Here is a 57671-nt window from a genome sequence, read left to right as displayed (position 1 = left end):
AATCGACTTGCAGATAGATAAGCCCAGACCCGAACGCTGATTAAACAGTGCCAGCGAATCGTTACCCTGAATGAGTGTTGAGAAGTTCGACTTGAAGTCCTGAGGCTCACCGTCGCCTGTATCAATCACTTCTATCTTCAAGCCATTATCGGCATAATCATAATCGATGGTAATGGTACCCTCCTGGGTGTGCGCAAGCGCATTGTGCAACAGGTGTGTCATCAGCTGATACATCAGGTTGGTATCTACCATGCCCTTGGCGTGAGGCGATAATGGCGAACGTACAACTACTTGTACATTGGCACCTGCGTCGCGCTGAGCCTCACGGCGATACGACGCTATCAGCTCGGCCAGATTCACCTCTATCAAGGTAAAAGTGGCCATATTACTATCAAAGCTCGACAGTTCGAGTAGCTGCGATATAAAATACAGCAGCTGCTTACCATTCTGGTTAATGGTAGTCATCATGGCTTTCAGTTTCTTCGGATCAGACTCTTCATTATCCAGCAGCTTCTGACTATCGGTAATAATAGCATTCAAAGGCGTACGCAAGGCATGACTCACATTGGCCATAAACACCGTTTTAATACGCTCGCTACGCTGTGCACGACCTATTTCATTTCTTAGGCGCACGTGATAATAATGCTGCACCAAAAAAAGACAGATTGCAAACAAAACCAGAATCAGAATAAAAATAATCGATTGCCAACTCATAATGCTGTATTTTAGGTTTTAGACTGCAAAGATAAGAAATAATCCGAAAAAAAAGAAGCAGTTAACATTTGTTAACTGCTTCTCCAATGTTTTATTATGCAATGTCTATCTGTCGCGATAGCTTTACCTTCTCTTCTTCTATCTTAGGCAACTCTACGGTAAGTACTCCGTTCTCTACGCGTGCCTTAATGTCCTCCTTCTTCACATCGTCGGGCAGTATCAGTGTCTGCTCAAACTTCGAGTACGAGAACTCGCGGCGCAGATAGCGCATATTCTTATCCTCATCCTTGTGCTCCTGCTTCTGTTCCATCTTAATAATCAGGTTGCCCTCATCGTTAATATGAACATTAAAATCCTCCTTCTTCATGCCCGGTGCTGCAAGCTCTACGGTGTAGGCCTTGTCGCTTTCTTTTACGTTAATAGCAGGTGCTGTGCAATTTGCCTTCGGCATATACTCGGTGTCGAACAAATCTGCAAATACACTTGGAATCCAACTGTTAGTTCTCATTACTGGCATCATAATTTTTACCTCCTAATTCTATTTTTTTAAATTGTTAAACCATGTTGTTGAGCGCCTAGTGGCGTTCACAAGCCATGATTGCAAAACAGATACCAGAGGCAAATTATGCGTCAGATTGACAGAATCTCCTGACAGATTGTCAGCGCAGAAGCTACAGTAGGTACTTCCGAAATCACCACCGAGTGCTTGCCCTTACCCTCGCGGAAGTTGCACTTACGGGGATAGCGCGACACGTACTGCAGTATCTTACCAAAGGCCTCGCTCTGGAAGTAAGGACTATCGTCGCGACTCACAAAATAGAAGAACATCTTCTGCTGCTTCAGCATGATTTTCTCGATACCCAGCTGCTTACCGGCCACACGTAACGGTACCACCAGAATCAGTTCCTCGCTCACAGCTGGTATGGCACCAAAACGGTCAACCAAACGCTTACGATAGGCATCCAGCTGCAACTCCAACTGGGTACTGTTAGCCAGGTTGTCAAGCTCACGATACAGCAGCATGCGCTCCGAATCGCTCGGCACATACTGATCGGGGAAGTACATCTCGATATCGCTATCCAGCGCACAGTCGTCAACCCACGCCAGTTGAGAGCCCACAGTTGACAGTTGAGCGTTTTTGGCCTCGGCCTTTTCAACGGCAGCAAACTCAGGTTCCTCGTTTTTCAGTTCAGCCATTGCCTGACTCAGAATCTTCTGGTACGTCTCGTAACCCAAGTCGGCAATAAAGCCGCTCTGCTCCGAGCCCAACAGGTTTCCGGCACCACGGATGTCCAGATCCTGCATGGCGATGTTAATACCCGAACCTAAGTCGGAGAAGTTCTCGAGGGCCTCCAGTCGTCGGCGACTCTCCGGGTTCAATGCCGAGAGTGGTGGTGCCAGCAGATAACAGAAGGCCTTGCGGTTGCCACGTCCCACACGTCCGCGCATCTGGTGCAGATCGCTCAGTCCGAAGTTGTGGGCGCCATTAATAATGATGGTATTGGCATTAGGTATGTCGATACCGTTCTCAACGATAGTGGTCGAGAGCAGTATGTCGTAATCGTAGTTCGAGAAGTCGAGGATAATCTTTTCCAGTTCCTCGGGCTTCATCTGTCCGTGTCCGATACATATACGCGCATCGGGCACATACTTCTGTATAATCTCGGCTATATGCTGCAAATCCGAAATACGGTTGTTCACAAAGTACACCTGTCCGTTTCGGCTCATCTCGTAGTTCACAGCCTCGGCAATAATCTCCGGACTAAAGGTATGGATCTCGGTCTGTATCGGATAGCGGTTAGGTGGTGGCGTTTGTATCACACTCAGATCGCGTGCGCCCACCAGCGAGAACTGCAGCGTACGTGGTATAGGTGTGGCACTCATCGTGAGTGTATCTACCGATGTCTTCATCTGGCGCAGCTTTTCCTTGGTTGATACACCGAACTTCTGCTCCTCGTCGATAATCAGCAGTCCCAAGTCCTTAAACTTCACGCTCTTGCTAATCAGTCGGTGCGTGCCGATGATGATATCTATCTTACCCTCGGCCAGATCTTTCTGTATGCGATTGGTATCCTTAGTGGTACGTGCACGCGTCAGGTAATCCACCGTTACAGGCATGTCTTTCAGTCGGTTGCTGAACGTACGGAAATGCTGATAGGCCAATACCGTAGTGGGCACCAGCACAGCCACCTGCTTGCCATCCACAGCGGCTTTAAAGGCTGCACGTACAGCCACCTCGGTCTTGCCAAAGCCCACATCACCGCACACCAGTCGGTCCATGGGTCGTGCCTTTTCCATATCGGCTTTCACATCCTGCGTAGCCTTCAGCTGGTCGGGTGTATCCTCATACAGGAACGATGCCTCCAGCTCGTGCTGCAGATACGAGTCGCGACTAAAGGCAAAGCCCTTTTCCTTCCTACGCTTGGCATACAGTTTTATCAGGTCGCGTGCTATCTCCTTAATGTGCTGCTTGGTGCGCTCCTTCAGGCGCTCCCACTGCCCCGTACCCAAGGTAGAGAGTCGTGGTGCCTCGCCATTATCCTGCGACTTGTATTTGGCCACCTTATACAGCGAGTGGATGCTCACGTAGATGGCATCGCCATGCTGATAGGTGAGCTTGATCATCTCCTGATAGCCATCGCCCTGCGGCATGCGTACCAGTCCGCCGAATCGTCCCACACCATGATCCACGTGTACCACGTAGTCACCAATCTCAAACTGCTGTATCTCCTTCAGCGTCAGCGCCATCTTTCCGCTACGGGCCTTGTCGCTCTTCAGGTTGTACTTGTGGAAACGGTCAAATATCTGGTGGTCGGTAAAGAAGCACACCTTCAGGTCGTCGTCGATAAAACCCTCGTGCAGTGTCTTATCTACCGGTGTAAAACGTATCTGTGCATGCTCACCCTCGTTTTCGGCACGCTGTGCAAAGATATCCTTCAAGCGCTCGTTCTGCTTGGCACTGTCGGCCAGTATATACACCTGGTAACCCTGGTGCAGATAGTTGTCGAAAGCCTGAAACAGCATCTCAAAGTTCTTATGGAACAGAGGCTGAATGGTGATGTGGAAGCTGATCATTGACCATTGACCATTCTTGCCTTGCAAGCCAGCAGAGCTGGAGCGGACCATTGACTGGCGATGTCCGAACTCAATCCTGCGGAAGCCCTCGGCCTGATGCATGAACTGCACGCCTGTTACCAGCGGCATATCCTCCTGGAAAGCGGCATCGATGGCATCACGCACATACAGATAGTCCTTGGTGGCTATGATGGTATCTTGGGGCAACAACGACAGGAACGGCTCCTGAGCTGCCTCGTCGGCCTCCAGTTCAGGCACTATCTCTACCCTGTCACGTGCATCGAGCGAGAGCTGATCCTCTACCTGGAAGGTGCGCACGCTCTCCACATCGTCGCCAAAAAAGTCGATACGATACGGGTACTCGCAGCTGTAGCTATACACGTCGAGGATAGAGCCACGCAACGCAAACTGTCCGGGCTCGTACACGTAGTCCACCTCGTTAAAGCCCAACTCGCGCAACTGCTTGGTAATATCGCCTACGGGTACCTCCTGCCCTTTCTCAATCACCACCGTACGGTCGTTCAGCGTTTGCTTAGGCACCACCATTTCGGCCAGCGCCTCGGGATAGGTTACGATGAACACCGATTTGTCGATCTGTGTCATCACCTCGGTGCGCAGGATCTGTGAGGCCGAATCAAGCTGTCCGTACTTGATGGCACGACGGTAGCTGCTGGGGAAGAACAGCACCTGTCGGGTGCCCAACAGCTGTGTCAGGTCGTGATAAAAGTAGCCCGCCTCCTCGGCATCCTGCAGTATAAACAGGATGGGCGACTTGCACTTAGCAGCCAGACTACCAAACAACATGGGTGCACTCGAGGCCAACAGCCCCTCAAGGAAAATACGTCGTGTAGCCGCATTTTCTATCTCATGAGCCAGCGCCGCCACCTGTGGCAACTTGGCATATACCTTCTCTAGTTCTTCTATCTTCATTGTGATTCGCGGACAAAGATACAAAAAAAGGCACGAATAACGCGAATTTACAAGAATTAATTTATTTTCTTCGCGTTAATTCGCGTATTTCGTGCCTAAACACACTCTGGCGCTACACGATTTCTTCGACAAGCGAAGCGTTTACACGATTTGTACGCCCGAAGCAGCTGCTCCTGCCGCTCCTAACAAGGCGGTTAGCACTGCCAAAAGGAACTTTGCATAAGTCCTCCAGTTCTTCATCATAATTCCTCCTTTCTTTCAATTAATCGTTTCACATTTGGCACGAATTACACGAATTCACACGAATTATTTTTTCTTCGCGTTAATTCGCGAAATTCGTGCCTAAAACTTAATCCCCGATGGGCTCGTGGCTGCCACCGCCGTTACCACCGTTGCTTGGCTGGGTGCTGCCACCAGTGCCACCACCGTTGCTACCGCTGTTAGCGGGCTTAGTGGTGTCGACATCGTTCTTTGGCGCCTCCTGCACACTACAACCAGTGATGAAGGTCTTCTGACGCAGACCACTACCATCGGTTTTTACCTCGGGCTGAAACAGCACGTGCAAGCCCTTGATGTTCTTACTGGTGCTGAAGTCAGCAGCGCTGTCAGCGCCCTCACCACGGATACCGATCTTAAACGATCCAAAGCCATTCAGCTTCACACGCTTAGAATCCTGTAACTGGTCGGCCATCGTCTCGATGAGCTCAGAGATCACAGCCACGATATCGGCCTTTTTCAAGGTACAGTTACGCTGCATGATAGTGGCCAGCATCTCCGTATCCACGGTCTGGGTAATCCAATCGTGCGCCCATAGCCAGGAAAGCAGCCCAACAAATCGATCCTGGGCTTAGATAATTAGTTGTTGTGTTAGCTACTTCGGTCGTTCCGGAATGCAAAAGTAACAAAAATATTTGAAACTTTAAATACATCTTCGTATCTTTGCACGCAGAACAAATAAACAACAACGATTATGACAGCAATAGAACTACGTGAAGAACTGTCCCGCGAGATGAATCCGCTGCTAGATAGCGAAACCGCTATGAAGAAGATCATTGCGTATGTAAAGGGTCTGGTTGTGGCCCAGAACAAGAAAACTGGCGTTGCCACCCGTAAAGACTGGGCTGCAGCAGCCAAAAAGGCTCATGCCGCTGGCGAGGACAAGCTGATGATAGCCGACGTATTTGAGGATGAGAAAATGGAGGACCTGCAATAGTAAAACAATATGATGTTTATTGGGTTGATTCAAACCCCACTATCGGTGCAGAGATGCAGAAGATACGCCCATGTGTAATAGTCAGTCCTAAAGAGTTGAATGAGCATCACTACACTTGTAACAATTGTTAAATATTGGCAGAGGGATACAAGATTTGGAGGTTTTTCTGATTATATAAGCAAAACGATAGATTGAGAACTATAAATTCAGAAAAGCAATGAAAAGAGTAATTAAAAACATGATGAGATTAATGGTGGCATGTGTTTTTGCTGCCTGCAGTAGTAGCGACGATGAGCTGATGCCTGGTGCACCTTTTATTTACGAAGAGAATCCCACCACGCTCGAAGGAACCTGGCATCTTGTTAAGGCCAACTACGGATGGGGAGGTATTAAAGAATATCCAGAAGGCGATATCGAAGTTGTATTCAACCCAAGCACTATGCTGGTAATACAACATTCGCACAAAGATGATGAAAAAAACATGAAACCCTTTTTGGATGACGGTACGTACACTTACCAGATTCTTGAAGCCAAACATGACGGTGGAAACAAACGACTGGCAATCAACGGCAGTGAGGATGGACCCGCTTTTTGTTTTCATGATGGTATGATGATTATAGATTATGGCATGGCTGCTGATGGGCCTGGATATTACTTCAAAAAGGTAATACCAACATTTTCTACATTTGAAAATTAAATAAAACAACAATAACCATACAAAGAAAAACGAGTTTTCCTTTGGTATTTCGCTCGATTTGCACTATCTTTGCACCGATTTAATAAAGAAAGTATGAAGCAAAGCGATAGTATAGTTATCATACCAACCTATAATGAGAAGGAGAATATCGAGAAGATTATACGCGCGATATTCGGGTTGGAGAAGAGTTTCCATATACTGGTGATCGACGATGGATCGCCTGATGGCACGGCTGCCATTGTGCGTGGCCTGATGGCTACCGAGTTTGGCGGACAGCTGCACCTGGTGGTGCGTAGCGGCAAACTGGGACTGGGCACGGCTTACATTGCCGGCTTTAAGTGGGCACTGGAGCGCGACTACGAATACATATTTGAGATGGACGCCGACTTCAGTCACGACCCGAACGACTTGCCACGACTGTATGCAGCCTGCAAAGACGAGGGCTACGATGTGGCTATCGGTAGCCGTTACGTGAGCGGTGTGAACGTGGTTAACTGGCCTATCGGACGTGTGCTGATGAGTTACTTTGCATCGAAATACGTGCGCTTGGTAACGGGCTTTAACGTACACGACACCACTGCAGGATTTAAGTGCTACAAGCGCCGCGTACTGCAGACCATCGAACTGGATAAGATTCGCTTTAAGGGCTATGCCTTCCAGATAGAAATGAAGTACACTGCCTACAAGATTGGCTTTAAGATCAAGGAGGTGAGCGTGATATTCGTGAACCGACAGGAGGGTGTGAGCAAGATGAGCGGTGGCATATTCGGCGAAGCATTCTTTGGCGTGATGAAACTGCGCTGGGACGGATGGACGAGACGCTATCCGAAAATTGAAAATTGACCATTGACCATTGAACATTCTTGCTTAGGCAAGCGTACTAAAGAAACGATTAGAACATTGAACATTATGCTTAAGATACTATATAGAATCTACCAGTTTATTGTTTGTTTGCCGGGAATAGTGCTGATGACGATGATTACAGCACTCGAGGTGGGCATTGGTACCACCATAGGCAATGGCCACTTCTGGGGCTACATGCCTGGCCATATATGGGGAAAGATTATCCTCAAGATGTTTCTGATACCGGTAAAGGTGGAGGGGCGCGAACATCTGGAAAAGAACCAGAGCTACGTGTTTGTGGCCAACCATCAGGGTTCGTTCGACATATTCCTGATTTACGGACATCTGAACCGCAACTTTAAGTGGATGATGAAACAGGCGCTGCGCAAGGTGCCATTCTTAGGCTATGCGTGCGAAAAAAGTCACCAGATATTTGTGGATAAGCGCGGCCCCAGCAAGATACGTAAGACCTACAACGATGCACGTGAGATACTGAAGGAGGGCTACAGCGTAACGGTATTCCCAGAGGGTGCACGCTCGTTTACCGGGCATATGGGCGTATTCAGAAAGGGCGCCTTTGCACTGGCCGACGAACTGCAGTTGCCAGTAGTACCACTCACCATCAACGGATCGTTCGACATCCTGCCACGCATGAAGGGCTTTAATTTTGTGAACTGGCATCCGATGACGTTGACCATACACGAGCCTATCTACCCCGTAGGACAGGGTCCTGAGAACGTAGAGGCTACTCTGCGACAGGCGTACGACTCGGTGATGTCGGCACTCGACCCTAAATACCAAGGCTTTGTAGAGAATCCCGATCAATGATCATCATCCGATTTATCATCATCACGGTGCTATTTGTGATAGCACTTACTGCCATCAGCATCTGGGCCTATAAGCGCCGACAGAAGCTGGTGATGGCTGGTGCAGCCGTGGTGTGGTATATAGCGCTATACGGCACGTTTATCGGCTTCCAGAAGCTGGAAGTGAACCATCAGACATATACATCGGCCGAGCTGCCGAAAGCTTTCGACGGCTACAAGATAGTGCTCTTTTCGGATGCGCACGTGGGCAGCTACACGGGACGCAACGAGTGGCTGCTGCAAAGGGCGGTTGACTCGATCAATGCACAGAAGCCCGACATGATTGTGTTTACTGGCGACCTGCAGAACGTGGATCCGCAGGAGATAGCCGAACACCTGAGCACACTGAGCCAGCTGAAGGCTAAGGACGGCGTGTACAGCGTGCTGGGCAATCACGACTACGATAAGTACTTGCTACAAAAGGATGGGCTTGACACGCAGCCTTGCCGCGAAACCATCGCTCTGGAGAAGCGCATGGGCTGGCACCTGCTGCAGAACGAGAACTGCACCATTAAGCGCGGCAACGACAGCTTGACGATAGCGGGCTTGGATAATGATGGCGACGGCAAGCGATTTCCACAGCGAGGCGACGTAAAGAAGGCGCTGCAAGGGGCTACACCATTTGTAATCATGCTGGAGCACGACCCGAGTGGATGGCGACGCAAGATACTGCCCGATGGGCGCGCACAACTGACCCTGAGCGGACATACACACAACATGCAGTTTGCACTGTTTGGTTGGGCGCCGATGAAGTTGACGGGCAAAGAGATTAACGGCTGGTACGAGGAAGGTCGTCAATCGCTGTTTGTGACTGCAGGCTTAGGGGGATTGATCCCGTTCCGCTTTGGGGCCACAGGGGAGATCGTGGTGATTACATTAAACATTAAACATTAAAGATTAAACATTAAACATTCTTGCGTCCCTTCGGTAGCAAGCGAACAAGTTCGAGCGAAACATTAAACATTAAGCCATTTGCGGAGGACTTCGGCGGGGACGGCGCGGCGGCGGGCGTAATCCTGCAACTGATCTTCGCCGATTTTACCAATGGCAAAATAACGGGCTTTTGGATTGGATATCATCATGCCACTCACACTGGCATGGGGCTTCATGGCACCGCTCTCGGTAAGGCGGATGCCAATCTGTTTCATATCCAATATCTCATCTAACAGGAAATTCAAACTGGTATCGGGCAACGAAGGATAGCCCACAGCGGGACGGATACCCTGGAACTTCTCGACGAGCATATCCTCTATGCTCAGGTTCTCATCCTTGGCATAGCCCCAATACTCCTTACGTACTTGCTCGTGCAGGCGCTCGGCAGCGGCTTCGGCCAAACGGTCGGCTAGCAGCTGGGTGAGCATCTTCTGATACACATCGCCATCAAAATCGGTCTCTAAGCCAATATCAACGGTGGTGGCGAACAAGCCAAGTTTGGATGCCTTGGGCGAAATAAAATCGGCTAAGCACATGAAGGGGGGATTGCCTTGCTGCTGGCGCAGACAGGGGATGGTGGCTACACGCACGGGGTGCTTAACGCCACAATCGGGGCACAGCTGGGTGCGGTAGATCTCGATATCATCATCCTGACTACGGGCATCGAACAACTCGAACACGGCATGCACCTGATACTGGGCATCCAGCTCCTGCAGCTTGGCAAGGGCTTCGGCGTGCATACGCTGCTTCTCGGCCTCTTCCTTTACCTGCCAGGCAAAGTAGTAGTACACCCAGTTGATATAGGGCACCAGCTCGGATATGCGGTAGGTAATCTTCATCTAAACTGAACGGGTTGACCGATATAGTTGGTATCTACAACGCCATCCTTGTAAACGGTATGACCATTGCAAAGCGTCCGCTCAACACGCCACAGGTAGGTGTGGTTCTCCATCGGACTCCAACCGCACTTGCTCTGGATGATGTCCTTGGTTACAGTCCATGCGGCATTAGGACGCACAATCACGATGTCGGCCTGATAACCTTCGCGCAGATAGCCACGGTTACGCACACCGAACAAATCGGCTGGGCGATGGCACATCAGCTCAACCAAACGCTCGATGGTGAGCACACCTTTATCAACCAGCTCAAGCATGGTAACCAACGAGAACTGCAGCATGGGCATGCCACTGGCAGCCTTACAGCAACCACCCTCTTTCTGTTCTAACAGGTGGGGAGCATGGTCGGTACCAATCACTGCGATACGTCCATCGGCCGCAGCCTGGCGCAAAGCATCGCGATCGGCTGCCGACTTGATGGCTGGGTTGCACTTGATACGGGTGCCTAAAGCGTTGTAATCGCGATCGCAGAAGTAGAGGTGACTTGGTGTCACCTCACAGGTGATGGGTGATGGGTGTGGGGTGTGGGGGATTAGCTCTAACTCCTTGGCCGTAGTGAGGTGGGCAATATGCAGATGGGCATGGTGCTTCAGGGCCAGCTCTACAGCCAGTTTGGTGCTCTGATAGCAGGCCTCAACGCTACGAATCTCGGGGTGATGGGTTACCTTAGGGTCGTCGCCATACAGGCGCTTAGCCTCGGCCATATTGCGGTTAATAATGTCGGTATCTTCGCAATGTACCATGATAGGCATCTGGGCGGTAGAGAAAATCTTCTCTAAAGCCTCACGACGATCTACGAGCATGTTACCCGTTGAACTACCCATGAAGAGCTTGATGCCAGGAATACGATGCACATCGAGTTGCGAAAACAGACCGACATTATCGTTGGTGGCACCAAAAAAGAAACTATAGTTGACGTGACTTTTCTGAGCGGCCAGCTTAAACTTTTCGTCGAGGGCCTCGAGGGTGGTAGTCTGCGGTACGCAGTTGGGCATATCAAAGTAGGTGGTAACGCCACCTGCAGCTGCTGCCCTACTCTCGCTATCGATATCGGCCTTGGCAGTTAAGCCTGGCTCACGAAAGTGCACATGATCATCAATCAGACCGGGAAGTACGAAACATCCCGAAGCATCAATCACTTCGTCGAATGATGCGTTCGGGACGGTGTTTCCTTCTACAATCTTAGTTATCTTAGAATCTTCGACGATGACAGAACCGTCGAATTTGTTGGCGTCGTTAACGAGCGTTCCGTGTAGAATCAGGCGTTTCATTGTTTTCTTGAGCTGGTGCTGGAGTGGGTTGTACATCTTCAACAAGTCCGTTCTGACGAGCCTGAATCTCGTTAGCTACCTGGTAGTACTGCTTCACGTAAGGATCGGCCTTGAACTTCTTGGTAGCCTTGCTCATAATATCCTCGATCTGGGGAGTAAGGATAGGATACTGGTAGCTGCCAGTAATCATCATAAACACACCAGGACCCAGTACATTATCAAAGTTATCGACAATGAAGTTGGTAACGAGCGAATCCTCCTGCATGGCGATACGATTGGCCTCGGCAGAGAGCTGACGGTTGATGACGTTCTCGTCGATACCCTCGAGCAGCATCTGACTCTGCTTGTGCGAGAGTTCGTTGAGCTCGTTGCCCAGCTGATCGTGACGCTTCATAAACTCGTAGAGTTTCTCGTTGAGAGGTGAACCGCTAACGGTACGATTGGTATTGTCGATATGTATCTCGATATCGCCCTGCTCAATCACAACAGGCATCATGAGTGGCTCATCGTCCATATACAGACTGGCCATCTTGATGGTGTCGAGCAAGCCGGCGAATTTAAATTTTCCATGTACAACATCGCACGAGTCGAGATTCTTCAACTCGTCGTTGACCATTGTTTTGAGGTAAAGCTTACTTCCATCGAGTGCCGACACAGAGGTTGAGCCCTGAATGTTGTATGATTCAGCACACGATGCGAAAGTTACTGCTGTTAGTAATGCGTAGAATATCTTGTTCATAACATATTGTTTTCGGCCGCGAAATTACAACTATATATTGAGGTATGAAAATAATTTTGCGCATTTTAAAACAAATGCGCAATCTTTTAATTATTTTTTTGCCTCTTTTTCGAGTTCACTACCAATTCGGTGCATAGAATAAAGCTGCAACAGAGCGGCAATCAGGAGCACTATTACCCATTTGTTATACACATATTCTATATAGGAAATATAGCTCAAGCCTAAAAAGTTGCCTTTGCTGGCAAACATGAACAGGGCTGCCACCAGGAACAACACATCGCTGAGCAGCATCATGCGGCGCAGGCGACGGATGGTGAAGTTCTGACCCTCGTAACGCTGCTGCATCTGCATAGAGCTGAAGCCCAGAGCGCCGATGGCAAAAATATAAGGGGCACTGCCCCACCCTAATAATGTAGTACCGGCTCCAACAGCCATTAATATACCGCCAAACAGAAAGATGGCGGTTTGCAGTTTATTCAACTCTTTCATTAGTCTCTAACGGTTTTACATCGCGATCATCATCGCTCAATACAAATATATCTTCATCGTCGGCCTTCATGAAGTAGCGTTCGCGCGCTATCTTCTCGATGGCCTTGGGATTACGGTCTAACTCCTTGATCTGAGCCTGATCGCGGTTGAAATCAGCTTCGAACTGATCCTTCTCCTCTGTGAGCTCGGCAATACGCTGACGGTTCTTGAAATGACTCCAAAGACTGTTGTCGTCGAGGAAGCCTACCAGCAGCACACCTACAATACAAACCACGGCATACTTAAAGTAAACCGAGCGCCACACCAGCAGTGCATAAGCCTTAATACTCAACAAAACTTTCATAAGCTCATCAATTTGCCTGCAAAGTTACATTTTTTTAGGCACGAATTACGCGAATTACACGATTTTTTTTATTATTTCGTGTTAATTCGTGCAATTCGTGCCTAATTTTCACTATCTTTGCACCAAGAAATTAAATTGAGCAATATGGAATATATCGTTTCGGCCAGAAAATACCGTCCGCTGAGCTTTGATACAGTGGTAGGTCAAGCGGCCCTCACTACTACACTGAAGAACGCAGTGAAGAGTGGGAAGCTGGCTCATGCCTATCTGTTCTGCGGACCGCGTGGTGTGGGTAAAACCACCTGCGCACGTATCTTTGCCAAGGCCATCAACTGCCAGCACCCTACGGCTGAGGGCGAGGCTTGTAATGAGTGTGAATCGTGCCAGAGCTTTAACGAGCAGCGATCGCTGAACATCTTTGAGCTCGACGCCGCATCGAACAACTCGGTTGAGCACATCAAGACCCTGATGGAGCAGACACGCATTCCACCGCAGTTGGGCAGGTATAAGGTGTTTATCATCGACGAGGTACACATGCTCTCAACAGCCGCCTTCAACGCATTCCTGAAGACGCTGGAGGAGCCACCTGCACACGTGATATTCATTCTGGCCACCACCGAAAAGCATAAGATACTGCCTACCATCCTGAGCCGTTGCCAGATATACGACTTTGAGCGTATGACCATACGCAACACCATCGACCACCTGAAGCATGTGGCCGAGCAGGAAGGCATTACCTACGAGGAGCAGGCATTGGCAGTGATTGCCGAGAAGGCTGATGGCGGTATGCGCGACGCCCTCTCTATCTTCGACCAGGCAGCATCGTTCTGTCAGGGCAACATCACCTACGAGAAGGTGATTGAGGACCTGAACGTGCTGGATAGCGAGAACTACTTTAAGATTATCGACCTGGCCATAGATAATAAGGTGAGCGACATTATGGTGCTGCTGAACGGCGTGATTAACAAAGGCTTTGACGGCGGACTGCTGATTCAGGGTCTGGCTAAGCATGTGCGTAACGTGCTGATGGCACGCGACCCACAGACACTGCCACTGCTGGAGGTGAGCGACCAGATGCGCGCACGCTACGAGGAGCAGGCCAAGAAATGCCAGATAACATTCCTGTACGACGCGCTGAAGCTGATGAACCAGTGCGATATTAACTACCGCCAGTCGAGCAACAAGCGCCTGCTGGTAGAGCTCACACTGATTGAGATAGCCCAGATAACACAGCCAGCGGAGGACGGCGCGAGTGCGGGGCGCAAGCCCCGACGACTGAAATCCCTGTTTAAGAACATGATTCAGCAACAGAAGCCCAAGAACGCAGCCCCACAGGTAGCTGCGGCTAAAGTTGCTGTATCGGCTGCTGCAGCTGTTACTGCAGAAGCAACTGGCGAAAGCCAGACGGCTGGCACCACTGCCAGCGAGGCAAGCACTACAAGCAATGCCAAGCCCAAGCTATCGCTGGGTGGCATCGGCTTTTCGTGGAAGAAACTGCGCCAGCAGGATAATGGACCGCAGAAGGGCGGCATGCAGATCATCCCAGGATCGATTAACATGCCTACCGGACAGGATGCCGTTACCGATGCACAGTTTACACAAACCGATCTGGAATTCCAGTGGATGGCCATGTGTAACCGTATGCCACAGAAACTGAGCGGTATTGCTACCCGCATGAAGAACATGAACCCTGAGATAACAGAGTTTCCTACGGTTGAGGTAGTGGTGGATAACGAGCTGATCAAGCAAGAGATTGAGGATATCCAGAAGAGCATTGCCAAAACACTGCAGGTATATCTGCACAATAACCAGATACAGATAACTGTTCGTGTAGCCGAACAAACGGAACACGTGAAGATACTATCACGACGCGAGCAGTTTGAACAGATGGCAGAAAAAAATGCTGCCGTAGCAAAGCTACAGCAGGCATTTGATTTAGAATTGGCTTGAGTCATTCCGACTCAAGCCTTTTTCTTTCTATTAATCTCCAAGCAGTTTCTTAAGCAGCGCCATGCACTCATCGCGATTAACGGGCTTTGAGAGGAAGCCGCAGCATCCAGCCTGTTCGGCAGCTGTACGGTCGCTATCAAAAGCATTGGCCGTAAGGGCTACAACAGGCAGCTCGGGATGCTTCTCCTTAATCTGGCGAGTGGCCTGCAAGCCGTCCATGACAGGCATCTTAATGTCCATCAGTACCAGATCGTAAGCATTGGCATCAACCATCTCAACTGCAATCTGACCGTTCTTGGCACGTTCAAACTCAAAATCCTTCTTAAGCAGATACGTCATCAGTACGTAATTGCTGTCATTGTCTTCAGCTATTAAAATCTTTTTCATGTGTCAAAAAGTTATTTGTTAGTGAGTTTATCTTTCCACATCTTACTCATATCCTCGAGTGTCTTACCCTTGGTCTCAGGCACAAGGCGCCATACAAACAGGGCTGCCACTACGCAGATAATGCCATAGAGTCCGTAAGTGAACCAGTGACCAAAGTCGTCGCCCTCACTCAGGTGCATGTTGAACATGGGCACGAACGATGAGCTGACGATGAAGTTTGAAATCCACTGGAATGCCACAGCAATAGCTACAGCACCACCACGGATGGTGTTGGGGAAAATCTCGGCAATGAGCACCCAGGTGATGGGGCCCCATGAGAACATGAACGAAGCCGAATATACCAACAGCGATGCAGCTGTAAGCATCTCGAGTCCGGCATGTCCGAAGGTAACTGCCACACCAAAGGCACCAAGTGCCATACCCAACGAACCGCTAATCAACAAAGGCTTACGTCCCCACTTCTCGACGGTGAACACAGCCACCAGGGTGAACGTAATATTAATAACACCCATAAATACAGTAAGAATCATGGGGTTATCCATTCCCATGTCACCAAAGATACGTGGTGCATAGTAAAGCACGGCATTGATACCTACAGCCTGCTGGAATACTGAGAGCATGATACCCACAAAGATGCAGAGCGCACCATAGGTGAGCAGCTTCTCGGTCTTAACAACCATGGTATCCTTGATATCCTGCAGAATCTGCTGAGCCTTGGCTGTACCGTTGATCTTAGCCAGAATACCCTCGGCCTTCTTATCCTCGCCAATAGAAACAAGGTAACGTGGTGTTTCGGGTACAAAGCAGATGAGCAGTGCAAACAAGCCTGCAGGTACAGCCTCGCTACCAAACATATAGCGCCAACCGGTAGTAACTGTCCACTGTGCAGCAGGGGTAATCTCGGCAATCTGCTTACCGATATCCTCAACCAGTGGCTGCAGGTGGTCGCCCAGGATAAAGAAGTTAACGAAGTAAACTACCAGCTGACCGAAGATAATGGCAAACTGGTTCCAGCTTACAAGCATACCACGGATATTTGAAGGGGCAACCTCGCCGATGTACATAGGACAGATGGCCGAAGCCAGACCTACACCGATACCACCGATAACACGGTAGAAGTTGAACATCAGAGCCAGTGTGTAAGTGGGCTGACCGTACTCGAAGAACAGGAACTCAGGGTCCATTGAGCCGAGTGCTGAGATAAAGAACAGCAAACCGGCAACGATAAGCGACTTTTTACGTCCCAGGTTAGTGGCCAGGAATCCAGAGATGGCAGAACCGATGATACAGCCGATGAGGGCAGAGGCAGAGGTAAAACCATGCCAGCCGTCGGTGTAATCAAAATCCTGCGCTGTTTTGAAAAACGCCTGTAATCCCTTTTCTGCACCGGATATAACAGCAGTGTCGTATCCGAACAGCAGACCGCCAAGTACGGCGACCATCACGATTGAAATGAGGTAGGCCTTGCTACCTTGTTCTGTTTGTTGATTCATAACTAATTATTTGTTTTAAGTTTAATTGGCAAACTGAGTGTAAAGGTGGTTCCAGCCGCAGAGGTCTGATCGAGCACAAGCGTGCCACCTAACTTGGCCACGGTTTCGTGGCAGTAGGCCAGACCCAGTCCTAATCCTTCCTTGAATTCATCTACCTTGGTAAAGCGGTTGAAGATGGTACCAATCTTATCCGACGGAATACCACAACCGGTATCCTCGATAGTGAAGTGGAAGTAGTTCTTATCTTTGCTGAGTATAAGACGGATATAGCCGTCGTCGGTAAACTTAGCCGAGTTCTCAAGGATGTTGCCCAACATCTGCAGCAAGCTGTCGCTGTTGGTGGTGAGCGTCTTGCTATGACCTTCGGCCTGATCTACCAGTTCCAGGCTCACACGGTCGGGATTAACTGGTGGCATGGCACTCAGGGCCTTGTGGCAGATATCAAGGGCATCGGTTTCCTCTACATCCTTCAGCAGGTCCTTGGTATGCTCATTAGCCAAAGCCAGCATCTTGTTAACCAACGATGTAATCTGACGGGTGTTCTTACCGATGGTGTCAGCCAGACTTTGACGCTCCTCGGGCTCAAACTCGGCATTGGGCTCCATCAGCACTTGGGTAAAGCCATTGATGATGTTGAGCGGCGTACGTATCTCGTGACTCACACTACGGATAAAATCGGTTTTCATCTCATCGGCTGCAGCCACCTGCTTATAAGCGCGTTTCAATTCCTTGTTCTTGGTGAGCAGCATCTCCTGGTAGCGGCGGCGACCATAGATCGATAAGGCCAGCGCAACTATCAGCATCAAGGCCAGCACCATGGCTATCACCAATACGATGTTCATGATACGGGCAGCCTTCTGCTTCTGGTTCAACAGGAACATCTCCTCTTCCTGATTCTGGATGTTCTCGGCTATAATCACACCTGTGATAGAGTCGCGGGTATGCATCAGCTCACGCTGCAACAGGAAAGCCTTATCCGTATTGCCTAAATAAGTATAGATATCGCAACTTACCAGATAGCGCTCTTTCAGGTTGGACAGATTCTCTACCTCGGCTAAGGCTGCCTGGGTATTGCCATTGAGCAGCGTTTGATAGATACGGGCATAGGGCAGGAAGATGTCGCCCTGAGGATTGGCATTCTTGGCATCCGACTGCTCGGCCAGAGCGATATACTTATGGAAATCGGCGTACCTGCGCTTTTTAAACATCACGATGGCCTTCATGGCATAGGCATCGGTCAGTCCACGCCAATAGTCCTTCTGATCCTTATTGCGTGCCAGCTCCTCTAAGTCCTTATCAAGCCATTTCAGCGTTTCTGCACTATTGTTATTAAGCTGTATGTGCGCCATACCTAAGTACAGGAAGCTCAGTCCGTCCTTCTCGTACTTGGTACCTTTAATCAGCTCGATAGCCTTCTCAAACTCTTTCAGGGCACCAGGAATATTTCCACAGGCATTATACACATGACCTAACATCTTGGGCGCCAGATACTGCTCGTCCTTAACCACATCACGACGGCGTACCAGGTCGTCCTTCATGGTGTTGGCAATATGGTAGGCATCGTGAATATTCATGCGGTCGAGATTATACATCACACCGCATACCCACGAGTCGTAATAGCCGGTATTGTCCTTACATTCTATGCAATGAGCCTGATAAGCCCAGCAAGCAGCATACACCTTATGAGAGTCGTCCTGAGAGCAGGCGGCCCACATCGCATCGCGCAGCTTGCTATGCTTAGCCGTGTCGTTACAGAAGTCTGTCTGAGACACCGCAGGCAACGTAACCAACAGTGTAGCAGTACATAAGATATATTTAGCCCAATGGTTCAAAGTCATTCTAAATAGGTTTATTTGGAAAATCCTCCGCAAAAGTAACGTTTTTCTGCGAAATCGCCAAACTTTTTCGGGCATAAAATGTTATTTTTCGTATAAACTACACTAATATCAGAATTTTTATGTATTTTTGTGCCCGCTGACAACTAATTACAAAACGAGATATGAAACATTTATCAACAATCCTGCTGCTTGCAGCCAGTATGAGTGCTGGAGCGCAGACTCACGTTCTCGACGTGAACACCAAGAAATTAGGGGCACCCGTACAGCCCACTATGTACGGTATCTTTTTCGAGGATATCAACTTTGCGGCTGATGGCGGACTGTATGCCGAACTGGTGATGAACCGCTCGTTTGAGTACCCCAACCACTTTGCCGGATGGGATGTATCGGGCAACGTAACCATCAAGGACGACGGACCCTTTGAGCGTAATCCTCACTACGTACGTATGGCGCCTACAGGTCATGGCGACAAGCACTCGATGATTGAGAATCGCGGATTCTTCGGCATGGGTGTTAAGGGCGGTCAGGAGTACCGTTTCTCGCTTTGGGCCCGTGTACCTGATGGCGGTAAGGCCAAGCTGTGGATCGATCTGGTTGACAATGCCACCATGGGCGAAGACCAGAAGCTGTGCAACGCTGGCGTAGAGGTTAGCGGCAGCGAGTGGAAGAAGTACACAGCCACACTGAAGCCAAAGACTACCTTTGCCAAGGCGCACCTGCGCGTATGGGCAGATAGCAAGGTAACCACCGATGTAGAGCATGTAAGTCTGTTCCCAACCGACACCTGGAAGGGTCGCGAGAACGGCATGCGCAAGGACTTGGCTCAGGCCCTGTTCGATATGCACCCAGGCGTATTCCGTTTCCCTGGTGGCTGTATCGTTGAGGGTACCGATCTGGCCACACGTTACCAGTGGAAGAACACTGTAGGTCCCGTTGAGAACCGACCACTGAACGAAAACCGCTGGCACTATACATTCACCAACCGTTACTTCCCTGATTACTATCAGAGCTACGGTCTGGGATTCTTTGAGTTCTTCCAGCTGTGCGAGGACTTTGGCTCAGAGGCACTGCCAGTCATCTCATGCGGACTCTCTTGTCAGTTCCAGAACCCTGATCCTACCAAGCCTGGTGTACACGTAGCACTCGAGGATCTGGAGCCATATATCCAGGATGCACTCGACCTGATTGAGTTTGCTAACGGTCCTGCCGACAGCAAGTGGGGTAAGGTGCGCGCCGAGATGGGCCATCCAGAGCCATTCAACCTGAAGTATCTGGGTGTAGGTAACGAGCAGTGGGACTACGACGAGGCACATGGCGGTTTTGGACCTGTGTTCACAGCACGCCTGAAGAAGTTCAGCGACGCCATCCGTAAGAAGTATCCAAACATCAAGCTCATCGGTACCACAGGTCCTAACTCAGAGGGTTGGGATTTCGACCTGCTGCAGCCTCGTATGAAGGAGCTGAAGGTTGACCTGTACGACGAGCACTACTATCGCAACGAGGAGTGGTTCCTGAGCCACGGACTGCGTTACGACTCATACGACCGCAAGGGTCCAAAGGTATTTGCTGGCGAGTATGCCTGTCACGGCAGCAACAAGCACAAGTGGAACCACTACTATACATCATTGCTGGAGGCTGCCCACATGACCGGTATCGAGCGTAATGCCGACATCGTACACATGGCTACCTATGCCCCACTCTTTGCACACGTTGAGGGTTGGCAGTGGCGTCCAGACGCTATCTGGTACGACAACCTGCGCATGTTCAAGTCGGTTAGCTACTATGTTCAGCAGCTCTATGCCATGAACAAGGGTACCAACGTACTGAAGCTGACAATGGACAAGAAACCTGTAGCAGGTCAGCCTGGTCAGGACGGTCTGTTTGCATCGAGCGTATGGGATGCTGCCACAGGCGAGGTGATTGTGAAGGTAGTAAACACTGGCGATCAGACACAGCCCGTTAGCATTCAGCTGCAGGGCATCAAGGGTGCACGTACAGCCAACACCATCACACTCTGTCACGATGGTATGGACGACGAGAACACCCTGGATCAGCCCGAGAAGATTATCCCTCAGCCAGGCACATGCCAGGTAGAGGCAGGCAAGCAGGCTGCGGTTATCAACGATAATCTGCCAGCTAAAAGCTTCCGCATTTACAAGATTAAAAAGTAATCAAGTATATCGCAACATCATCAAGAGTCCCGCTAAACAGCGGGATTCTTTTTTATAGATACGGGCGCGCGTTCAGTTAAATATTCTAAAATAGTCATATTACATACAGAAAGTTAGTAATAAAATATGTAATTTTGCAGGTTGAAAACATGTTATACAACTATATGGATAAGAAAGAAATTATTAGCATTTGTACAAAAGTAGTGGCTGGAATTCTGATTACAGTCGGCATCTTTGCTGTAATCCCCATGATTATGCTGGCCATGGACATTATCGGTGTAAGAATGGCTCCAGAGGGAATGGAACTGCCATTTACATTCAAGAAACTTGGACTTGACGCAATGGAAGCTAGCAACCCAGGCGTACTTACAACTTACGTATTTACACTCGCAACAACATTGTTGGCTGCTATCTATGCCCTGCTGCACGCTATCGGCAGAGCTACATTCAACATTGCACCCATGAAGCGTATTGAGCAGATTGCAGTAGGTGCCATCTTCGTGGTATCACTCTGCGTATTGCTGCCCACTACCAAGAGTATTTTCGATGCTACAGAGAAGGCTCTGGTACCTCAGGACGAGGATCGCAACACCTATATGGGCACACAGATGGATGAGTTTAGCAAGAACTACTTGATTAAGAACGGTTGGACTCTGGTTAAGCACGAGCACTGTAACGACAACTACGTACGTAAGGGCGAGTACTACACAGGCGACACCGAGCACGCATATCTGGATGCTTGGAACCCTGCAGGACAGCAGGTTTACCACGCAGAGAAGCGCATGCCTGTTGAGCCAGGTACATACCGCATAATCTGTAGCGCACGTGCCGAGGGTAACGGCTGTTACATCTTTGCAACTACAACCAGCAAGAAGAGCGGCCTGAAACTGGTTGAGGTTCCTCACTATGGCAACAGCGGTGGTGAACTGTGGGAGAATGCTCCTGAGGGTTCAGACATCAAGGAAGCCAACAACGGCGAGGGCTTTGGCTGGAGTAAGGTAGTAGTTACCATCGAGGTGAAGGACGATGATACACTGGTATTCGGTGTGACAACCGATAAGAGCTTCACTGGAAAAGCCTACAACTCAAAGTGGTTCTCAGCAGCCGACTTCGAGGTTGAGCGCCTGAACATGAACTAATGATTAAGAGTCCTGATGATAGGTTATCAAGCCTTCTAAGGGACTCTTTAATATAGTACCCAAATGATAGCCTAGTGTTTGCAGCACTAGGCTTAATTGTGCCTGATAGTACCAAGCTATACTGCCTACAAACGATACGGGCAGTTCGGGACGACCATAGCGAGAAAGATGCAAATTTACAAAATCACTGAAAGCGCTGTAAACCATCTCACGGATACCATCATCGTCGAGATGGCGATGAATAAACTCAGAGAATGAAGCCAGGAAACGATTAGGCTGTGGCTGACGGTAAACCTTATCAATAATATCCGACAATTTGAGTTTTGTTTCCTGTTCAAACATATTACGCACACGCTGCGACAGAACGCCTGTATAGATGTCGTGAATCAAATGCTTACCTAACACAGCACCACTACCCTCATCGCCAATAATATAACCCAGAGCGGGGGTGTTGTGAACGATCTTATGACCATCGTAAACACACGAGTTTGCACCTGTTCCAAGAATACATGCTATACCCGAAGTACGACCGCACAAGGCACGGGCAGCGCCTAACATATCGCTATGAGCCTCGATGGTTTGAGCCGCAGGGAATGCCTCACGCAGCAAACCTGTTACACGCTCCTCAACCTCAGGGCGCACACCACTACCATAAAAATATACATCAGTAATCTCTACATCACCCAACTGGGTAAGCAGGTCGCGCACAAGCACCTGACGGAACTCGTCGTCTGACATATGGAATGGATTCAGACCCACGGTATGGGCCTCAACAGGTTGAATAGAGTTATCGGCATTAATACAAACCCAATCGGTCTTTGTACTGCCACTATCGGCTATCAGTTTCATAACTAAGCAATGTTAAAGCGTTCATTTTGGTGCAAAAGTAACAAAAAATTTGGAGAACTTGCAGAAAATAAAGAAAAAAAGAGTAATTTTGCAAGCAGAATAAAAAGAACTTTAGCTGATTATGAAAAGATTATTGGTATTTTGTATATTCGCATTGGCCATCGTTACCGAGGCTCGCGCGGTACTGAAGGAGAAGGATCTGGAACAGACGTTGGGTATTCTGCGTACTGAACTGAAGCAATACAACAACGAACTGGACCGACGTTCGACAGCACGCAGGGATCGCGCCAAACGACTGATACAGCAGTTGATGGGCACCATGAAGCGAGCCGACCAGAACGCACTGATGCTGTACTCGCAGCAGCAGGATAATGTGTTCGACCTGACTTATGCCTGTCATGAGGCCACACAGCAGTATCGCGATTTTCATAGACAGCAACTGCCTTTTACCAGTTTCCTGGAGAAAACCGAGGGTGAGATTGTCAGATACGACAGTCTGATAAACCATCTGCAAGGTATCCCTACACGCATTATGACCAAATATGGTACCAGCAATCGCGACTCTTGTCTGGTACTGGCCCAGAGCATCCGTGAGAAACTGGAGGTGAACGCCAATATACTGCGTAGAAACATCTATCTGTACACAAAAGCCGAAAACCGTTTGAGCGAGCTGAACGAGTACGCCCAGAAACGCTATTCGGACATACAGCAGAGCATTTTCATTAATGGTGGCGACAGCTACCCCACCCTGCTAAAGAACTTAGGTCGCCGATGGCAACAGATGACCGACAACATACAGAAAAAGTACAGCTTTAATGCCAATGCCAACTCACAATGGAGTCCGCAGTGGATATTCGGTATGTTCCTGGGTATCGTGTTCTACGTCATCGTATCTATCATACTCAACCTGCTGTTCTTCAAGTTCATACTCCCCAACAAGGTAAAGACCGAGGAGTTCAAGAAAAAGCGTGCATGCATTATCATGGCAACCACTACGGTAACCTTTGCCATCATACAGGGACTGGTAATCAACAACTCTAATCAGAACTTCCTGATTATGGCCTCTGGACTGCTGGTAGAGTACTCGTGGCTGCTGGGCGTGGTATTGTTCTCACTGTTGCTGCGTGTGAAAGGCGACCAGATAAAGAGTGCCTTCCGTATCTACGCACCATTGATTGCAGTAGGATTCATAGTTATCGGATGTCGCATCATCCTGATTCCTAACGAGCTGGTAAACCTGGTACTGCCTCCTATCCTGCTGCTGTGTGCGCTGTGGCAATGGCTGGTAATACGTCGCCACAATCAGAACATTCCACGTAGCGACATCTTCTACACCTACGTATCGCTCATCGTGTTCGTAGCTTCGGTAGTATGCTCGATGATAGGTTACACGCTGTTTGCCGTACAGCTCATCATCTGGTGGATTATGCAGCTCACATGTATCCTTACCATCACCTGTATCAGTCGTTACCTGGAGATATACGCTAAGCGTAAACGACTGACCGACAAGCCCATAACGCAGACGTGGTGGTACTATCTGGTTGAGAAAGTGGGCATGCCTGTACTGGGTGTACACTCCATCCTGCTGAGTATCTACTGGGCTGCCAAGGTGTTCAACCTCACGGATATGTGTGTGAGAATATTCATGTACCCTGTTATCGACACGCCTAACCTGCAGATATCGCTGGTAAAACTGATTATGGTGATTAACTCGTGGTTCCTGTTCCGTTACGTATCCAAGACAATTCTGGCATTCCTGAAAATGCACTACCAGATAAGCGATCCTTCGACAGCCGCCAGCAAGGAGGTGATGGGACGCAACGTAATACAGGTGCTGGTATGGGGCATCTGGCTGATGTTCTCGCTATCGCTGCTTAACATCAGTATCTACTGGATGCTTGCCCTGGGAGGCGGCTTATCAACAGGTATCGGTTTCGCCTCGAAAGATATCATCGAGAATATCTACTATGGCGCCTCGCTGATGGCAGGACGCATAAAAGTGGGCGACTGGATTGATGTGGATGGCACCATGGGTAAGGTGGTATCTATCAGCTACACCTCAACGGTGATAGAATCAATTCAGGGTGAGGTGATTACCTTCCAGAACGCCCAGTTGTTCACTAAAAATTACAAGAACCTGACGCGTAATCATGGTTATGTGCTCACCACTATCCCATTCGGTGTGGCCTATGGCTCGAACCTGAAAGAGGTAACCAACTTGGTTGAAGCAGCTGTAAACGCCATGCACAACCAGTATATCGACCCTGAGAAACAGGCCAAGTGCGTGGCTACCGAAATGGCCGACTCGAGCGTGAACTTCAAGCTGGCTATCTGGGCCGAGGCTCCTAAGCGCACATACGTTATCAGCGAGGTACTTAAGTGCGTTTACGACACGCTGAACGAGCATCACATCTCGATCCCATTCCCACAGCACGATGTACACATAATCAACGGATAAAAAGTTGTAATTTCCGTATAATCCGTAGGCAAAACTAAAATTATTAATAAATAATTTGGCGGATTTAGAGAAAATGCGTATTTTTGCAGCATAATTATGAGCAAAATGACAACTATCATAGCAGGACCTTGCGTTATCGAGTCGGCTGAACTGCTCGACACGGTAGCGCAGGAATTGGTGAGTATCAATAAAACACATGGTACCGACATCATCTTCAAAGCCTCGTTCGACAAGGCTAACCGTACATCGATTACCTCATTCCGTGGCCCAGGCATCGACCGTGGACTGCAGATGCTGGCAGATATCAAGTCGAAGTACGGCTTGCGTATTCTGACTGATATTCACGAGAGCTGGCAGGCTAAGCCCGTTGGCGAGGTATGCGACGTGATTCAGATACCGGCTTTTCTGTGCCGACAGACCGATCTGATTGTTGCTGCAGCCAAGACAGGTGCTGTAGTAAACATCAAGAAAGCCCAGTTCCTTTCGGGTAAGGATATGGTTTACCCTGTAGGTAAAGCCAAGGACGCAGGTGCCAAGGAGGTTTGGTTGACAGAACGTGGCAACATGATGGGCTACAACAACCTGGTGGTTGACTTCCGTAACATCCCTGACATGCTGGAGATTGTACCAACGGTTATCATGGACTGTACACATAGTGTTCAGCGCCCAGGTGGCAGTGATGGTAAGACTGGTGGCGATCGCCGTTTTGTACCACAGATGGCATTGGCTGCCAAGGCCTTTGGTGCCACAGGTTACTTCTTCGAGGTACACCCCACTCCCGATCAAGGCCTCAGCGATGCAGCCAACATGTTAGAACTCGCCAACTTCGAGCCCCTGGTAAAGAAGCTGATTGAAGATTAAAGGATTAAAATGAAGACTACAAGAGATATCGCAATACAATGTATTAAGGACGAGGCGGAGGCAGTGCTGAGTCTGATTCCACAGCTGGACGAGAACTTCGACAAGGCTGTAGAGCTGATTCTGAACTGCAAAGGCAAGGTAATCGTAACAGGCGTGGGCAAGAGCGGCCATATCGGTGCCAAGATTGCAGCCACCCTGTCGAGCACAGGCACCCCATCGTTCTTTACAAACCCTCTGGATGTATTCCACGGCGACTTAGGTGTAATGACACAGGACGACGTGGTACTAGCCATATCAAACTCAGGTCAGACAGACGAACTGCTGCGTTTCATCCCCATGGTACTACATATGCAGATACCTATCATCGGCATGAGCGGCAACCCCAAATCGTTGTTGGCCAAATATTCTACCTATCACCTGAACGTGCAGGTTGAGAAAGAAGCTTGTCCACTGAATCTGGCTCCTACCAGCAGTACTACAGCACAGCTGACGATGGGCGATGCGCTGGCCATTGCCTTGATGGAAAAGCGTAACTTCCAGCCACGCGACTTTGCTCAGTTCCACCCTGGTGGCGAGCTTGGTAAGCGCTTGCTGACAACGGCTCAGGATGTGATGCGTACAGAGGACATGCCTGTATTGCCACCAGAGATGCATCTGGGCGAGGCCATCATCTTAGTGAGCAAGGCCAAGTTAGGTCTGGGTATCGCGATGGTGAACAACGAGATTGTTGGTCTGATTACCGATGGTGACATCCGTCGCGCTATGGAGAAATGGCAGGCCCAGTTCTTCGATCGTACCGTGAGCGACATTATGACACGTACGCCAAAGATGGTAAAACCTGATACAAAGATAACAGAGATTCAACGAATCATGAACCAATACAAAGTACACTCAGTACTTGTTACCGATGGCGAAAACCACCTGCTAGGAGTGGTTGACCATTACTCGTGCATGATTTAGTGAAGAGTGAACAGTGAACGATATGAAGACTATAAAGAAAATACTAATCGCCTTAATGCTCATCATTCCACTAGGAGTGGTGGCTGCCTATCTGTTTAAAACACTGGAAGCCCGCGATGGACTGACATCCAGTCAGGTGAACTGCATATTGAAGGACTCTCGAGGTTACATGTGGTTTGGTACCCCAGCAGGCTTGTACCGCTTCGACGGATACACCTTCCGTAACTTCCAGAGCGACTCACAGAACGGTAGCTCGCTGAGCGATAGCTATATCAACTCTATCCAGGAAACACTCGATGGCAACCTGCTCATCGAAACAGCCTCGGGCTACTGCATCTACCACCCGCAGACAGAGAGCTTCGAGCGCGATATGAAGCAAGCCTTTGCACGCATGGGTATCGAGACCATCCCATCGGTGGTATATGTAGATAAGCACAAGAATCTTTGGGGAGCCATTCCTAACAAAGGTGTGGTTTGCTATAACCAGCAGCAGCAAACACTGCACGAGTTTGGTTATACCGACGATGCTAAGGGTGTGCCACAAGGCGTGGTTTGCTCAATCAGTGAATGTAAGGAAGGCGCCCTGATAGTTTACGACGATGGTAAGATAGCCTGCTGTGATGTGATGCACCAGCAGAGCACACTCTGGGTAAAAGAGGGAATACCTGCACTGAGAGATCATCGCACCAAATCGCTGCGTGCCTACGCCGACGTGAATGACAACATCTGGTTGTATGGACAGGGAACTCTGGTGATGTACGACAAGCAGAAGGACACTTGGGACTACACCATGGGCGAGAAGCTGGGTGTAACCGGTCTGGGTGTGGATCGTAACATCAACGGCATGGCCAGTAGCGCTGGTAGCATCTGGGTTGGTAGCGACCAGTTAGGACTGATTCGCTTTGACCCCAAGACCTTCGAGTATCAGGAGGTTCAGCCTAAGAACATCAACGAGCAGCAATGGGTAAAAGACCATACCAGCATCCAGAGTCTGTATATGGACGATACTGGTTTGCTATGGGTAGGAACCGAGAAATCGGGTGTGGCCTATACCGGTAAGTATATCTACCGCTTTGGTTCCGACCTGATGGGCGATGTAACCGCTATGGCACAACATCCCAATGGCACTATCTGGTACGGTACAAGCGACCGAGGTGTGATAGGTTTCGATGGCAAGTTGGCCAGTTTGAAGGTGTCGTGCATGAGCAACACCCCTGATGGAAGTATCTGGATTGGTTCGAAGCGTAATGGTCTGACACGAATCAAGGATGGCGTATCAACCATCTACTCGGTATCGAAGGACAGCGTTCGCACCATTATCGACGACCATATCAACGCCCTGACATGCGATAAGATTGGTAACCTGTGGATAGCCACCAACGGTGGTCTGCAGGTGTACAACCCACGCATGAACTCGTTCTCGAGCTACACACGCGAGAACGGCAAGTTGAGCACCAACAGCATTACCAGCTTGTTCTACAAGCAGGATGCCAATGCCAACAACCTGTTGGTAGGTACCAGCGAGGGACTGATTATCCTGAACCTCTCGACAACCGAGAAGAAGGTTCTGACAGGTAACAGCACCAACCTGAAGAGCTTTACCAACAACTACATTACACAGATATTCCAGGATTCGCGCGGACTGATTTGGGTTGGTACTCGCGAGGGACTGAACATACTGAACTTAGAGACCGACGAGCTCGACTATCTGACCGAGAAGCAGGGCTTGTGTAATAATAACATCTGCGGTATTGCCGAGGATAAGAACCACTGCATCTGGGTAACCACAAGCCGTGGTGTGAGCCGTATCGTGATACAGCGTAACCACGAGGACGGTGTGAACAACTACGGTCTGTACAACTACAGCACAGCCGATGGTTTGCAGAGCAACGAGTTTAATACCGGTGCTATCCTTACCAAACAGGATGGCGAAGTATTGCTGGGCGGACTGTATGGTGTGAACTGGGTACTGCACAGAGATGGTGCCGAGAAGGAGGACCTGCCACGTGTGATGCTCACCCAGCTGTTTATTGGCGAAGAAGAGATTATTACCGGTCATGAGTATCATGGCAAGGTGATACTTACTCAGGCTCTGAACGAAACCAGCCGTATCGATCTGGCTCACAACCAGAACACATTCAGCATCAAGTTTGCTGCTGGTAACTACAACCAGAGCGAGCGCCTGCAGTTTATGTACTGGATGGAAGGTCGAGACGAAGACTGGCATCATGGTGACGCGCTGTCGCATGGTGTAAACTTCAACAACCTGTCGGCAGGAAAGTACTATCTGCACGTAAAAGCCATCAACGCCGAGGGTGCAGTAAGTAACCAGGAGCGTGTACTTGAAATCAACGTAGAGCGCCACTTCCTGCTGTCGTGGTGGATGATAACAGCCTATCTGATTGTGCTGGCAGTAATCATCTATTTCTGGCGCATAGGTATCAATCAGCTTAAAGCCATCAAGCACCGTAAGGAGGCTGTGATTAAGGAACTGCAGTTGCAGCGCGAGGAAATTAAGGCTGCGAGCGACGACTTGCGACAGCCTATGGCTCGTATGACATCTATCATCGGTAACCTGTCGGAGAAAGAGAAAACGCTTGAGGAGAAAGAGCAGCTGAATGCCCTACATTCACAGATGCTGCAGATTATCACACGTGTGGCTGATATGCAGATGAACCTGGAACACCCAGAGGAGCGCGCTAAGAATATGGTTCAGGACCGCCTGACCATCAACAGCAAGGGTGAGATTGAGTTGCCAGAGATTGCCAGCGACGTTCTGACATCAGAATCTACTCACTCACGTGCTGCTATCGACTCGCCTACCTCGAAGTTCACCGTTATCATGATTGATGACAACGAGGAGTTCCTGGAGTTTGCTGGTGCACGACTGAGATTTGTTTATAACTTCCACGTTTATAACGACATTGAGAAAGCAGCCGAGGATCTGGAGCAGATTAAGTGCGACCTGGTGGTTTGTAAGCAGGATATGTTTGGTATGACTGGTAGCGACCTGTGTAACCAGTTGAAGACCAACTACGCTACTCAGAACATGAAGTTTATCCTGATGACCGACACCGTACTGACACCTCAGGATATGCGCTCGAAGAATATCACCCTGAGTGCCGATGACTATCTGGCCAAGCCATTCAACATGCAGGAGGCCACGATGCGATTCAATAAGGTACTGGGATTGGGTGCCGTACAGATGGACAGCAACCTGATTGAGGGTGCGGAGACACGCCGACTGGAAGGCCAGAGTAGCAGTATGACCACAGCTACTGAGACAATGGATGCTGGCGAGATAAGCGCCACTGCACTGGCCGAGGTTAGTGCCGACGACCCCATGAACAAGGTAGACACAGTGGTTAAGAACCCACGCAGTCAGGCAACAACCAGCAACCTGCCTGAGGGTATCAAGGGCATCGACGACGAAGAGGAAGGTGGCGGTAACGACTTCTCGATGATGGACGCTATGGACCTTCAGCTGCTGAAGAACATTGAGCAATACGTATTACAGAATATGAGCCGCGGACAGATTAGTCTGGAAGAGATGGCCAATGCCATGGGAATGGGACGTGTACCTTTCTTCCACCGTGTACGCAGCCTTACAAGCAAAACACCAGCAGAACTCGTGAGAGACATGCGACTGAAACACGCCTGCATTCTGCTGAAGCGCACTAATATTAACATGAGTGAGTTGGCGTCGAACATTGGATTTATGACTGCCGAGAACTTCATCAACATCTTCAAGGAAAAGTTCGGCATGACGCCACTCGAATACAGATTGAAACATCGTAAATGATATCAAGTAAACTACATCAGACAGGAATAGCCACCATGCTATTCCTGCTGATTTCTCTGATTGGAAAAGCTCAGACAAGCGACTCGCTGATAGTGAGCCAAATGAAAACTGTTGGTATTAACTTCTACCCACATAACGAGGTACAACTGATTATGTCGGGTAAGGATAAGTTCGACCTTTTGTTCGAGGATATCCGACAGGCCAAGAGCAGTGTACACCTTGAGTATTTTAATTTTCGCAACGACTCGATAGCCTCGCTGCTGTTCGACATACTGCGTGAGAAGCGCAAGCAGGGTGTTGAGGTACGTGCGCTGTTCGACGGGTTTGGTAACGACTCGAACAACCAGCCACTGAAGAAACATCACATCAAGAGTCTGCGTGCCGACAGCATCGACATCCACGAGTACGACCCAGTGCGTTTTCCCTGGGTAAACCACATCTGGCCTCGCGATCATCGTAAGATAGTAGTGATCGACGGTCGTATTGCCTATACAGGCGGTATGAACGTGGCCGATTACTATATTGTGGGCACCAAGCAGGTGGGCGAATGGCGCGATATGCATTGCCGCATTGAGGGACCTGTAGTTAACGAGCTGCAGGATATCTTTGCCCGTATCTGGCAGAAGGTAACCAAGGAACAGTTGAACGATCCTAAATACTATCAGGGTCAGGACAAAGGCAACAAGATGGTTGGTATCGCTAATCGCGAGCCAAACAAAACCAATAAGATCATGCGCCAGTTCTACATCTCGGCGCTCGACGATGCACAGGATTCCATCCAGATTATCAACCCCTACTTTACACTCACACCATCTGTGAAAAAGGCTATTCACCGTGCCATCAAGCGTGGGGTAAAGGTTGATATCCTAGTATCGGCCAAGAGCGATATCCCCTTAACGCCCGATGCCGTATTCTACAACGTACACAAGCTGATGAAGAAGGGGGCCAACATCTGGCTGTATCAGCCCGGATTCCACCACTCAAAGATTATGATGGTGGATGGCCGGTTCTGCACCGTGGGCAGTACCAACCTGGATGCACGCAGCCTACGATACGACTACGAGGTGAATGCGCTGATTATTAACAAGCAGGTAACCAAGGAACTGCAGGATATGTTTATACGCGACACCAAGAAAAGCGTGCTGTTAACGCCCAACGAGTGGAACAAGTTCCGTACAGGCTGGCAGAAATTCCGTGGCTGGTTTGCCCAATTATTTACCCCATTTATGTAAGCACTCATGAACAGAAACACCGTCATATCTATTGCAAAAGGTTTAGCCATCATCCTGATGGTGATAGCTCATGCCGAGGCTCCAGGCTGGCTGTGCCGATTCATTTTCGAGTTTCACATGCCGCTGTTCTTTATCACCGCAGGCTACTTCTTCTCGTTGAAGTACCTGAACGATGAAGCCACGTTTGTAAAAAAGCGCGTAAAGGGCCTTTATATCCCCTTTGTTAAGTGGAGCGTGTTCTTCCTGCTTATCCATAATCTGATGTTCAAGATTGGTATCCTGAACGAGATGTATGGCAATGAAATGGGCGGTGTTACCCACCCTTACAGCTGGCACCAGATGCAGCAGAACCTATGGACTATCTTTACCTCGATGGCAGGATACGATGCATTCCTATGTGGTGCGTTCTGGTTCTTCCGTGGGTTGTTCGTGGCCAGCATCTTATACCTTATTATATATAAGGTGCTCGACAGCACGGTATCATCCGTACGTTACAAGAAAGCCATCCCCTACCTCATCTGCGTCATCATGCTGCTGCTGTGCGGATGGAAAACCTACGAGGGACTGAGGGTGCTGACACTGATACAGGGCGGTTATCGCGATATGATGGGCTGCTTCTTCTTTGGTTGCGGTTTTATTTTCCGACAGTATGCCGAGAGCTATCAGGCAGCTATCAAGCGCTACTACGCCATCTTCTGGACCACCATTGTGTTCGGTGTAGTTGTGTATCTGTTCTCGCACTACCTAACAGCCAACATGAACTGGCGCTCTACCTATACCCAGTTCCTGTCGCTGCCTGTACCAGCCATTCTGGGATTCCTGATGATGTACAACATCAGTATGCTGCTTGACAAGAAAGATAACTGGCTGAAACGATTCCTGGTATATACGGGCGACCACACGCTGAATATCTTTATCTTCCACATTGTAGCCTACAAGGTGGTTAGCTTGATAAAGATATGGTACTACAGCTTGGATATCCGTCAGATAGGTTGCCATATGGTGATACACCACAACTCGCAGCACGACGCGTTCTGGGTGCTCTACACCATTGCAGGTGTAGGCTTACCATTATTGGGTACGTGGCTATCTGAAAAGTGGAAGATTAAGCGTTGTAAACGTCAACCCAGTCGATCATCATCTGAATCTCACGATCAGTAATGCCCTTCATCTCCAACAGGTCACTTTCTTTGTAAATGATGCTGTGAAGAGTCGCCCAACGCTCGTCCTTGGGCTTGGCATTTGTAACGTATGAACGGAAACAGTTGGCAGCATCGTCGATCTTACCTGTAAACCACAGATAGAAACCATAGTTAATGCTGTCGCTATCCTCAGGGTTCTCTTGTGCCAACAGCTGATCGTACAGGCGACCTGCCTGTTCGTACTTGCCATCGCCGGTAAGCGCCCAAGCCAACACACGCACCACATGCAGGTTATCGGCATCCTCGAAGTTCAGGCGAAACAGAATCTGTTCGGCCTCTTCAAAACGACACAGATTGGTAAGACAGATGGCCTTGTTTAGCTGATACGATTTCTTATCGGCATTCATCTTCAGCAGCTGGTTATAGGCATCGAGTGCTTTCTCGTAATCCATATGTTTAAACCAGATACGGGCCAAGCCTAATAAGGCACGTTCGCTCTGAGGATTCAGCTCAAGCGCCTTACGATAGCTATCCTCTACATTATCACCCAGATAGCCCTTCAGCATATAGTAATCGTAGTCGTGATACTTCTCCTCAAACCAGTTTGCTAACAAGTCCTTAGCATAATTCTTCTGGTTACGTTTAATCAGAAAAGCTACAACTTCCTTAAAATGAGCCTGTATATCGGTATTATCAAATGCGGTTCGGGTAATGAACATGCTCTGGAACGAATCCTTCTCGAAAACGTTCTTAAACTCGTTGCGGAGCGGATTAAGACGGAAGAAACGGAACATGTCCTGCAGATAGATACGACGGATATAAGCAGGGGTACTCATCTCCTCGGTTCCTAACTTCTGATACATCACGGCCTCGCCACGATCCAGCATCTGACGTACATTTTCGGGAATACCATTCAACACAGTCTCGAAGGCCAGCAGGAACGAATACTTATCGCTATTGCAGAACGGGCCAAACTCAAGAATGCTCGACAGGAACTTAACGTTGCCATACTTATCCCATGTGTGTGCTACACCTGGATGATCGGTAAAGAACGGTGTGAACCAGTTAGAAATCTCGTTAAAGAACGGATATCGCTTCATCTGCGAAAAACCTCCAAAGTACACATCGCTACCCTGTTTCTGCATGTCGATCATTCGGTGGAAGGTGTTCTCAAGTTTTTCAAACTCCTGCTCTTCGGCATCAGGATGCAGAATATCATTCAGGATATTCTCCTCGTCCTGTTCCTGCTCGTCTCTATGCTGCATCTTCTGCTGATTCTTAAGCAGCTCGGGCATAATTTCCTTCTCGATGGTGTTACGATCCTCATCGGCACTCAGACAATAGAAGAACTGCTCCTGCAGCTCAATCAGTTCCTTCATGCAGTTGGGGTTCTGTACGGTTTGCTCAACCAGTGTTCGCATCTCAGGGAAGAGGAATTCCTCTAACTCGTTATCGAGCGAGAACACCCAACCAAACAAGGCTCGCTGGCGCACATATTCATCGGTCGACTGCTGGTACACATGAATAAGCGTACGGAACTTAACCATATCGTAGCAGTTCATGGATGCTAACGTGATAGCACTTACAATGAGCTGCTGGTCGGCAGAATCAACGGTCGGCGACAACAGCAGTTGTTCGATAGACTCACCCTGTCCGTCGGTCCATAAGTCGGCAGTCAGAATGTGGGCAAAAAGCTCGGTCATCAGCTGTGTATGCTGCTGGTGCAGCGCTTTGCGGCGCTCCTTAACGGTGTGCTGAGGTTCCAGTTCCAGCAAGGCGATATCAGACACGAACTTCTCTAACTGTTCGCGAACCACCTGTACCGACCAGTCGCGCGGACTCAGATGCGCCTTCATAAAGAGCGATGCCATCAGGGGCGATTGCAGCACACGGGCATTAGTCATCACATTGGCATAAAGCACATACATACGGTGCAGCAGCTTATGGTAAAGCTGTGGAAGTTCCGGGTCTTTGTATCCTTTGCGCCAATAGTCGATCATCATCTGATAATCGGTTTTGATGGCAAACAATCGGTCGGAATTTATCTGGTGCGGATGGGCAGCCAGATAATTCTCCATATCCTTGATAGCGCACATCAGGTCCTTTCCCTCGAGTGCACCCAATACGTTATTTAAAGTATCGTCTCTAAACATGTGTTACTTCTTCTTTTTTTCAAGCCAGTTCTTAGCGCGGTCAATGTCTTTCTGTCGTGCAGCCTGATAGGTAAACTTCAGCGAATCGGGCAAGGCATTGATGGCCTGAGGTGTTAAGCCGTAGTACTTTTTCAGTATCTCCTTGTAGTGGGTAACACCAAAGTGGTTAATCGAGTCGCAAGCCTGCTTGTAACCCTTCATAAACACCTCCATCTGATGCTGGCGGGTCTTATCGTCCATATTCTTGGTGCGGAATACAAGGACACCCATCTGCATATCCTCCTTACGGGTGTCGAGCAGCACGTGGTGCTTCTTCAGCAAGGCCTGACTGGCCTGTGGCTCTGTAAGCAGCATGGCATCCATCTCGTTGTTCTCGAGCATTTTCAGACGGATGTTCACATCGTTAATCTGTATGCGGAACACGCGCTCTGGAGCCAGCTTGGCACTATCCACAGCTATGTCGCCCAGCATGTCGGTAACCGAGTAACGGGTCATGGCCAGCATCTTATCGTCGAGATGCTTAAAGTTGGTGATACGCAACTGGCGCTGACTCAGCATCAGCCAATAGGCATTGGTAGCAGCGGCATATCGCAGGGGTGTGCCCTCCTTTATCATCTTCTCGGCACGCACCAAGTCGGTAATGGCACCTTCGGCACGACCACGAATCAGGGCTGTATCAATATCCATCTGGGCGGTATATCGTTTCAGGCGGATGTCAACGGCTGTATCAAACATCTGGCGCTCCTTGGCCACAAACACAGGCAGACAATCCAATGTGGGCATGACGGCAATCTTGAGTGCAGCCGAATCCTCACGCCACAACTTCAAACGCTGCTCACGCGAGAGGCGTTTGGTTTCTTCGTACGACTGCCCGCAAGCAGCGAGCATTACGAGAGCTATGAATGCTAAAACTAATTTCTTCATAATCGAGTGCAAAGGTACAATTTTTTTTTTAATTTTCAATTTTCAATTATCAATTTTAAATTATTATTATTACCTTTGCACACAATATGGCAAAAGATAAGATAGCATACGTTTGTTCCAACTGCGGACAGGAATCGCCTAAGTGGATTGGCAAGTGCCCTGCCTGCGGACAATGGAACACGTTTAAGGAGATAAAAGTAGCTCCCAGTTCAACCCCTAAAACGGCTGCAGCAAGGGGCGGTTTAAGCGCGGGCACATCAGCCCAGTCGTCGGCTTTGCATGCAGGTAAGGTGCTGCGATTGCGCGACATCAGTTCAAAGGACGACCCACGTATCGACATGCACGATGCCGAACTGAACCGTGTACTGGGTGGCGGATTGGTGCCTGGCAGTATCGTGCTGCTGGGTGGCGAGCCTGGTATCGGCAAATCAACCCTTTCGCTACAAACGATGCTGAACATGCCCGAGAAGAAGATTCTATACGTGAGCGGTGAGGAAAGCGCCCATCAGCTAAAGATGCGTGCAGAACGACTGGGTGGCGAAAACGAGAACTTCCTGCTACTTACCGAGAACTCGCTCGAAACTATCTTCGACCATATTAAAGAGGTACAGCCCGAACTGATTGTCATCGACTCGATACAAACCATTTCTACCGAGGATGTTGAGTCGAGTGCAGGCTCTATCGCACAGGTGCGCGAGTGCGCTTCAGCCCTACTCCGTTTTGCAAAAACCAGCGGTGTGCCCGTAATCCTGATTGGTCACATCACCAAAGAGGGCACCTTGGCAGGTCCTAAAATCCTCGAGCATATTGTGGATACAGTTATCCAGTTCGAAGGCGACCAGCACTATATGTACCGCATTCTGCGCAGCATCAAGAACCGCTTTGGTTCTACAGCTGAACTGGGCATCTACGAGATGCTGCAGAACGGATTGCGACAGGTATCCAACCCATCCGAACTGCTGCTCACACAGGATCGCGACGGCCTTTCGGGCATCGCCATCACATCGGCCATCGAGGGTATTCGTCCGTTCTTAGTCGAGACGCAGGCCCTTGTTTCAACAGCCGCCTACGGCACCCCTCAGCGTTCGGCCACAGGCTTTGATCAGCGCCGACTGAACATGCTACTGGCTGTGCTTGAAAAGCGCGTGGGCTTTAAGCTGGCACAGAAGGATGTGTTTGTGAATATTGCAGGCGGACTTCGTGTTACCGACTTGGCGATGGACCTGAGTGTGATTGCGGCTGTGCTCTCATCTAATGTTGATACACCTATCGAGTCAGGTTGGTGCATGGCAGGCGAGGTTGGACTGAGTGGCGAGGTGCGCCCTGTCAACCGTATCGAGCAGCGAATTGCCGAGGCCGAGAAGCTCGGATTTACCGATATGATTATCCCCAAATACAACCTTCAGGGCTTCGATAAGAATAAATATTCAATCCGTTTGCACCCTGTAAGAAAGGTGGAAGAAGCCCTACGTGCAATCTTCGGATAACAATTTGCTATACTTTTGAACATTTTGCTTACATAATTGATAGTTGAGCGCAAAAAAGAATTAAATAATCAATGTTCAATGTTCAATGTTCAATGTTTTTTAGTAACTTTGCAGTCGCATTTTAAAATGAAGTTTTTCACATTATTAAATATTTAAATTATGACTATCAACGAATTCAACTTTGCCGGTAAGAAGGCAATCGTACGTGTAGACTTCAACGTACCCCTCGATGAGAATGGTAAGATCACAGACGACACCCGTATCCGTGGTGCCCTGCCTACCCTGAAGAAGATTCTGGCTGATGGTGGTGCTACTATCATTATGAGCCACATGGGTAAGCCCAAAGGTAAGGTAGATGCTAAGAAGTCACTCGGTCAGATCCGCGAGGCTGTTGAGAAGGCTCTGGGTGTTCCCGTTGCTTTCGCTCCCGACTGCGCTAAGGCTGCTGATGCTGCTAAGGCTCTGAAGATGGGTGAGGCTCTGCTGCTCGAGAACCTTCGTTTCTATCCTGAGGAAGAGGGTAAGCCAGTAGGTATCGACAAGGCTGATCCTGCATACGACGAGGCTAAGAAGGCTATGAAGGCCAGCCAGAAGGAGTTTGCTAAGACTCTCGCTTCTTACGCTGACTGCTACGTAATGGATGCCTTCGGTACAGCTCACCGCAAGCACGCTTCTACTGCTGTTATCGCCGATTACTTCGACGCTGACAACAAGATGCTGGGTCTGCTGATGGAGAAGGAGGTTCAGGCTGTTGACGCCGTTCTCTCTAACATCAAGCGTCCTTTCGTTGCCATCATGGGTGGTTCTAAGGTATCTTCTAAGATCGGTATCATCGAGAACCTGCTCGGTAAGGTTGATAAGCTCATCCTCTGCGGTGGTATGACATACACCTTCGCTAAGGCTCACAACGGTGAGATTGGTGATTCAATCGTTGAGCTCGACAAGCTGGATGTAGCCCTGGGTGTTGAGGAGCTGGCTAAGAAGAACGGTGTAGAACTCGTTCTGGGTTCTGACTGCACCGCTACTAACGGTCTCGACTTCGGCACTATGAGTGTTAAGGAGGGTGCACAGATCATCAACTGCCCTGCTAACAACGTACCTGCTGGTTTCGAGGGTGTTGACGCTGGTCCTGAGAGCCAGAAGGCATTTGCCGAGGCTATCAAGGGTGCTAAGACCATCCTGTGGAACGGTCCTGCAGGTGTATTCGAGTGCGACGCTTTCACCGCTGGTTCACGTGCTATCGGCGACGCTATCGCTGAGGCTACCAAGAACGGTGCATTCTCACTGATTGGTGGTGGCGACTCTGTAGCTTGTGTAAACAAGTTCGGACTTGCTGATCAGGTATCTTACATCTCAACTGGTGGTGGTGCTCTGCTCGAGGCCATCGAGGGTAAGGTTCTCCCTGGCGTAGCTGCTATCAAGGGTGAGTAAAAATCAGACACAATTCGATTTTTAAATAACCAATCAATGGCCGTTCTGCTTCACAGCAGGCGGCCATTATGCTTTTAACATGCCTTGGTCGGCACAAGTCAAGAAAATCACCAACACCGAAATGATATGGTATGGACCCCTCACTGGCAAAACTATCAAACTAAAAAGACAATGAATAAAAGATTTTTAATTATTACTATCCTTGCGGCAGGACTGACCAACACCAGCTGGGCCGACAAACAAGAGAAACTTGCATCGCCTAACGGCAAAATCGTAGCCAACATCAATATTGGCAAAGAGTTAACTTACAGCGCCTCGTTCAACGGCGAACAGATTCTGAAAGATTGCCCACTTAGCTTGCAAGTTGGACAGGAATTATTGGGTGTAAACCCAAAGTTAAGCAACACAAAACGTACTAAGATTGATGAGCAGATACGACCTGTAGTGCCTTTAAAACAGGCCGTAGTGCCCAACAAGGCAAATGCCTTAACGCTCAACTTCAAGGGCTACAGCGTAGAGTTCAGAGCCTACGACAACGGTGTGGCCTATCGCTTTATTATAAATAAGAAAGGTGTTGTAGATATCGTAAACGAAGGTATCAACTACCATCTGCCCACAGTCTTCGAGGCTCACATCTCGAAGACTCGCAACTTCAACACCTCGTACGAACAGCCTTACACGCACATCAGCACAGCTCAGTATAAGGCCGACGACGAGATAACCTATCTGCCTGTACTGCTCGAAAGTCCCAAAGGCACCAAGGTACTTATCTCCGAGAGCGATGTGCGCGACTATCCCCACACTTTCCTTAAGAGCACGGGCGCCAATGGTTTTACAGCCGTTCATCCCAAATCGCCCGAGACATGGGAGCCACGTGGCGACCGAGGTTGGACCATCACCAAAGAGCACAACTGCATTGCCCGTACTAACGGACAGCGCACCCTACCCTGGCGTTTTGCCGTTATCGGCAGCGATGCCACGATAGCTGCCAACCAGATGGAACTGGTACTTGGCGGCAAGTGCGAACTGCAGGATGTATCGTGGATTAAGCCCGGACAGGTTAACTGGGACTGGTGGAACCACTGGACCATCTGGGACGTGGATTTTGAGTCGGGCATCAACAACGCCACCTACAAATACATCATCGACACCGCCCAGAAGTTTGGCGTAGAATACGTACTGCTCGACGAAGGCTGGAACAAGCGTGTTGAAGATCCATTTACCTACAGCAATGATATCGACGTGAAAGAATTAGTGGAGTATGGCGCCCCAAAGCAGGTCGGCATCATTCTCTGGCTATCATGGCTCACCGTTGAGCAGCATCCCGACCTTATTAAGCATTACGCCGATATGGGTGTGAAGGGACTGAAGATCGACTTTATGGACCACAGCGACCAGTGGATGGTGAACTTCTACGAGCGCACCGCCCGCGAGTGTGCCAAGCACAAGTTGCTGGTGGATTTCCACGGTTCGTTCAAGCCATCCGGCCTGGAACAGCGCCTGCCCAACCTGATTTCGTACGAAGGTGTGCGTGGCTTGGAACAAGGCGGAGGTTGCCGACCTGAGAACAGTATCTGGCTGCCATTTATGCGTAATGCCGTTGGTGCGATGGACTTTACGCCAGGCTCAATGCAGAATGCTCAGCCCGAGGATAATCACGGCACAGGCTCGTTACCGATGGGAGGAGGAACACGTGCCTATCAGATGGCACTCTACGTGTGCTTTGAGAGCGGACTGCAGATGCTGGCCGACAGTCCCACTCGCTATCTGCGCGAACAGGAGTGTACCCGTTTCATAACCTCGGTACCCACCACATGGGACGAAACCCGCGTATTGGCTGCCAAGGCAGGCGATTACTACGTAGTAGCCAAGCGCAAAGGTCAGAAATGGTTTGTAGGCGCCATCACAGGCAGCAAGCCACAAGATATCACCATCAGTCTCGACTTTCTGAACCAGCCAGCCACACTCACCAGCTTCAGCGACGGCCGCAATGCCCATCGCATCGCCGTAGATTACAAAAAGCAGGTGCAGCAAGTAACCCCATCCACCCAACTCACGCTCCATCTGGTACGCAACGGTGGCTGGTGCGGCTCGTTCGAATAGTGCAAACAATCAGGTTTGAGTTTCGCAGTTTATGATAAAAGATCTCATAAAATACGCTTTATTAGCAGTTGCACTATTAGTAGTAACAATGCTGGTCACTTATGCTTTTGCTCACGTTTTTCATTTAGACAAAACCAATCGCTATGCAGTTGATGACTGGTTGTATCTACTGCTACTGATACCAGTATTCCACAAACTGCGATACATCGATTTGCAGGATGCGATATCTGTTAACAGGTTTTCCTGGGGCGTATTTTTGGTAGCATTTATCTGTCTGTCGACGATGAGTTACGCCATTGATATGGGTGCGAGCTTATTACATATATCAAAAGATAGTCAGTCGCAAATGGAGATGGAGGTTGTCCGTCATCCATTTGCGCTGTTCACAGTATCTGTTATTGCCCCCATCAGCGAAGAGATTTTTTTTCGCGGAGCCCTTCTCCGTCGCATGTTACAATCGCAAAAATGGTCATCATGGATGGCTATCACTTGCTCTGCATTGGTGTTTTCGGCATTACATTACTATTCCGTCATGATTATCAATGCCCTGTTTGTTGGTCTTCTTTTCGGATGGTTATACTATAAAACCCGAAGCCTGTTGCTCACCATATCGCTGCATCTGGTAAACAACTCATTATATTCCATCACCCTGCTTACACCACTAAAAGATGTACAGTATGCACAAATGAATACTTGGGTAATTGTTCTGTCCATTGTAATCCTTATTGCACTTTCTGTTGTTAGTTTTAAATGGCTGCACGCAAAATTTCTTTATTCCCCCACCCCGTAGAACAACTGGGAAACTGGGATTTGGGAAATACAAAACAAGGTGCCGAGCGATTGTAACTCGACACCTAAAATTTACATATCTAAAATTATCTCCGCCAAATTTGCTTTTTTCGGATATTCTTTTTATCTTTGTGCCCAAGAAAAAAAACAATCTAATATTAACCCGATGAAAAAGAATATCCTAATAGCCGGTAGCCTATTGCTGACAGGCTGTGCCGACATAACAAACAATGTGGCAGAGAGTTTTAATAACAACCTGATTGCAGAAAACCGCTATCAGATGATTCTGGATGGCCTGCAGGTAACACTCATCATCACCCTTTGCGCCACGATTCTCGGCACACTATTAGGCGGACTGGTGTGTTGGATGCGCATGAACCGCCACAAATGGCTGCGACACATAGCCAACGCGTATATCGACCTGATGCGAGGCACCCCCGTACTGGTGCTGCTCATGCTGATGTACTATGTACTAATGGCGCCAATAGATGCCACTGGCATCGTGGTAGCCATCGTGACCTTTGCCCTGAACACCGCAGCCTACATCAGCGAGATGCTGCGCACCTCCATCCAAGGCATTGACCGAGGACAGACGGAGGCTGGACTGGCATTGGGCTACACACAACGACAAACATTCATCAGAATCATACTGCCACAGGTAGTCAAGGCTGTCATGCCCGTCTATCAGGGCGAGGTAATAAGTCTGCTGAAAGGCACAAGCATCGTGGGCTACATCGCCGTGAACGATATGACACGAGCATCCGACCTGATACGCTCACGCACCTTCGACGCCTTCTTCCCGCTCATCGTCACAGCCATCATCTACTTCCTGATAGCCTGGTTCATCGGCCAACTGCTCACTGCGCTACTGCAACAACAGCGGACCAAAGCCACAGCTGCAGCCGTCATGCTGACCCTGTCGGGGCTTGTGGCCTACGTGCCTTCGATACTAACAGATGCGCAGGCAACGACAGCAGACACAACCGACGCACCACCAGCCATCAAGGCACTATCGGGCAAGCGCGTAGGTGTCATCATCGGCAGTATCCAAGATATTGCAGTAAGCACGATGGCGCCCGATGCCGACATACTGCGCATGACCACCACCACAGACATGATGGCTGCCCTGGAGAACGGCAAGGTGGATGTGGCAGGCAGCGAGAGCCTCACACTGATATTCAACAAGGAACTGGCTGACAAGGTTGACTCCGTAGGAGCCGGACTTACACCGATTCCTATTGGCGCATGCTTCAACCAGAAAAATACTGAGCTGCAGCAAGACTTCAACAGTTTCCTGGCAGAAATCCGCCGCGACGGTACCTATCAGAAAATATTCGACCGCTGGCAGAAATCCGACAATCCGTCGGCTATGGACATTCCACAGCAGCGCGGCACTGGGCGCACCGTGCGCATAGCCACCTATCCTGCCATGCCTCCCTTCAACTTTATCAACTCCGGCAAACCATCGGGCCTGGAAATCGACCTGCTGACAGAGTGGGCCAACCGCCGCAACTGGCAACTGGAATTCCTGGTAATGGACTTTGCCGCTCAGATACCCGCTGTACAGACAGGCAAGGCCGACATGGCCATGGGTGCCATCAGCATCACCGAAGAGCGACAAAAACAGGTACTCTTCTCCAATGGCTACATCGAGTCGCACATCGTGCTGATCACACGCAAGAATGAAGCATCAATTATCACGAATCCGTCATACTCTTCCAGCACAGAGCACCCCACGAGCCCCTGGCCGTGGATGGTAGCAATACTTGTCATTGCCGGCAGCGGGGGTTGGTTCATCGTTCGCCGCAAGCGCTACAGCCAGCGGCAGCCTACTACCAACGCACTGGAGCAGCCGAAGGATGAGAAGGAGGCCGTCATCAGCATCGCCCACATGAAGAAGAGCTATGGCACGTTTGATGTGCTGCGCGACATCAACCTTGATGTGCATCGGGGCGAAGTGATCTCTGTCATAGGGCCATCCGGCACAGGTAAAAGCACCTTCCTGCGCTGCCTTAACCTCCTTGAGCAGCCTACTGGCGGGAGCATTCTCATAGGTGGAAAAGACATACTGGAACGCAATGCCGACGTGCCGCTATTACGGCGACGCATGGGTATGGTGTTCCAGTCGTTCAACTTGTTCAATGGCATGTCGGTGCTCGACAATATCTGTCTGGCGCCCATGCAACTGTTAGGAAAAACACGGGAGGAAGCCGAGAAACGCGCTCAGCAACTGCTTGAGATGGTAGGACTGGCCGAGCGTGCCACAGCCATGCCCGAGCAACTTTCCGGCGGACAGAAACAGCGTGTGGCCATAGCCCGCGCACTGGCCATGGAGCCGGAGATATTGCTCTTTGATGAGCCAACCTCAGCCCTCGACCCCACCATGGTGAGCGAGGTGCTGGGCGTAATGACCAAACTGGCACGTGAGGGGATGACGATGATTGTGGTGACACACGAGATGCGATTTGCCCGGCAGGTGAGTAGCCGTGTACTATTCTTTGCCGATGGCGTCATCTATGAGGATGGCACCCCCGACCAACTCTTCGACCATCCGCAGCGCGAACGCACCCGACAGTTCATCCAGCAGATACACGAAATGCACTTCCTCATCGAGACCAAGCAATTCGACTGGTATGCTATGACGGCCCAGATGGAGCAGTTCTGCCTGCATTATAATCTGCAGCGCCAGCAAATCTTTGCGGTGCTACACGTCATCGACGAGACACTGGCCATCCTCGGCACTCACCCCAATACACGCCTGACGCTGGCTTATTCTGAACAGGAAGACACGTTACAGTTCATCGTCAATAGTCCTCATGCCGTCGATAGCAGCGTATTCAGCCAAGAAAGTGATGACATAGCTGTGACCATCCTGCGCAACTTCAGCCGCAACATCCATGTAGATGGCAGCACCCTCCGCATCACCATCAAATAAGCACTTTTTGGCGGAAATACGCAATGATATGATCCAGTCCCTCGTCGAGCGACACCTTGGGCTCCCATCCTAATTCACGCTTGGCAAGTGTGATGTCGGGACGGCGCATCTTAGGATCGTCGCTTGGCAGCGGACGGAACACGATCTAACTCTTGCCGCCTATCTTCTGGATGACCTTGACACTCACCAGTTTCAGCGACGGCCGCAATGCCCATCGCATCGCCGTAGATTACAAAAAGCAGGCGCAGCAAGTAACCCCATCCACCCAACTCAAACTCCACTTAGTTCGCAACGGTGGCTGGTGCGGCTCGATAGAATAACTGGAAGGTAGGAAGTTAACTACATAACTACATAAAATCGTTCAAAACACCTGTATATATAGGCATTACATGAGCTTTACTAACTACATAAAAACTACATTCTAACTACATAAAACTACATAGCATGAATAGTAGCGTAAAAATTCTCTAGAGAATTTTTGCGCTACTTAGGCAGAGAAAAATAGTTAGTACGGCACTAAGCCGAAAATTCTCTAGAGAATTTCTAATCGACCAATAAGGAAAAAGATAGCGAATAAGTTAAAGAGTTTGTTTTAGTAAGGCAGGTCATTTCTTTTTGTGCATCGAAAAGTTACTTTTTGCATCTCGAAAAGCTACTTTTCGCAGGAATCATGTAGATTTTATGTAGTTTTATGTAGTTTTTATGTAGGTCGAAAAGTACAAAAATCCCTTTGTGTATGAGGGGTTTAAGCGATTTTATGTAGTTATGTAGGTCAATTGACAAAAATAAATTTGCAAATTCAAGCAAAAGAGGATAGAAATACGGCGCACGAAACAGTTTTACTCAAACGTTTACATACGATTTTTGGGGGTGTGGTGATACAATGTTGGCAGAAAGTGCGTATCTTTGCATCAGCTAAACAAAAGCAGTGGCTGAGATAGCTAAACGACAAACTACAGATCGAATATATAATAGTTAAAAATTATGGGTGAAAAATTTGTTATCGGAAACCGACTGAAGGAAGAATGGATAGCGGTTCTGGATACAGACAAGAAGATACTGGAATTTACCAGCAATCTGGTTAAAGCCCAAGAGTATCAATTGGAAGAGGACGCCCAAATGAACCTCGCCGAAATCCAAAAATCAGGTTACTTCAGCGACCTGCAGATCTACATAAAGGACAACAACAGAGCGTACAGAATTGACGAACGCGGCTGATTTATGATAGAGATGCGAAAAGTAAAAATCCCAGTAAGCAACTACTGGGATTTTATTTTTTATGCACGAAACGTTTCACGTTTCATCTTGGCATCGAAAAGCCATTTGATGATTCTGGGACAACGCAAAGCCCAGCGAAGCAGTCGCCATCCGATAGGACTGAAAAAGAACTCGTACACCTTCTTCTGATGCTCCATCTTGCGAAACTCCTCCTTATTGGTTTCGCTGAACGAGCGTCCCTCAACAATAGCACGCTTGGCATTGGCCGCGGTTTTAAAGGCATCGTAAAGTCCCTCGCCCGTAAGCTTATTGGCAAATCCGCCAGCATCGCCAATCAATATCACATTATCGGCTGTATGGGGCACCGTATCAAGCTGGATATAGGCGCCGCAGATGCGATCTACGGGCACGCCAAACTTGGTAAGCGCCTGCTTGAAGCCTGCCTTATGGCGGGGCATATCGTCGTTGGTTTCGACCGAGGCATAACCATACATATCGCGCCCAACACTCGAGAACTTATAGAATACGCCGGGACGATAGTTGTTTGAGAAGTGTACAAACACATCATCGCTCTCCTTACCTTCGTCGAACTGCTCGAGGAACATGGCCCGCAACTTGGAATCGCCATGAATCTGCTGACGAATCTGACTGTTAGAACCATCGGCAGCCACCAGATAACGACACGAAATCTGCTCACCCGACTTGAGGGTAACAAGCACCTGGCCGTCGGCCTGCTGATCAAAGCGGGCAAACGAACCTTTCATCAGCTCGCCACCGTGGTCCAAGTAATACTGCAACAACGAATAGTCGAAGTCCTTACGTCGCGTCATACGGATAGGATATTCGGCCTGAAACTCGCAAACGGCATCGTTCTCGAACTGACAACGCATGCGGGTGATGGGGCGATAGTTATACTGAATGCCAGGCAGCAGCATATCCAACAGTCGCCAGGCCTTAACCGTAAGTCCGCCACCGCAAACCTTATCGCGGGGGAACGTGGCCTGATCAACTATCAAACATTCAACTCCTGCCTGCTTTAACAGACTACCACAAACGGAGCCGGCAGGACCGGCTCCGATTATCAACACATCAATATGCTTTATATTCTCCATAATTACTCTTTGTCCATCAGAATCTTCATCATCTGAATGGCCGAATACGGAATCGGGGTACCAGGACCGAAGATACACGCCACACCTGCCTTGTAGAGGAAGTCGTAATCCTGAGCAGGAATAACACCTCCGGCAGTTACCATGATATCCTCACGGCCCAGTTTCTTCAGCTCCTCGATGAGCTGAGGAATCAGCGTTTTATGACCAGCGGCAAGCGACGAGGCACCTACAATGTGCACATCGTTCTCGACAGCCATACGGGCAGCCTCCTCGGGAGTCTGGAACAGTGGGCCCATATCCACGTCGAAGCCACAGTCGGCATAACCTGTTGCCACTACCTTAGCACCACGGTCGTGACCGTCCTGACCCATCTTGGCAACGAAGATACGTGGACGTCGACCTTCCTTCTGAGCAAACTCGTCGGTAAGCTTCTTAGCCTCCTCGAATTCCTTATCGTTCTTAGATTCTGAACTATACACGCCTGAAATTGTTCTGATTACAGCTTTATAACGGCCCACGATCTCTTCGCAGGCATCTGAAATCTCACCCAGAGTACAACGCAGCTGTGCAGCCTTGACAGCCAGGTCGAGCAGGTTGTTCTCGCTCTTTCGACCTTCCTTAAAGTCGCGTACACACTCGGTGATAGCCTTGAGTGCAGCCTGGCAGGCAGCCTCGTCGCGTGTAGCGCGAACCTGCTTCAAGCTCTCTTCCTGCTGCTTGCGCACAGCGGTGTTGTCAACCTCGAGGATATCGATGGGATCCTCGTGCTCCAAACGATACTTGTTGGTACCCACGATGGTTTGCACGCCACTATCGATACGAGCCTGAGTGCGGGCTGCAGCCTCCTCGATACGCATCTTAGGCAGTCCGGTCTCGATAGCCTTAGCCATACCGCCCAGCTTCTCAATCTCCTGGATATGCTCCCAAGCCTTGTGAACCAGCTCGTTGGTCAGGGTCTCAACATAGTAGGAACCAGCCCATGGGTCGATCTGCTTGCACACCTTAGTCTCGTTCTGGATATAGATCTGGGTGTTACGAGCGATACGAGCCGAGAAATCGGTAGGCAGAGCGATAGCCTCGTCAAGCGCATTGGTGTGCAGACTCTGGGTATGACCCAGCACAGCAGCCATAGCCTCGATACAGGTACGACCCACGTTGTTGAATGGGTCCTGCTCGGTGAGCGACCAACCCGAAGTCTGTGAGTGGGTACGCAGGGCCAGCGACTTAGGATTCTTGGCACCGAAGCTCTTCACAATCTTAGCCCACAGCAGTCGGCCAGCACGCATCTTGGCAATCTCCATGAAGTGGTTCATACCGATAGCCCAGAAGAAGCTGAGGCGAGGTGCAAAAGCATCCACATCGATACCGGCATTAACACCCGTACGCAGGTAGTCCATACCATCGGCCAAGGTGTAAGCCAGCTCGATATCGGCTGTAGCACCAGCCTCCTGCATGTGATAACCCGAGATAGAGATGCTGTTGAACTTAGGCATCTTCTGCGAGGTGTACTCGAAGATATCAGCAATAATCTTCATCGAGAATGCAGGGGGATAGATATAGGTGTTACGCACCATGAACTCCTTCAGAATATCGTTCTGAATGGTTCCAGCCATTTCCTCGAGCTGAGCGCCCTGCTCCAGACCTGCTACGATGTAGAATGCCAGGATAGGCAATACGGCACCGTTCATGGTCATCGAGACAGACATCTTGTTCAAGGGGATACCGCTGAAGAGCACCTTCATGTTCTCCTCGTTACAGATTGATACACCAGCCTTACCTACATCGCCCACTACACGAGCGTTATCGGGGTCGTAACCACGGTGTGTAGGCAGGTCGAAAGCTACAGAAAGACCTTTCTGACCCGAAGCCAGGTTACGGCGATAGAAGGCATTCGACTCCTCGGCAGTAGAGAATCCGGCATACTGACGGATAGTCCAAGGCTTGAAGGGGTACATCATCGAATACGGACCACGCAGATAGGGAGGGATACCAGCTGTAAAGTCGAGGTGCTCCATCCCCTCAAGGTCTTCCTTAGTATAAACCGGACGAACCTCGATGTGCTCTGGGGTTTTCCAGTTGGCCTCAATACCATTATCTTTAATCCACTTGGCACCATCCTGAGCCTTGATGCCTGCATAGATATCAATATCTTTAAACTGTTTACGCATAATTCAAGTCTCCTATTCTTTAAATACCAAGTTTCTGATTATATTCTTTCAAAGTCTCGAGCACGTTGCACTTTACATGTACAAAGTTCTCGATGCCAGCGGCCTTCAGGTCTTCCATGCAAGCAGGCGCACCAGCCACTACAAACATGGCGCGACCATTAAGATACTTGAAGGCAGGGATAGCGTACTCGGCATACTCGTCGTCGCTCGAGCAGATAACCACGATATCGGCCTTAGCCTCTAAAGCGGCATCAACACCCTCTTCAACGGTCTTGAATCCAAGGTTATCAATCACCTTATAGCCAGCGCAAGCCAGGAAGTTGCACGAGAACTGTGCACGAGCCTGACGCATGGCCAGATTACCGATGGTAAGCATAAAGGCAGTAGGCACCTTAGTTTCCTCGGTATGTATACGCAGATTCTCGAAGTCGGCAGCCAAGCGGGTGCTTTCGATACCCTTAAAGGCTACAGTCTCCTCGCCATGATGGTGCACGCCACCACAACCGCAATGGTGCTTGTAAGCGCGCTTGTTCTCGCTCTTCTCGGTGAAGTTTGGGAACTGGTTGGTACCCAGCAGGAACTCCTTACGCTTGGCAGCATCGCCATGACGCTTAATATTGGTAGCGTTGATATCGTCCTGAACGGTTCCAGCCTTGATAGCAGCGAGGAATCCCCCCTCGTCTTCTACCTTCAGGAATATCTTCCAAGCCTCGGTAGCCAGTGCATCAGTGAGGTGCTCGATATAATAAGAACCTGCTGATGGGTCGACGATACGGTCGAAATGGCTCTCCTCCTTAATCAGCAGCTGCTGGTTGCGGGCGATACGCTCAGAGAAATCAGTTGCCTCCTCGTAAGGTGCATCGAACGGTGTTACCACCATCGAATGGACACTACCCAGAGCGGCACTCATGGCCTCGGTCTGCGAACGCAGCAGGTTTACATAGCTGTCGAACAGTGTCTGGTTATAAGTAGAGGTGGTGGCGTTGATAATCATCTTGCAAGCGCAATCACACTTAGGCTCGTACTGCTTTACAATCTGAGCCCACAACAGGCGGGCGGCACGGAACTTGGCAATCTCCATGAAATAGTTCTCGCTAACACCCATATTAAACTTGATGCTCTTAGCAGCCAGATCCACATCCACACCAGCATCGGTCAACTGTTGCAGATACTCGTTACCCCAAGCCAGAGCATAGCCCAGCTCCTGAACGATGTAGGCACCTGCATTGTTAAGTGCATCGCTATGAACGATGATGCTGCGGAAATTGGGATACTCCTTGAGCGACTCGGCCAGTTTAGGACCAAAGGCGAGCACAGGTGTTACATCCTTACCCGTCATCACAATCTTCTTCATGGGGTCCCACTCAATCGAGCCTACTATCTTTTCCTTGTCGTAACCCTTCTTGGTCCAATAAGTCTTCAGGATTTCGGCCAGTTCGAGCGAATGACGCTGACAGGTAGAGAAGTTAACCTCTACGCACTCGCAGTAAATGCCATCGAGCAATGTCTCGATAGTATCCATCGAAACCAGCTTTCCAGGAATATGGAAACCTAATGAGTCGATACCCTTGTTCAGGATGTCGAGTGCCTTGGCGTTAGCAGCCTTAGGGTCGGCAGCCTCGATATTCTGGCGCACATACCACTCGTTCGAATCCTTTTTATTGCCACGTACAAATGGAAACTCGCCAGGCAGGGCATCGGGTGTTTTCAGGTTAGCCAGATCCTCACGGCGATAGAAGGGTTGTACGTTAAAACCTTCGTTTGTTCTCCATACCAAGCGCTTCTGAAAATCAGCACCTTTCAGGTCTACCTCGATCTTGTCGAGCCATTCCTGTTTGGTAGGGGCTGTGAACTCGGTAAAGAGTTTCTCTTTGTTTGCCATAGATTTGATACGTTTAATTATTATATAAGTAATGTTTTAAGTTTATTCTTAACAGTGGACAAAGATACAACATTTTTGCTCAAAACGGCATTTTGAAGTGTGAAAGAAATAAAAAAACACTATTTATACGAAAATTGATGCACAAAAATGATAAAGATGAGCATTTTTTAACTACCTTTGCAGTCGAATTTGAGATATTTTAAAGAATAGGTATTATTTAGAATTATTTATGGAATCATTTCAGTGGTTAAGTGACCTTTTTACGACGACAGACTCGGTAGCGCACATTACGCTACTCTACGCTATTGTGATAGCGATTGGTGTTTATTTAGGAAAAATTAAGTTTTTTGGTGTTTCACTGGGCGTAACCTTTGTGCTTTTTGCAGGTATTCTGGCCGGACACATCGGCTTTACTGCTCCAACTCCCATTCTTACATTCGTACAGGACTTCGGACTGATACTCTTTGTATTCATGATCGGTCTGCAGGTAGGTCCTGGATTCTTCGAAAGCTTTGGTACACAGGGCATTAAGCTTAACGCAATGGCTGCCACAGCTATCCTGCTTAACATCCTGGTAATGTTCGGATGCTACTACATTTTCTTCGACACTAACAATACCAACAACCTGCCTATGATGGTTGGTACACTGTATGGTGCCGTAACTAACACTCCAGGACTTGGTGCTGCCAACGAGGCTCTCTCGACTGTATTCGGCGGCAACGCTCCACAGATTGCATCGGCCTATGCCTGTGCTTACCCACTTGGTGTGCTGGGTATTATCGGTGCCATTATATTAGTAAGGTACATCTGCAAGGTTAAGCTGGATAAAGAAGAGAAGGACCTTGAGGCTTTGGACGAGACCAACGCTAACAAGAAGCCTTACAAGATGCACCTTGAGGTAACAAACAAATACTTGGAGGGAAAGACTCTGCTGCAGGTTCACGACTTCCTGAACCGCGACTTCGTGGTATCACGCCTGGTACACGAGGGCGAGCTGTTTATCCCTAACCGCGATACCATCTTCCACCTGGGCGACCAGATGCTGATTGTATGTGCCGAGGCCGACCAGGAGGCTATCACTGCCTTTATCGGTCCTAAGCTCGACATCGACTTTGAGCAGCAGGATCAGCCTATGGTTTCAAAGCGTATTGTTATTACCAATCCTAAGGTTAACGGTAAAACACTGGCATCGCTGCACTTCTCGAGTGTACATGGTGTTAACGTAACCCGCGTAACCCGTCATGGTATGGACATCTTCGCATCTCCCACCCTGCCCCTGCAGGTAGGCGACCGCATCATGGTTGTTGGTCCTGAGGACGCTGTTGACAACGTGGCTGGTAAGATGGGTAACTCAATCCGCCGTTTGGACGCACCAAACATCGCCACTATCTTCGTGGGTATCTTTATCGGACTTATCTTCGGTATGTTCCCAGTAGCTATTCCTGGCATGCCTGTACCTGTTAAGTTAGGTTTGGCTGGTGGTCCACTTATCATCGCTATTCTGATTGGCCGTTATGGCTATAAGATACATCTGGTAACCTATACCACCACATCGGCTAACATGATGCTGCGTGAGATTGGTTTGGTACTCTTCCTGGCATCGGTAGGTATCAAGGCTGGAGCCGGGTTCTTTGAGACTGTGGTTCAGGGCGACGGACTGCTCTATGTGCTCACAGGTTTCCTCATCACCATCATCCCCATCCTGATTGTAGGCCCACTGGCTCGCTGGAAGTTTGGCTTCAACTACTTCACGTTGGCTGGTATGATTGCCGGTACCTATACCGATCCCCCCGCACTGGCATATGCTAACAGCATCTGCTCTAAGGAAGCTCCTGCTCTGGGCTACTCAACGGTTTATCCGCTGGCTATGTTCTTACGCATCTTCACAGCGCAGATTGTGGTATTGTTCTTCTGCGGCTAACGGAGGCAACAATAAACTTATATAATAATTTACCAACAAAATGAAGAAAACCAAAATCCTGCTCAGCGGCCTATTGTTGGCCAGCGCCACGGCGATGATGGCTCAAGGAGCCAAAAACATTCGCATTAACGAGGTGCTGACCAACAATACCGCCAGCATTCAGGATGATTACGGACAAAACCACGCATGGATAGAGTTGGAGAACACCTCGTTCACTACCTATAACGTGCGTGGTATGTATTTTACTACTGATCGTTCCGTACTCGATCCAAAGATGAGTGTGCCTGAACGCATCAAGCGCATGAGTGTTATCCCCAGTGGCGATCCTCGTACGCAGATAGGCGGGCATCAGCACCTAATCTTCTACTGCAACTCTAACCCTGCACAGAGTAAGTTGCACCTCTCGCTCAACGTTCCCTTGTCGGAGCCCCTTTGGTTGGGATTCTACAACGGAAATGCCACCGAACTTATCGACTCAGTAACCATCCCCGCTTTGGCTGCCGATCAGAGCTATGCTCGACAGAACGCCAAATCGTGGGCTGTAAAATCGGCTGAGAACGTAACACCTGGCATTGAGAACTTTATCAAGACCGATGAGACCAAGGACGCTTATCTGAAGCGCGAAGACCCACACGGATTCGGCATTACACTGCTGGCCATGGGTATCGTGTTCTTCTGTCTGGCAGTACTCTTCGTATTCTTCTGGGTATTCGGAATCATTATGCGTAATATCGAGATGGCCAAGAAGGTGGCAAACACCCAGCCCATCAAACCTATTACCAAAACTGTTGAGGTTACCCACGACCTGGCACATGCCACAGGTAATATTCTGCAGGACGGTTTAAAGACCAAGGGTATAGACAAGGAGGTTTACATAGCCGTTATATCTATGGCCCTGAAGCAGTATCAGGATGATGTTCACGATGTTGAGAGTGGTATCATTACCATCAAGGCACGTGAAACAGGATGGAGCGACGAAGGCAGTCAGATGACGCACTTCTCGAAGCCTGTCATCCCAACATCACATCATGCACCCAAAATTCCAACAACCCCAGAAATCCTTTGAACAATATGAATAAGTATCAGTATAAAGTACAAGGCGTTGATTACGACGTAGAGATAGAAGAAGTGGAGGGCAACGTAGCCAAAGTAGTAGTAAATGGCGTACGTTTCGACGTTGAGCTGAAGCAGCCCATCAACCCCACAAGTACACTCAAGAAGGTTCGCGTAGAAGCACCTAAGACAGTGGCTCGTCCTTCGGTAGCCCCTGCAGCTGCACCCGCAGCCGAAAAGCCTGTAGCCGCTGGCTCAGGTCAGGCCATTAAGGCACCACTGCCAGGCACCATCATCGATCTGAAGGTGAACGTAGGCGACACCGTTAAGCAGGGCGACGTAGTGCTGGTGCTCGAAGCTATGAAGATGCAGAACAACATCGAGAGCGAGTACTCAGGCACCGTAACCTCGATCACCGTAAAAGCCGGTGAGAGCGTGATGGAAGGTTCTGTGCTCCTGACCATTGGATAATTGGACAATTGGACTATTTCACTATTGGACAATCATAAAATTGTAAAATCGTCAAATTGTAAAATGAAACTATGGATTTAGGACAGTTTATCATACAGAACTTTCATGAGTTTCTTACCTACACGGCCTTTGCCAATGCTACGGTAGGAAACCTGATCATGATTGCTGTGGGAGCCTTCTTTATCTGGCTTGCCATCAAGAAAGACTTTGAGCCATTGCTGCTCGTCCCCATCGGACTGGGCATCATTCTTGGCAATATCCCCTTCCGCGCTGATGCAGGACTTGAGATAGGACTTTACGAGGATAACTCTGTGCTTAACATCTTCTATCAAGGTGTGCGTCAGGGCTGGTATCCACCACTTATCTTCCTGGGCATTGGTGCCATGACCGACTTTACAGCCCTGTTGGCTAACCCCAAGTTAATGCTGATTGGCGCTGCAGCACAGTTTGGTATTTTTGGTGCCTATATGGTGGCCTTGGCTATGGGATTCGAACCCTCGCAGGCTGCTGGTATCGCCATCATCGGTGGTGCCGACGGTCCTACCGCCATCTTCCTCAGTTCAAAGCTGTCGCCCAACCTGATGGGAGCCATCGCTGTTTGTGCCTACTCGTACATGGCGTTGGTACCCGTTATCCAGCCATTCATCATGCGTCTGCTTACCACCGATAAGGAGCGCGTTATCAAGATGAAGCCTGGTCGCGAGGTATCGCAAACAGAGCGTATTCTGTTCCCCATCATCGGTTTGCTGCTCACCACCTTCATCGTACCATCGGGCCTGCCCTTGCTGGGTATGCTGTTCTTTGGTAACCTGCTGAAGGAGAGTGGCAAGACCACCCGTTTGGCAAAGACTGCTGGTGCCGCACTCAACGACATCGTTGTAATGCTGTTAGGTTTGACTGTTGGCTGCTCAACACAGGCCAGCGAGTTCCTCACCTTCAACACCATCAAGATTTTTGCCCTTGGTGCTATGGCCTTTATGATTGCCACCGCATCGGGTGTTTGCTTTGTTAAGCTGATGAACCTGTTCCTGCCCGAAGGCAAGAAACTGAACCCGCTGATTGGTAACGCCGGCGTAAGCGCCGTTCCAATGGCAGCACGTATATCTAACAACCTCGGTCTGGAGTACGACCGTCACAACTTCCTGCTCATGCACGCCATGGGTCCTAACGTAGCTGGTGTGATTGGTTCGGCTGTAGCCGCTGGTGCATTATTAGGATTCTTATCATGAACAATAGACCCAAGATAGCTATCATCGACCCCAATACCCTCTCGGCATTGGGGTTGAAGGCTATTCTCCAGAACGTCATGCCTATCATGACGGTTGACATATTCGGATCGTTATCAGAACTTCAAGCCAACGAGCCCGAGAGTTATTTCCACTACTTTACTGCCATGTCGGTAGTGGTGGAGAACATGGCATTCTTTACAGAGAACAAGCGCAAAACTATCGTGCTCACGTTGTCGCTCGACACCATGTCGCAACTGTCAGATTTTAAATGTCTGTGTGTAAACGTGCCCGAACCCGAGTTGGTACGCTCGTTACTGATGCTGGAGCAGCACGCTCATGGCAAAGGCGAGCATCTGCCACCCATGCCAGCTATCTTGAGTCAGAAAATCCTGTCGGATCGCGAAATCGAAGTGATGTCGCTGATTGTACAGGGATATATCAACAAGGAGATTGCCGACAAGCTGAACATCGGCTTGGCAACGGTGATTACCCATCGCAAGAACATCATGGACAAACTGGGCATGAAGAGTGTTTCGGCACTTACCATCTATGCTGTGATGCATGGCTATGTTGACATCAACAAAATTTAGCGCAAAGGTTTTCGTGTTTTTTTTTGGAATTTAGTAACCTCAAATTTGGAAGTATCACAAAATTCGCCTATCTTTGCACTCGCAAATAATAACAATTAAAACAATATTTAGAAATGAAACCACTAAACAAACAGTTTGCTCCTAAGAGCGTTATGCCTGAAAAGGTTATTCAGTTTGGCGAAGGAAACTTCCTCCGTGCATTTGTTGATTGGATTATCTGGAACATGGACCAGAAGACCGACTTCAACGGTTCGGTTGTTGTGGTTCAGCCTATCGAGAAAGGTATGGTTGACTGGCTGAATGCTCAGGACTGTCTGTACCATGTAAATCTGCAGGGTCGCGAGAACGGCAAGCCCGTTAACACCCTGGAGCGTATTGATGTGATTAGTCGTGCTTTGAACCCATATACCCAGAATGCCGCTTTCATGGCTCTGGCCGATCAGCCTGAGATTCGTTTCGTTATCTCGAACACAACCGAGGCTGGTATTGCTTTCGATCCCTCATGCAAACTCGAGGATGCACCTGCAAGCAGCTACCCAGGCAAGCTGGTTCAGCTGTTGTACCGTCGTTATCAGACTTTCAACGGCGACAAGACCAAGGGACTGATTATCTTCCCTTGCGAGCTGATTTTCCTGAACGGCCACGTGCTCAAGGATTGCATCTATAAGTATATCGAACTTTGGAACCTTGGCGACGACTTCAAGAAATGGTTCGAGGAGGCTTGTGGCGTATATGCTACCCTCGTTGACCGTATCGTACCAGGATTCCCACGCAAGGAGATTGCCGAGATTCAGGAGAAGATTTCGTATCGCGACAACCTGGTAGTACAGGCCGAGAACTTCCACCTGTGGGTAATCGAGGCACCAAAAGAGGTTGCCGAGGAGTTCCCCGCTGACAAGGCTGGCTTGCACGTA

Annotated in this window: 45 protein-coding genes and 3 pseudogenes (2 of these 48 cut by a window edge); 29 read left to right on the top strand and 19 right to left on the bottom strand. The window is 49.3% G+C overall.

Going from position 1 to position 57671, the window contains the following annotated elements; all coding sequences use genetic code 11:
• From T499_RS0104105 to T499_RS0104090, 4 genes are all read right to left on the bottom strand, one after another.
• Positions 1 to 633: the 5' portion of a sensor histidine kinase gene (locus T499_RS0104105; protein WP_177168138.1), read on the bottom strand. It extends 114 nt beyond the left edge of the window; the window shows 633 of its 747 coding nt (coding positions 1-633); its start codon is at positions 631 to 633; its stop codon lies off the left edge, out of view.
• A 175-nt stretch (positions 634 to 808) separates the two neighbouring features.
• Complete coding sequence (locus tag T499_RS0104100; protein ID WP_033149828.1) at positions 809 to 1234, bottom strand: Hsp20/alpha crystallin family protein; 426 nt, start codon at positions 1232 to 1234, stop codon at positions 809 to 811.
• A 110-nt stretch (positions 1235 to 1344) separates the two neighbouring features.
• Positions 1345 to 4719 (bottom strand): transcription-repair coupling factor, encoded by a 3375-nt coding sequence (gene mfd / locus T499_RS0104095; protein WP_033149827.1) that lies wholly within the window; start codon positions 4717 to 4719, stop codon positions 1345 to 1347.
• Positions 4720 to 5068: 349 nt separating this feature from the next.
• Positions 5069 to 5503 (bottom strand): HU family DNA-binding protein, encoded by a 435-nt coding sequence (locus T499_RS0104090; protein ID WP_157054505.1) that lies wholly within the window; start codon positions 5501 to 5503, stop codon positions 5069 to 5071.
• 186 nt (positions 5504 to 5689) lie between these two features.
• Between T499_RS0104090 and T499_RS0104085 the strand changes: the two genes are divergently transcribed.
• From T499_RS0104085 to T499_RS0104065, 6 genes are all read left to right on the top strand, one after another.
• On the top strand, positions 5690 to 5932 hold the full coding sequence (locus T499_RS0104085; RefSeq protein WP_033149826.1) for a hypothetical protein: 243 nt from the start codon (positions 5690 to 5692) through the stop codon (positions 5930 to 5932).
• Positions 5929 to 6063 (top strand): type II toxin-antitoxin system PemK/MazF family toxin, encoded by a 135-nt coding sequence (locus T499_RS15050; protein WP_084162920.1) that lies wholly within the window; start codon positions 5929 to 5931, stop codon positions 6061 to 6063. Before T499_RS0104085 ends, T499_RS15050 begins: the two co-directional genes overlap by 4 nt.
• 86 nt (positions 6064 to 6149) lie before the next feature.
• On the top strand, positions 6150 to 6629 hold the full coding sequence (locus T499_RS0104080) for a hypothetical protein (RefSeq protein WP_157054504.1): 480 nt from the start codon (positions 6150 to 6152) through the stop codon (positions 6627 to 6629).
• Positions 6630 to 6722: 93 nt separating this feature from the next.
• Positions 6723 to 7472: a polyprenol monophosphomannose synthase gene (locus tag T499_RS0104075; protein ID WP_033149824.1), complete on the top strand. Its 750-nt coding sequence runs from the start codon at positions 6723 to 6725 to the stop codon at positions 7470 to 7472.
• 66 nt (positions 7473 to 7538) lie between these two features.
• Positions 7539 to 8300, top strand: a complete 762-nt coding sequence (locus T499_RS0104070) for a lysophospholipid acyltransferase family protein (protein WP_033149823.1) — start codon at positions 7539 to 7541, stop codon at positions 8298 to 8300.
• Positions 8297 to 9232 (top strand): metallophosphoesterase, encoded by a 936-nt coding sequence (locus tag T499_RS0104065; protein ID WP_052173361.1) that lies wholly within the window; start codon positions 8297 to 8299, stop codon positions 9230 to 9232. The genes T499_RS0104070 and T499_RS0104065 overlap by 4 nt, the downstream gene beginning before the upstream one ends.
• A gap of 62 nt (positions 9233 to 9294) precedes the next feature.
• Here T499_RS0104065 and T499_RS0104060 read toward each other — a convergent pair whose 3' ends face one another.
• The 5 genes from T499_RS0104060 to T499_RS0104040 form a co-directional block, all read right to left on the bottom strand.
• Positions 9295 to 10110 carry a vitamin B12 dependent-methionine synthase activation domain-containing protein gene (locus T499_RS0104060; RefSeq protein WP_033149822.1) on the bottom strand — a complete coding sequence of 272 codons (816 nt, stop codon included), beginning with the start codon at positions 10108 to 10110 and terminating at the stop codon, positions 9295 to 9297.
• Positions 10107 to 11438: a dihydroorotase gene (locus T499_RS0104055; RefSeq protein WP_033149821.1), complete on the bottom strand. Its 1332-nt coding sequence runs from the start codon at positions 11436 to 11438 to the stop codon at positions 10107 to 10109. Before T499_RS0104055 ends, T499_RS0104060 begins: the two co-directional genes overlap by 4 nt.
• Positions 11404 to 12177 (bottom strand): DUF4369 domain-containing protein, encoded by a 774-nt coding sequence (locus T499_RS0104050; RefSeq protein ID WP_013063767.1) that lies wholly within the window; start codon positions 12175 to 12177, stop codon positions 11404 to 11406. The genes T499_RS0104055 and T499_RS0104050 overlap by 35 nt, the downstream gene beginning before the upstream one ends.
• Before the next feature lie 90 nt (positions 12178 to 12267).
• Positions 12268 to 12666: a hypothetical protein gene (locus tag T499_RS0104045; protein ID WP_033149820.1), complete on the bottom strand. Its 399-nt coding sequence runs from the start codon at positions 12664 to 12666 to the stop codon at positions 12268 to 12270.
• Positions 12650 to 13009, bottom strand: a complete 360-nt coding sequence (locus T499_RS0104040) for an FtsB family cell division protein (RefSeq protein WP_052173359.1) — start codon at positions 13007 to 13009, stop codon at positions 12650 to 12652. Before T499_RS0104040 ends, T499_RS0104045 begins: the two co-directional genes overlap by 17 nt.
• Before the next feature lie 144 nt (positions 13010 to 13153).
• Between T499_RS0104040 and T499_RS0104035 the strand changes: the two genes are divergently transcribed.
• Entirely contained in the window at positions 13154 to 14959 is a 1806-nt protein-coding gene (locus tag T499_RS0104035; RefSeq protein ID WP_013064648.1) for a DNA polymerase III subunit gamma/tau, read from the top strand.
• A gap of 30 nt (positions 14960 to 14989) precedes the next feature.
• Here the strand turns inward: T499_RS0104035 and T499_RS0104030 are convergent, their stop codons facing one another.
• The 3 genes from T499_RS0104030 to T499_RS0104020 are packed head-to-tail and all read right to left on the bottom strand — an operon-like array spanning position 14990 to position 18677.
• On the bottom strand, positions 14990 to 15346 hold the full coding sequence (locus T499_RS0104030) for a response regulator (protein WP_033149819.1): 357 nt from the start codon (positions 15344 to 15346) through the stop codon (positions 14990 to 14992).
• An 11-nt stretch (positions 15347 to 15357) separates the two neighbouring features.
• Positions 15358 to 16839: a D-xylose transporter XylE gene (gene xylE / locus T499_RS0104025; protein WP_033149818.1), complete on the bottom strand. Its 1482-nt coding sequence runs from the start codon at positions 16837 to 16839 to the stop codon at positions 15358 to 15360.
• A 2-nt stretch (positions 16840 to 16841) separates the two neighbouring features.
• Entirely contained in the window at positions 16842 to 18677 is a 1836-nt protein-coding gene (locus tag T499_RS0104020) for a sensor histidine kinase (RefSeq protein WP_033149817.1), read from the bottom strand.
• A gap of 161 nt (positions 18678 to 18838) precedes the next feature.
• On the opposite strand from T499_RS0104020, the gene T499_RS0104015 reads away from it, so the two are divergent.
• Both T499_RS0104015 and T499_RS0104010 read left to right on the top strand, forming a co-directional pair.
• Entirely contained in the window at positions 18839 to 20848 is a 2010-nt protein-coding gene (locus tag T499_RS0104015) for an alpha-L-arabinofuranosidase C-terminal domain-containing protein (protein WP_033149816.1), read from the top strand.
• Positions 20849 to 21012: 164 nt separating this feature from the next.
• Complete coding sequence (locus tag T499_RS0104010) at positions 21013 to 21987, top strand: hypothetical protein (protein ID WP_033149815.1); 975 nt, start codon at positions 21013 to 21015, stop codon at positions 21985 to 21987.
• 3 nt (positions 21988 to 21990) lie between these two features.
• Here T499_RS0104010 and T499_RS0104005 read toward each other — a convergent pair whose 3' ends face one another.
• A complete protein-coding gene (locus T499_RS0104005; protein WP_013064891.1) occupies positions 21991 to 22836 on the bottom strand; it encodes a hypothetical protein in 846 nt (281 codons plus the stop codon).
• Positions 22837 to 22957: 121 nt separating this feature from the next.
• Between T499_RS0104005 and T499_RS0104000 the strand changes: the two genes are divergently transcribed.
• From T499_RS0104000 to T499_RS14050, 6 genes are all read left to right on the top strand, one after another.
• The gene (locus T499_RS0104000; RefSeq protein WP_052173358.1) at positions 22958 to 25294 is read left to right on the top strand and encodes a mechanosensitive ion channel domain-containing protein; all 2337 of its coding nucleotides are present in this window, start codon (positions 22958 to 22960) and stop codon (positions 25292 to 25294) included.
• A gap of 96 nt (positions 25295 to 25390) precedes the next feature.
• Positions 25391 to 26155 (top strand): 3-deoxy-8-phosphooctulonate synthase, encoded by a 765-nt coding sequence (gene kdsA / locus T499_RS14620; protein ID WP_028907204.1) that lies wholly within the window; start codon positions 25391 to 25393, stop codon positions 26153 to 26155.
• 9 nt (positions 26156 to 26164) lie between these two features.
• Positions 26165 to 27115 (top strand): KpsF/GutQ family sugar-phosphate isomerase, encoded by a 951-nt coding sequence (locus T499_RS14615; RefSeq protein ID WP_013065130.1) that lies wholly within the window; start codon positions 26165 to 26167, stop codon positions 27113 to 27115.
• Between the two features lie 22 nt (positions 27116 to 27137).
• Positions 27138 to 30917, top strand: a complete 3780-nt coding sequence (locus tag T499_RS0103985; RefSeq protein ID WP_157054503.1) for a two-component regulator propeller domain-containing protein — start codon at positions 27138 to 27140, stop codon at positions 30915 to 30917.
• A complete protein-coding gene (locus T499_RS0103980; protein ID WP_033149812.1) occupies positions 30914 to 32149 on the top strand; it encodes a phospholipase D-like domain-containing protein in 1236 nt (411 codons plus the stop codon). Before T499_RS0103985 ends, T499_RS0103980 begins: the two co-directional genes overlap by 4 nt.
• Positions 32150 to 32155: 6 nt before the next feature.
• A complete protein-coding gene (locus T499_RS14050; protein ID WP_052173357.1) occupies positions 32156 to 33310 on the top strand; it encodes an acyltransferase family protein in 1155 nt (384 codons plus the stop codon).
• Here the strand turns inward: T499_RS14050 and T499_RS0103970 are convergent.
• Both T499_RS0103970 and T499_RS0103965 read right to left on the bottom strand, forming a co-directional pair.
• Positions 33255 to 35444 carry a tetratricopeptide repeat protein gene (locus tag T499_RS0103970; RefSeq protein WP_157054502.1) on the bottom strand — a complete coding sequence of 730 codons (2190 nt, stop codon included), beginning with the start codon at positions 35442 to 35444 and terminating at the stop codon, positions 33255 to 33257. The genes T499_RS14050 and T499_RS0103970 overlap by 56 nt on opposite strands.
• 3 nt (positions 35445 to 35447) lie before the next feature.
• A complete protein-coding gene (locus T499_RS0103965) occupies positions 35448 to 36368 on the bottom strand; it encodes an ABC transporter substrate-binding protein (RefSeq protein ID WP_033149810.1) in 921 nt (306 codons plus the stop codon).
• A gap of 86 nt (positions 36369 to 36454) precedes the next feature.
• Between T499_RS0103965 and radA the strand changes: the two genes are divergently transcribed.
• From radA to T499_RS15110, 6 genes and pseudogenes are all read left to right on the top strand, one after another.
• Positions 36455 to 37855, top strand: coding sequence for a DNA repair protein RadA (gene radA / locus T499_RS0103960; protein WP_013063321.1), 1401 nt, complete (start codon positions 36455 to 36457; stop codon positions 37853 to 37855).
• Between the two features lie 159 nt (positions 37856 to 38014).
• Positions 38015 to 39286, top strand: coding sequence for a phosphoglycerate kinase (pgk, locus tag T499_RS0103955; protein WP_013065257.1), 1272 nt, complete (start codon positions 38015 to 38017; stop codon positions 39284 to 39286).
• Positions 39287 to 39457: 171 nt separating this feature from the next.
• The gene (locus T499_RS0103950; protein WP_033149809.1) at positions 39458 to 41389 is read left to right on the top strand and encodes a glycoside hydrolase family 97 protein; all 1932 of its coding nucleotides are present in this window, start codon (positions 39458 to 39460) and stop codon (positions 41387 to 41389) included.
• A gap of 31 nt (positions 41390 to 41420) precedes the next feature.
• Entirely contained in the window at positions 41421 to 42179 is a 759-nt protein-coding gene (locus tag T499_RS14045; protein WP_052173356.1) for a CPBP family intramembrane glutamic endopeptidase, read from the top strand.
• 165 nt (positions 42180 to 42344) lie between these two features.
• Positions 42345 to 43862, top strand: a pseudogene (locus tag T499_RS15115) (ABC transporter permease subunit); the annotation flags it as partial.
• A 207-nt stretch (positions 43863 to 44069) separates the two neighbouring features.
• Positions 44070 to 44768, top strand: a pseudogene (locus T499_RS15110) (amino acid ABC transporter ATP-binding protein); the annotation flags it as partial.
• A 337-nt stretch (positions 44769 to 45105) separates the two neighbouring features.
• Here the strand turns inward: T499_RS15110 and T499_RS14610 are convergent.
• A pseudogene (locus T499_RS14610) lies at positions 45106 to 45258 on the bottom strand (SDR family NAD-dependent epimerase/dehydratase); the annotation flags it as partial.
• Between the two features lie 25 nt (positions 45259 to 45283).
• Here T499_RS14610 and T499_RS14605 point away from each other — a divergent pair.
• Together T499_RS14605 and T499_RS0103935 are read left to right on the top strand one after the other, a co-directional pair.
• On the top strand, positions 45284 to 45433 hold the full coding sequence (locus T499_RS14605) for a glycoside hydrolase family 97 C-terminal domain-containing protein (RefSeq protein WP_157054500.1): 150 nt from the start codon (positions 45284 to 45286) through the stop codon (positions 45431 to 45433).
• 664 nt (positions 45434 to 46097) lie between these two features.
• Positions 46098 to 46331, top strand: a complete 234-nt coding sequence (locus tag T499_RS0103935) for a hypothetical protein (protein ID WP_033149808.1) — start codon at positions 46098 to 46100, stop codon at positions 46329 to 46331.
• Between the two features lie 59 nt (positions 46332 to 46390).
• On the opposite strand, the gene T499_RS0103930 is transcribed toward T499_RS0103935, so the two are convergent.
• From T499_RS0103930 to mutA, 3 genes are read right to left on the bottom strand one after another with little or no spacing between them, the layout of a single operon-like run.
• Positions 46391 to 47443, bottom strand: a complete 1053-nt coding sequence (locus T499_RS0103930; RefSeq protein ID WP_033149807.1) for an NAD(P)/FAD-dependent oxidoreductase — start codon at positions 47441 to 47443, stop codon at positions 46391 to 46393.
• A gap of 2 nt (positions 47444 to 47445) precedes the next feature.
• Positions 47446 to 49611: a methylmalonyl-CoA mutase gene (gene scpA, locus T499_RS0103925; protein WP_033149806.1), complete on the bottom strand. Its 2166-nt coding sequence runs from the start codon at positions 49609 to 49611 to the stop codon at positions 47446 to 47448.
• A gap of 19 nt (positions 49612 to 49630) precedes the next feature.
• On the bottom strand, positions 49631 to 51493 hold the full coding sequence (mutA, locus tag T499_RS0103920; protein ID WP_033149805.1) for a methylmalonyl-CoA mutase small subunit: 1863 nt from the start codon (positions 51491 to 51493) through the stop codon (positions 49631 to 49633).
• Between the two features lie 229 nt (positions 51494 to 51722).
• Between mutA and T499_RS0103915 the strand changes: the two genes are divergently transcribed.
• The 6 genes from T499_RS0103915 to T499_RS0103890 all read left to right on the top strand — a co-directional run.
• Positions 51723 to 53414, top strand: a complete 1692-nt coding sequence (locus tag T499_RS0103915) for a putative transporter (protein ID WP_013064796.1) — start codon at positions 51723 to 51725, stop codon at positions 53412 to 53414.
• Between the two features lie 40 nt (positions 53415 to 53454).
• Positions 53455 to 54480 (top strand): OadG family protein, encoded by a 1026-nt coding sequence (locus T499_RS0103910; protein WP_033149804.1) that lies wholly within the window; start codon positions 53455 to 53457, stop codon positions 54478 to 54480.
• Between the two features lie 5 nt (positions 54481 to 54485).
• The gene (locus tag T499_RS0103905; protein WP_033149803.1) at positions 54486 to 54938 is read left to right on the top strand and encodes a biotin/lipoyl-containing protein; all 453 of its coding nucleotides are present in this window, start codon (positions 54486 to 54488) and stop codon (positions 54936 to 54938) included.
• Positions 54939 to 55009: 71 nt separating this feature from the next.
• The gene (locus T499_RS0103900) at positions 55010 to 56167 is read left to right on the top strand and encodes a sodium ion-translocating decarboxylase subunit beta (RefSeq protein ID WP_013065095.1); all 1158 of its coding nucleotides are present in this window, start codon (positions 55010 to 55012) and stop codon (positions 56165 to 56167) included.
• Positions 56164 to 56757 (top strand): response regulator transcription factor, encoded by a 594-nt coding sequence (locus tag T499_RS0103895; RefSeq protein WP_013063361.1) that lies wholly within the window; start codon positions 56164 to 56166, stop codon positions 56755 to 56757. The genes T499_RS0103900 and T499_RS0103895 overlap by 4 nt, the downstream gene beginning before the upstream one ends.
• A gap of 113 nt (positions 56758 to 56870) precedes the next feature.
• A protein-coding gene (locus T499_RS0103890) for a tagaturonate reductase (RefSeq protein WP_013064280.1) crosses the window boundary here: on the top strand, positions 56871 to 57671 show its 5' portion. The gene runs 639 nt beyond the window's last position; the window shows 801 of its 1440 coding nt (coding positions 1-801); it begins with the start codon at positions 56871 to 56873; its stop codon lies beyond the right edge, outside the window.

This window comes from Prevotella sp. RM4 (assembly GCF_000701965.1).
GTDB classification, from domain to species: domain Bacteria; phylum Bacteroidota; class Bacteroidia; order Bacteroidales; family Bacteroidaceae; genus Prevotella; species Prevotella ruminicola.
This window is presented reverse-complemented; position numbering and strand designations above follow the sequence as displayed.

Excerpts from the sequence above, each read along its gene's own strand:
- T499_RS0104100 (WP_033149828.1), bottom strand. The coding sequence starts at position 1,234 with ATGATGCCAGTAATGAGAACTAACAGTTGGATTCCAAGTGTATTTGCA.
- mfd (WP_033149827.1), bottom strand. The coding sequence starts at position 4,719 with ATGAAGATAGAAGAACTAGAGAAGGTATATGCCAAGTTGCCACAGGTG.
- T499_RS0104085 (WP_033149826.1), top strand. The coding sequence starts at position 5,690 with ATGACAGCAATAGAACTACGTGAAGAACTGTCCCGCGAGATGAATCCG.
- T499_RS0104080 (WP_157054504.1), top strand. The coding sequence starts at position 6,150 with ATGAAAAGAGTAATTAAAAACATGATGAGATTAATGGTGGCATGTGTT.
- T499_RS0104075 (WP_033149824.1), top strand. The coding sequence starts at position 6,723 with ATGAAGCAAAGCGATAGTATAGTTATCATACCAACCTATAATGAGAAG.
- T499_RS0104070 (WP_033149823.1), top strand. The coding sequence starts at position 7,539 with ATGCTTAAGATACTATATAGAATCTACCAGTTTATTGTTTGTTTGCCG.
- T499_RS0104065 (WP_052173361.1), top strand. The coding sequence starts at position 8,297 with ATGATCATCATCCGATTTATCATCATCACGGTGCTATTTGTGATAGCA.
- T499_RS0104060 (WP_033149822.1), bottom strand. The coding sequence starts at position 10,110 with ATGAAGATTACCTACCGCATATCCGAGCTGGTGCCCTATATCAACTGG.
- T499_RS0104055 (WP_033149821.1), bottom strand. The coding sequence starts at position 11,438 with ATGAAACGCCTGATTCTACACGGAACGCTCGTTAACGACGCCAACAAA.
- T499_RS0104050 (WP_013063767.1), bottom strand. The coding sequence starts at position 12,177 with ATGAACAAGATATTCTACGCATTACTAACAGCAGTAACTTTCGCATCG.
- T499_RS0104045 (WP_033149820.1), bottom strand. The coding sequence starts at position 12,666 with ATGAAAGAGTTGAATAAACTGCAAACCGCCATCTTTCTGTTTGGCGGT.
- T499_RS0104040 (WP_052173359.1), bottom strand. The coding sequence starts at position 13,009 with ATGAAAGTTTTGTTGAGTATTAAGGCTTATGCACTGCTGGTGTGGCGC.
- T499_RS0104035 (WP_013064648.1), top strand. The coding sequence starts at position 13,154 with ATGGAATATATCGTTTCGGCCAGAAAATACCGTCCGCTGAGCTTTGAT.
- T499_RS0104030 (WP_033149819.1), bottom strand. The coding sequence starts at position 15,346 with ATGAAAAAGATTTTAATAGCTGAAGACAATGACAGCAATTACGTACTG.
- xylE (WP_033149818.1), bottom strand. The coding sequence starts at position 16,839 with ATGAATCAACAAACAGAACAAGGTAGCAAGGCCTACCTCATTTCAATC.
- T499_RS0104020 (WP_033149817.1), bottom strand. The coding sequence starts at position 18,677 with ATGACTTTGAACCATTGGGCTAAATATATCTTATGTACTGCTACACTG.
- T499_RS0104015 (WP_033149816.1), top strand. The coding sequence starts at position 18,839 with ATGAAACATTTATCAACAATCCTGCTGCTTGCAGCCAGTATGAGTGCT.
- T499_RS0104010 (WP_033149815.1), top strand. The coding sequence starts at position 21,013 with ATGGATAAGAAAGAAATTATTAGCATTTGTACAAAAGTAGTGGCTGGA.
- T499_RS0104005 (WP_013064891.1), bottom strand. The coding sequence starts at position 22,836 with ATGAAACTGATAGCCGATAGTGGCAGTACAAAGACCGATTGGGTTTGT.
- T499_RS0104000 (WP_052173358.1), top strand. The coding sequence starts at position 22,958 with ATGAAAAGATTATTGGTATTTTGTATATTCGCATTGGCCATCGTTACC.
- kdsA (WP_028907204.1), top strand. The coding sequence starts at position 25,391 with ATGAGCAAAATGACAACTATCATAGCAGGACCTTGCGTTATCGAGTCG.
- T499_RS14615 (WP_013065130.1), top strand. The coding sequence starts at position 26,165 with ATGAAGACTACAAGAGATATCGCAATACAATGTATTAAGGACGAGGCG.
- T499_RS0103985 (WP_157054503.1), top strand. The coding sequence starts at position 27,138 with ATGAAGACTATAAAGAAAATACTAATCGCCTTAATGCTCATCATTCCA.
- T499_RS0103980 (WP_033149812.1), top strand. The coding sequence starts at position 30,914 with ATGATATCAAGTAAACTACATCAGACAGGAATAGCCACCATGCTATTC.
- T499_RS14050 (WP_052173357.1), top strand. The coding sequence starts at position 32,156 with ATGAACAGAAACACCGTCATATCTATTGCAAAAGGTTTAGCCATCATC.
- T499_RS0103970 (WP_157054502.1), bottom strand. The coding sequence starts at position 35,444 with ATGTTTAGAGACGATACTTTAAATAACGTATTGGGTGCACTCGAGGGA.
- T499_RS0103965 (WP_033149810.1), bottom strand. The coding sequence starts at position 36,368 with ATGAAGAAATTAGTTTTAGCATTCATAGCTCTCGTAATGCTCGCTGCT.
- radA (WP_013063321.1), top strand. The coding sequence starts at position 36,455 with ATGGCAAAAGATAAGATAGCATACGTTTGTTCCAACTGCGGACAGGAA.
- pgk (WP_013065257.1), top strand. The coding sequence starts at position 38,015 with ATGACTATCAACGAATTCAACTTTGCCGGTAAGAAGGCAATCGTACGT.
- T499_RS0103950 (WP_033149809.1), top strand. The coding sequence starts at position 39,458 with ATGAATAAAAGATTTTTAATTATTACTATCCTTGCGGCAGGACTGACC.
- T499_RS14045 (WP_052173356.1), top strand. The coding sequence starts at position 41,421 with ATGATAAAAGATCTCATAAAATACGCTTTATTAGCAGTTGCACTATTA.
- T499_RS14605 (WP_157054500.1), top strand. The coding sequence starts at position 45,284 with ATGACCTTGACACTCACCAGTTTCAGCGACGGCCGCAATGCCCATCGC.
- T499_RS0103935 (WP_033149808.1), top strand. The coding sequence starts at position 46,098 with ATGGGTGAAAAATTTGTTATCGGAAACCGACTGAAGGAAGAATGGATA.
- T499_RS0103930 (WP_033149807.1), bottom strand. The coding sequence starts at position 47,443 with ATGGAGAATATAAAGCATATTGATGTGTTGATAATCGGAGCCGGTCCT.
- scpA (WP_033149806.1), bottom strand. The coding sequence starts at position 49,611 with ATGCGTAAACAGTTTAAAGATATTGATATCTATGCAGGCATCAAGGCT.
- mutA (WP_033149805.1), bottom strand. The coding sequence starts at position 51,493 with ATGGCAAACAAAGAGAAACTCTTTACCGAGTTCACAGCCCCTACCAAA.
- T499_RS0103915 (WP_013064796.1), top strand. The coding sequence starts at position 51,723 with ATGGAATCATTTCAGTGGTTAAGTGACCTTTTTACGACGACAGACTCG.
- T499_RS0103910 (WP_033149804.1), top strand. The coding sequence starts at position 53,455 with ATGAAGAAAACCAAAATCCTGCTCAGCGGCCTATTGTTGGCCAGCGCC.
- T499_RS0103905 (WP_033149803.1), top strand. The coding sequence starts at position 54,486 with ATGAATAAGTATCAGTATAAAGTACAAGGCGTTGATTACGACGTAGAG.
- T499_RS0103900 (WP_013065095.1), top strand. The coding sequence starts at position 55,010 with ATGGATTTAGGACAGTTTATCATACAGAACTTTCATGAGTTTCTTACC.
- T499_RS0103895 (WP_013063361.1), top strand. The coding sequence starts at position 56,164 with ATGAACAATAGACCCAAGATAGCTATCATCGACCCCAATACCCTCTCG.